Origin of the sequence: Halobacteriovorax sp. YZS-3-1 (genome assembly GCF_047084945.1) — a bacterium.
GTDB classification, from domain to species: domain Bacteria; phylum Bdellovibrionota; class Bacteriovoracia; order Bacteriovoracales; family Bacteriovoracaceae; genus Halobacteriovorax_A; species Halobacteriovorax_A vibrionivorans.
Map to the genome: position 1 here is coordinate 115344 of NZ_JBKIYI010000001.1, position 57671 is coordinate 173014.

Annotated in this window: 58 protein-coding genes, 1 tRNA gene, 1 other RNA gene and 1 pseudogene (2 of these 61 cut by a window edge); 19 read left to right on the plus strand and 42 right to left on the minus strand. The window is 34.6% G+C overall.

All coding sequences use genetic code 11. The features are described 5' to 3' along the window. The 4 genes from ACMAZI_RS00570 to ACMAZI_RS00585 form a co-directional block, all read right to left on the minus strand. A protein-coding gene (locus tag ACMAZI_RS00570) for a penicillin-binding transpeptidase domain-containing protein (RefSeq protein WP_114706116.1) crosses the window boundary here: on the minus strand, positions 1-946 show its 5' portion. The gene continues 287 nt to the left of window position 1, outside the view; the window shows 946 of its 1233 coding nt (coding positions 1-946); it begins with the start codon at positions 944-946; its stop codon lies beyond the left edge, outside the window. Further along, positions 930-1535 carry an SAM-dependent methyltransferase gene (locus ACMAZI_RS00575; protein ID WP_114706115.1) on the minus strand — a complete coding sequence of 202 codons (606 nt, stop codon included), beginning with the start codon at positions 1533-1535 and terminating at the stop codon, positions 930-932. Before ACMAZI_RS00575 ends, ACMAZI_RS00570 begins: the two co-directional genes overlap by 17 nt. A gap of 468 nt (positions 1536-2003) precedes the next feature. Further along, a complete protein-coding gene (locus ACMAZI_RS00580; RefSeq protein WP_158536798.1) occupies positions 2004-2168 on the minus strand; it encodes a hypothetical protein in 165 nt (54 codons plus the stop codon). Positions 2169-2306: 138 nt separating this feature from the next. Continuing rightward, positions 2307-3818: a hypothetical protein gene (locus tag ACMAZI_RS00585; RefSeq protein WP_133296889.1), complete on the minus strand. Its 1512-nt coding sequence runs from the start codon at positions 3816-3818 to the stop codon at positions 2307-2309. Positions 3819-4072: 254 nt separating this feature from the next. Here ACMAZI_RS00585 and fliD point away from each other — a divergent pair, with 254 nt between their 5' ends. The 11 genes from fliD to ACMAZI_RS00640 all read left to right on the plus strand — a co-directional run bounded on the left by fliD (position 4073) and on the right by ACMAZI_RS00640 (position 13808). Further along, complete coding sequence (fliD, locus tag ACMAZI_RS00590; RefSeq protein WP_158536797.1) at positions 4073-5440, plus strand: flagellar filament capping protein FliD; 1368 nt, start codon at positions 4073-4075, stop codon at positions 5438-5440. 13 nt (positions 5441-5453) lie between these two features. Continuing rightward, on the plus strand, positions 5454-5843 hold the full coding sequence (gene fliS / locus ACMAZI_RS00595) for a flagellar export chaperone FliS (RefSeq protein WP_114706112.1): 390 nt from the start codon (positions 5454-5456) through the stop codon (positions 5841-5843). Between the two features lie 50 nt (positions 5844-5893). Next, positions 5894-6256 carry a hypothetical protein gene (locus ACMAZI_RS00600; protein ID WP_412473983.1) on the plus strand — a complete coding sequence of 121 codons (363 nt, stop codon included), beginning with the start codon at positions 5894-5896 and terminating at the stop codon, positions 6254-6256. 106 nt (positions 6257-6362) lie between these two features. Next, the gene (locus ACMAZI_RS00605; RefSeq protein WP_114706110.1) at positions 6363-7061 is read left to right on the plus strand and encodes a hypothetical protein; all 699 of its coding nucleotides are present in this window, start codon (positions 6363-6365) and stop codon (positions 7059-7061) included. Between the two features lie 14 nt (positions 7062-7075). Next, the gene (locus ACMAZI_RS00610) at positions 7076-8722 is read left to right on the plus strand and encodes a glycosyltransferase family 9 protein (protein ID WP_412473982.1); all 1647 of its coding nucleotides are present in this window, start codon (positions 7076-7078) and stop codon (positions 8720-8722) included. Further along, positions 8703-8846 (plus strand): hypothetical protein, encoded by a 144-nt coding sequence (locus ACMAZI_RS00615; RefSeq protein ID WP_158536796.1) that lies wholly within the window; start codon positions 8703-8705, stop codon positions 8844-8846. The genes ACMAZI_RS00610 and ACMAZI_RS00615 overlap by 20 nt, the downstream gene beginning before the upstream one ends. Positions 8847-8854: 8 nt before the next feature. Next, positions 8855-10495: a glycosyltransferase family 9 protein gene (locus ACMAZI_RS00620; RefSeq protein ID WP_334677756.1), complete on the plus strand. Its 1641-nt coding sequence runs from the start codon at positions 8855-8857 to the stop codon at positions 10493-10495. Further along, a complete protein-coding gene (locus tag ACMAZI_RS00625; RefSeq protein WP_114706107.1) occupies positions 10492-11115 on the plus strand; it encodes a hypothetical protein in 624 nt (207 codons plus the stop codon). Before ACMAZI_RS00620 ends, ACMAZI_RS00625 begins: the two co-directional genes overlap by 4 nt. Continuing rightward, positions 11064-12551: a sensor histidine kinase gene (locus ACMAZI_RS00630; protein ID WP_412473981.1), complete on the plus strand. Its 1488-nt coding sequence runs from the start codon at positions 11064-11066 to the stop codon at positions 12549-12551. The genes ACMAZI_RS00625 and ACMAZI_RS00630 overlap by 52 nt, the downstream gene beginning before the upstream one ends. Beyond that, positions 12548-12904 (plus strand): response regulator, encoded by a 357-nt coding sequence (locus ACMAZI_RS00635; protein ID WP_162929473.1) that lies wholly within the window; start codon positions 12548-12550, stop codon positions 12902-12904. The genes ACMAZI_RS00630 and ACMAZI_RS00635 overlap by 4 nt, the downstream gene beginning before the upstream one ends. A gap of 7 nt (positions 12905-12911) precedes the next feature. Beyond that, complete coding sequence (locus ACMAZI_RS00640; RefSeq protein WP_120404013.1) at positions 12912-13808, plus strand: NAD(+)/NADH kinase; 897 nt, start codon at positions 12912-12914, stop codon at positions 13806-13808. A gap of 5 nt (positions 13809-13813) precedes the next feature. Here ACMAZI_RS00640 and ACMAZI_RS00645 read toward each other — a convergent pair whose 3' ends face one another. The 9 genes from ACMAZI_RS00645 to ACMAZI_RS00685 all read right to left on the minus strand — a co-directional run bounded on the left by ACMAZI_RS00645 (position 13814) and on the right by ACMAZI_RS00685 (position 22369). Continuing rightward, positions 13814-14533 carry a UDP-2,3-diacylglucosamine diphosphatase gene (locus ACMAZI_RS00645; protein ID WP_120404012.1) on the minus strand — a complete coding sequence of 240 codons (720 nt, stop codon included), beginning with the start codon at positions 14531-14533 and terminating at the stop codon, positions 13814-13816. Positions 14534-14565: 32 nt separating this feature from the next. Continuing rightward, positions 14566-15237: a PilZ domain-containing protein gene (locus ACMAZI_RS00650; protein ID WP_120404011.1), complete on the minus strand. Its 672-nt coding sequence runs from the start codon at positions 15235-15237 to the stop codon at positions 14566-14568. Positions 15238-15331: 94 nt separating this feature from the next. Continuing rightward, on the minus strand, positions 15332-16162 hold the full coding sequence (locus tag ACMAZI_RS00655; protein WP_114706101.1) for a flagellin: 831 nt from the start codon (positions 16160-16162) through the stop codon (positions 15332-15334). A 475-nt stretch (positions 16163-16637) separates the two neighbouring features. Continuing rightward, positions 16638-17471, minus strand: a complete 834-nt coding sequence (locus tag ACMAZI_RS00660; protein WP_120404010.1) for a flagellin — start codon at positions 17469-17471, stop codon at positions 16638-16640. A gap of 463 nt (positions 17472-17934) precedes the next feature. Beyond that, positions 17935-18393, minus strand: a complete 459-nt coding sequence (gene rfaE2 / locus ACMAZI_RS00665; RefSeq protein ID WP_114706098.1) for a D-glycero-beta-D-manno-heptose 1-phosphate adenylyltransferase — start codon at positions 18391-18393, stop codon at positions 17935-17937. A gap of 1 nt (position 18394) precedes the next feature. Then, positions 18395-19120: a hypothetical protein gene (locus ACMAZI_RS00670; protein WP_412473980.1), complete on the minus strand. Its 726-nt coding sequence runs from the start codon at positions 19118-19120 to the stop codon at positions 18395-18397. A 34-nt stretch (positions 19121-19154) separates the two neighbouring features. Further along, positions 19155-19874: an RsmE family RNA methyltransferase gene (locus ACMAZI_RS00675; RefSeq protein ID WP_114706096.1), complete on the minus strand. Its 720-nt coding sequence runs from the start codon at positions 19872-19874 to the stop codon at positions 19155-19157. Positions 19875-19896: 22 nt separating this feature from the next. Beyond that, complete coding sequence (locus ACMAZI_RS00680) at positions 19897-20865, minus strand: 50S ribosomal protein L11 methyltransferase (RefSeq protein WP_114706095.1); 969 nt, start codon at positions 20863-20865, stop codon at positions 19897-19899. Further along, positions 20849-22369, minus strand: a complete 1521-nt coding sequence (locus ACMAZI_RS00685; RefSeq protein ID WP_412473979.1) for an ABC transporter substrate-binding protein — start codon at positions 22367-22369, stop codon at positions 20849-20851. The genes ACMAZI_RS00680 and ACMAZI_RS00685 overlap by 17 nt, the downstream gene beginning before the upstream one ends. A 114-nt stretch (positions 22370-22483) precedes the next feature. Between ACMAZI_RS00685 and udk the strand changes: the two genes are divergently transcribed. The 4 genes from udk to ACMAZI_RS00705 are packed head-to-tail and all read left to right on the plus strand — an operon-like array spanning position 22484 to position 25668. Further along, the gene (udk, locus tag ACMAZI_RS00690; RefSeq protein ID WP_114706093.1) at positions 22484-23134 is read left to right on the plus strand and encodes a uridine kinase; all 651 of its coding nucleotides are present in this window, start codon (positions 22484-22486) and stop codon (positions 23132-23134) included. After that, positions 23134-24741: a ribonuclease J gene (locus tag ACMAZI_RS00695; protein WP_412473978.1), complete on the plus strand. Its 1608-nt coding sequence runs from the start codon at positions 23134-23136 to the stop codon at positions 24739-24741. Before udk ends, ACMAZI_RS00695 begins: the two co-directional genes overlap by 1 nt. 18 nt (positions 24742-24759) lie before the next feature. Further along, positions 24760-25275 (plus strand): hypothetical protein, encoded by a 516-nt coding sequence (locus tag ACMAZI_RS00700; RefSeq protein ID WP_412473977.1) that lies wholly within the window; start codon positions 24760-24762, stop codon positions 25273-25275. A gap of 9 nt (positions 25276-25284) precedes the next feature. Further along, positions 25285-25668 (plus strand): hypothetical protein, encoded by a 384-nt coding sequence (locus ACMAZI_RS00705; protein WP_114706090.1) that lies wholly within the window; start codon positions 25285-25287, stop codon positions 25666-25668. A 512-nt stretch (positions 25669-26180) separates the two neighbouring features. Here the strand turns inward: ACMAZI_RS00705 and ftsZ are convergent. The 14 genes and pseudogenes from ftsZ to rsmH all read right to left on the minus strand — a co-directional run. Then, a pseudogene (gene ftsZ, locus ACMAZI_RS00710) lies at positions 26181-27311 on the minus strand (cell division protein FtsZ); the annotation flags it as partial. A gap of 14 nt (positions 27312-27325) precedes the next feature. Further along, a complete protein-coding gene (gene ftsA, locus ACMAZI_RS00715; protein WP_114706088.1) occupies positions 27326-28588 on the minus strand; it encodes a cell division protein FtsA in 1263 nt (420 codons plus the stop codon). Between the two features lie 96 nt (positions 28589-28684). After that, positions 28685-29422: a hypothetical protein gene (locus ACMAZI_RS00720; RefSeq protein WP_114706087.1), complete on the minus strand. Its 738-nt coding sequence runs from the start codon at positions 29420-29422 to the stop codon at positions 28685-28687. After that, complete coding sequence (gene murB, locus ACMAZI_RS00725) at positions 29422-30339, minus strand: UDP-N-acetylmuramate dehydrogenase (RefSeq protein WP_412475102.1); 918 nt, start codon at positions 30337-30339, stop codon at positions 29422-29424. Before murB ends, ACMAZI_RS00720 begins: the two co-directional genes overlap by 1 nt. Next, positions 30323-31699, minus strand: coding sequence for a UDP-N-acetylmuramate--L-alanine ligase (murC, locus tag ACMAZI_RS00730; protein ID WP_412473975.1), 1377 nt, complete (start codon positions 31697-31699; stop codon positions 30323-30325). The genes murB and murC overlap by 17 nt, the downstream gene beginning before the upstream one ends. 49 nt (positions 31700-31748) lie before the next feature. Next, a complete protein-coding gene (ftsW, locus tag ACMAZI_RS00735; RefSeq protein WP_412473974.1) occupies positions 31749-32879 on the minus strand; it encodes a putative lipid II flippase FtsW in 1131 nt (376 codons plus the stop codon). Positions 32880-32944: 65 nt separating this feature from the next. Next, positions 32945-33409, minus strand: coding sequence for a hypothetical protein (locus ACMAZI_RS00740; protein WP_114706083.1), 465 nt, complete (start codon positions 33407-33409; stop codon positions 32945-32947). Positions 33410-33586: 177 nt separating this feature from the next. Next, complete coding sequence (gene murD / locus ACMAZI_RS00745; protein ID WP_114706082.1) at positions 33587-34969, minus strand: UDP-N-acetylmuramoyl-L-alanine--D-glutamate ligase; 1383 nt, start codon at positions 34967-34969, stop codon at positions 33587-33589. 3 nt (positions 34970-34972) lie between these two features. Next, complete coding sequence (mraY, locus tag ACMAZI_RS00750; RefSeq protein WP_114706081.1) at positions 34973-36049, minus strand: phospho-N-acetylmuramoyl-pentapeptide-transferase; 1077 nt, start codon at positions 36047-36049, stop codon at positions 34973-34975. Between the two features lie 25 nt (positions 36050-36074). Further along, on the minus strand, positions 36075-37385 hold the full coding sequence (locus ACMAZI_RS00755; protein WP_412473973.1) for a UDP-N-acetylmuramoyl-tripeptide--D-alanyl-D-alanine ligase: 1311 nt from the start codon (positions 37383-37385) through the stop codon (positions 36075-36077). Next, positions 37382-38695 carry a Mur ligase family protein gene (locus tag ACMAZI_RS00760; RefSeq protein ID WP_412473972.1) on the minus strand — a complete coding sequence of 438 codons (1314 nt, stop codon included), beginning with the start codon at positions 38693-38695 and terminating at the stop codon, positions 37382-37384. Before ACMAZI_RS00760 ends, ACMAZI_RS00755 begins: the two co-directional genes overlap by 4 nt. Continuing rightward, positions 38688-40610: a penicillin-binding protein gene (locus ACMAZI_RS00765; RefSeq protein ID WP_412473971.1), complete on the minus strand. Its 1923-nt coding sequence runs from the start codon at positions 40608-40610 to the stop codon at positions 38688-38690. The genes ACMAZI_RS00760 and ACMAZI_RS00765 overlap by 8 nt, the downstream gene beginning before the upstream one ends. Before the next feature lie 5 nt (positions 40611-40615). Then, the gene (locus ACMAZI_RS00770; RefSeq protein WP_114706077.1) at positions 40616-40948 is read right to left on the minus strand and encodes a hypothetical protein; all 333 of its coding nucleotides are present in this window, start codon (positions 40946-40948) and stop codon (positions 40616-40618) included. A 20-nt stretch (positions 40949-40968) separates the two neighbouring features. After that, on the minus strand, positions 40969-41970 hold the full coding sequence (gene rsmH, locus ACMAZI_RS00775; RefSeq protein WP_412473970.1) for a 16S rRNA (cytosine(1402)-N(4))-methyltransferase RsmH: 1002 nt from the start codon (positions 41968-41970) through the stop codon (positions 40969-40971). A gap of 148 nt (positions 41971-42118) precedes the next feature. On the opposite strand from rsmH, the gene ACMAZI_RS00780 reads away from it, so the two are divergent. Beyond that, a complete protein-coding gene (locus ACMAZI_RS00780; protein ID WP_412473969.1) occupies positions 42119-43345 on the plus strand; it encodes an esterase/lipase family protein in 1227 nt (408 codons plus the stop codon). Here ACMAZI_RS00780 and ACMAZI_RS00785 read toward each other — a convergent pair. From ACMAZI_RS00785 to ACMAZI_RS00855, 15 genes are all read right to left on the minus strand, one after another. After that, a complete protein-coding gene (locus ACMAZI_RS00785) occupies positions 43334-43927 on the minus strand; it encodes a GTP-binding protein (protein ID WP_114706074.1) in 594 nt (197 codons plus the stop codon). The two genes, ACMAZI_RS00780 and ACMAZI_RS00785, sit on opposite strands and share 12 nt — an antisense overlap. Before the next feature lie 10 nt (positions 43928-43937). Further along, positions 43938-44429 carry a hypothetical protein gene (locus ACMAZI_RS00790; protein WP_114706073.1) on the minus strand — a complete coding sequence of 164 codons (492 nt, stop codon included), beginning with the start codon at positions 44427-44429 and terminating at the stop codon, positions 43938-43940. An 8-nt stretch (positions 44430-44437) separates the two neighbouring features. Next, positions 44438-45031: a recombination mediator RecR gene (recR, locus tag ACMAZI_RS00795; RefSeq protein ID WP_114706072.1), complete on the minus strand. Its 594-nt coding sequence runs from the start codon at positions 45029-45031 to the stop codon at positions 44438-44440. A gap of 9 nt (positions 45032-45040) precedes the next feature. Beyond that, positions 45041-45355 carry a YbaB/EbfC family nucleoid-associated protein gene (locus ACMAZI_RS00800; RefSeq protein WP_114706071.1) on the minus strand — a complete coding sequence of 105 codons (315 nt, stop codon included), beginning with the start codon at positions 45353-45355 and terminating at the stop codon, positions 45041-45043. 12 nt (positions 45356-45367) lie between these two features. Next, a complete protein-coding gene (gene dnaX, locus ACMAZI_RS00805) occupies positions 45368-47164 on the minus strand; it encodes a DNA polymerase III subunit gamma/tau (protein ID WP_412473968.1) in 1797 nt (598 codons plus the stop codon). Between the two features lie 70 nt (positions 47165-47234). Further along, positions 47235-47331, minus strand: an RNA gene (ffs, locus tag ACMAZI_RS00810) — signal recognition particle sRNA small type. A 41-nt stretch (positions 47332-47372) separates the two neighbouring features. Continuing rightward, positions 47373-48641, minus strand: coding sequence for a hypothetical protein (locus ACMAZI_RS00815; protein ID WP_412473967.1), 1269 nt, complete (start codon positions 48639-48641; stop codon positions 47373-47375). 45 nt (positions 48642-48686) lie between these two features. Continuing rightward, the gene (locus tag ACMAZI_RS00820) at positions 48687-49169 is read right to left on the minus strand and encodes a nucleoside deaminase (protein WP_334677774.1); all 483 of its coding nucleotides are present in this window, start codon (positions 49167-49169) and stop codon (positions 48687-48689) included. Then, positions 49166-49894: a PilZ domain-containing protein gene (locus tag ACMAZI_RS00825; protein ID WP_120403993.1), complete on the minus strand. Its 729-nt coding sequence runs from the start codon at positions 49892-49894 to the stop codon at positions 49166-49168. The genes ACMAZI_RS00820 and ACMAZI_RS00825 overlap by 4 nt, the downstream gene beginning before the upstream one ends. Before the next feature lie 35 nt (positions 49895-49929). Then, complete coding sequence (locus ACMAZI_RS00830; protein WP_412473966.1) at positions 49930-51405, minus strand: hypothetical protein; 1476 nt, start codon at positions 51403-51405, stop codon at positions 49930-49932. Between the two features lies 1 nt (position 51406). Next, the gene (locus ACMAZI_RS00835; RefSeq protein WP_114706066.1) at positions 51407-52012 is read right to left on the minus strand and encodes a hypothetical protein; all 606 of its coding nucleotides are present in this window, start codon (positions 52010-52012) and stop codon (positions 51407-51409) included. Positions 52013-52025: 13 nt separating this feature from the next. After that, the gene (locus tag ACMAZI_RS00840) at positions 52026-52874 is read right to left on the minus strand and encodes an LPP20 family lipoprotein (RefSeq protein ID WP_120403991.1); all 849 of its coding nucleotides are present in this window, start codon (positions 52872-52874) and stop codon (positions 52026-52028) included. After that, positions 52864-53442 (minus strand): hypothetical protein, encoded by a 579-nt coding sequence (locus tag ACMAZI_RS00845; protein WP_120403990.1) that lies wholly within the window; start codon positions 53440-53442, stop codon positions 52864-52866. The genes ACMAZI_RS00840 and ACMAZI_RS00845 overlap by 11 nt, the downstream gene beginning before the upstream one ends. A gap of 71 nt (positions 53443-53513) precedes the next feature. Beyond that, the gene (locus ACMAZI_RS00850) at positions 53514-54269 is read right to left on the minus strand and encodes a ThiF family adenylyltransferase (RefSeq protein WP_114706063.1); all 756 of its coding nucleotides are present in this window, start codon (positions 54267-54269) and stop codon (positions 53514-53516) included. Positions 54270-54297: 28 nt separating this feature from the next. Then, positions 54298-54374 (minus strand) — tRNA-Arg (locus ACMAZI_RS00855). Between the two features lie 135 nt (positions 54375-54509). Here ACMAZI_RS00855 and ACMAZI_RS00860 point away from each other — a divergent pair. The 3 genes from ACMAZI_RS00860 to ACMAZI_RS00870 all read left to right on the plus strand — a co-directional run. Next, entirely contained in the window at positions 54510-55391 is an 882-nt protein-coding gene (locus ACMAZI_RS00860) for a phospholipase A (protein ID WP_412473965.1), read from the plus strand. 55 nt (positions 55392-55446) lie between these two features. Next, on the plus strand, positions 55447-56691 hold the full coding sequence (locus tag ACMAZI_RS00865) for a MipA/OmpV family protein (RefSeq protein ID WP_412473964.1): 1245 nt from the start codon (positions 55447-55449) through the stop codon (positions 56689-56691). A gap of 127 nt (positions 56692-56818) precedes the next feature. Beyond that, positions 56819-57671, plus strand: the 5' portion of a protein-coding gene (locus tag ACMAZI_RS00870) for a bacteriohemerythrin (protein ID WP_412473963.1). It continues 641 nt past the right edge of the window; only the first 853 of its 1494 coding nucleotides appear in the window; it begins with the start codon at positions 56819-56821; its stop codon lies beyond the right edge, outside the window.

Below are 57671 nucleotides of genomic sequence, written 5' to 3' on the forward strand. Positions count from 1 at the left end.
GTTCAGATAACTCATCAGCAACTTTCTTATTTATAACTCGTTCTTTTCTTATTTCGTTTGTCCAGACATCCTCGCTCTTATTATCACTTAAATGCAGTGCCAAGCGTGGATAAGTAAGCTCTCCCTCATTTGCCACAATACTTGAAATCACAGCACAATGAACAGGTGACATCTGTGTGCGTTTATTAAAACCTGAGGCTATCTCGGCCAAGGCGTAATCAGTTTTTGGAACTTCAAATGTTGAGCGAGCTAAATCGATTTCACTCATAAGGTCTTCATTAAAACCTAGCTTTTGCGCCATTTGCTCTAGCTCCTGTGGAGTTGTGTTGTTAATGGCGGCCTTACCAAAGATTACATTATTTGAATATGCAAAGGCACGATCAAAAGAAGTCGACCTCTGCCAACGTGTCTTCTTATTTTTTAGCTGGTACTTATAAAGAGTTGTCCCTCTTCCTCGGTACTTAAATTTATCATGAATATCGAAGTCAGCATTATTTACAAGATCCGCACTAGTTACAATCTTAAAGACACTGGCGGCGGGATGGGTCCCAGTAAATGGTAGTAAATAATCAAAGACTTTCCCTTTTCTAGTAAAACCGAGGGAAACTAAAAGATTTCCATTATTATTATCCATTACAACAACAGCTGCTTTATCAGGACGATAGTAGCGCAACCTCCAGCGAACAAACTTTTCAAGCTTCTTATCTGTTGCGTACTCAATATTATACAATTTGCCATTGTGTTGAATTGATTGTTGAAATGGTTCAACCGGGTCCAATAATTGACTGGAGAGATAGTGCTTTAGTTGCTGATCACTAATAACACTTGGTTTACTTTCAACTTTTGCTTTTTTATTCTCTTCTTTTCCTAAAAAGAAAAAACCAATCAAGGCAAGTGGGGCCAAGATTAGTAAATACTTATAGATAAATTTATACTTTTTGATCACCTTTATAGCCTTTACCAATCACAAAGAATTCCTTACTTACCGATCGTGTCGATTTTGGCTTTAAAAAATGGAATTCTTTAAAAATGTTTTTTTGTGATTTTAAAAAGACTTGCGCCTCATGGCCATCAAATACTTTAATAACAAAGTTTCCACCAGGCTTTAAAAAGACAGGTAAGTGATGAAAAACCTGCTCAATAAGGTTTAAACTCCTTAACTGGTCAACTGATCGAACACCCGTTGTATTAGGGGCCATATCAGAAATAACAACATCAAAGCGATCATCAAAATCAAGCTCTTCTACTGTCGTTACATCAAAAATACTCTTTTCAAAGAGTTTAATATTCTTAACTCCTAAAAGTTTCTTATTGACTGGTTTGATATCGATACCGACAGCAAAGCCATCTGGCCCAATCTTCTTACTCGTGTACTGCATCCACGAGCCTGGGAAATAACCTAAATCAAGAACATTATTACCCTTCTTAATAACTTTATACTTATTATCAATCTCTTCTAATTTATAAATTGAGCGAGCAAGAAAGTTCTCTTTCTTGGCCTTTTTATAATAGTAATCCTTAACTTTAAACGTCATGACCTCAACCTTATACCTACTATTAGCTAAACATTATTTGCAGAACTGAATTCATGCTAATTTGTAAGCGCATCTATATTTTCTTACATCTGAGAGCAAAATATTTTTTTATTTTGTGAAAAAACTTATTGACTCAGGTTTTTTACTAACATTATTAACAGAGTTATCCACACTTGACTATAATCGTTGGTTATTTTTCACTGTCTTTACTTTTACTAATGAAATCCCTTATTTTCAATACTTTACCATCTATGTTGCGTAGTGATGTCATACTTTGACAGGTTGCGAACCAACTTACCAACAAAAAACACCAAGTTATCAACATATACACATTTCAAAGTGCTTTCAAAGCTTGTCAACAATATTTTTAGAATTTTATTGTAAGAAATTTGGGGATAAACTCCCCTTGTACGAAATGTACAATAATACTTATTTTAAAGGTCTTAGGGCCATTTCTGGCCCATAAGATTATTCTGACGTTACCATATATTCCAACTCATCAGTACTTGCTAAAATAGCACCGTACTCTTCACCATCATCATATGTGAATGAACTAGCAATCAGCTTGATGCTACCATCAAGTGGATCAACTAAAACAAATGGCTCGTTGGAATTAGATGCTTCTCTTCGCATCTTGTAGGACTCAGAAAACTCTTCAAATAACTGTCTTGTTATATGAGATTTAAACAGATGAAACTCCCTTTCATCGTTAACGTTATCTTAATTATAAATTAAATCTCAAATAAAGATAGCGATTTAAGAGTGAGCAATTTAGTCAATTGCTCCTATTGTACGCAATAAGATCTTCACACGTCCCTCAAAGTGAGAATCCAATAAGCAAATGATGATATAGACAGCATAGATCATATTGCGACGACTTCTAAGATGGCGAATTTTTTGAAAAATAACTTCGATTAAGAGTACGCTGAAGAAGGCCAGAGGCCATAAAATAGAAAAGTCCTGAAATGTTCGTGAACTAAATAGAATATCGATCAAGATAAGGCATAGAATTGATATAGCAACCTTCATCGATAAATCATGCGAGATATTTAAAACTTGGTTTTTTTCACTTCTAGTTTGCCCAATTAACTTATAAATAAATACACCTAGGCCAAAGATAGAAAGTATGAAAAATGACTTTCTAAAAAAGAGCCTCGTAAGCTCCGCATAGATAATGTTTATACTCTCAATCATCTGTACAGAAACATTACTTGTTGAGAAGAAGAATAATGAAATTGAAAGAAAAACTCCTAATAGAGTATATTTGAAAAATTGTCTGCGATACCAGTATGTCTCTTCTTTTAAGAATACAAAGTGAATTAGTAAAAGTTGTACAACTAATAAGATGATATTGGATTTATCAATAACTGTACCCCAGGCACCGAGAAGACCAATAAAGAGGCCAGAGCGATAAGTTGAACTCTTAGTCGACCATAGAGTTGACCATACCCACACAACAGAGAAAGTTGTTAGAAGCGTAAATCCAAAATTATTGGCCAAGATTTTAGAAAATGACCACGAAGATACTAAGGCAAAAACCCCAAGTAACGAAAGCCTACGAGAGACAAAGTTTCTCAGCAGAGCATAGAAGGTCATCAAAAATAAAGACATTGTCACAAAGTAAAAATGAACAGACCAAGATAAATTTAGAAGTTGTGGATACTTACTAAAAGGAATGTAATTGATAGAAATAAAGTTCCAAAAGGCACCCGATACTTTTTCACCTGGATCAAAGAATAAACGAAGTGAGCCAGTTGAAAAAAGGTTTGGTAGTTCAGGAAGTGATGTAAAGAACATCACAACAGTTAAAAATAGAACTGTCTTTTCGAATTTATCTAAATAGCGATACTCATGAAAGTTAGTCGAAACAGACTCTTTAATAATTTTTCCACGAGTGGGCCATGAATAAAATAGGCCCATAACAACCCACGTAACCCAAAATATATTATAGCTCCATTTATGAGGGAGGAGACTTAGTAGGTTAAAATAGATGGCCATAAAGAACATCCCCATAAAGAGACGATAAACCACCCTATCGATTGAGGAGTTCACTTTAAAATAAATTTTTAAACGATGATCAATTTCCTTACCTAGAAGAAACCATTGAGAAACAATGAACATAGAAAAGAAGATCATGGCTATAATTTGCCAAATTGGTGCTAAGTTCACTTCTTTTTGTAAATAAATTGGAAGTAGCAGAAACGTAAAGTATGTAACTAGCCGAAATGACAAGAATTTAGTTTTTTCAACGAAAATATCCGACTTTTTTTCTAAAGTTTTCACCATAATACCCGATAAATTTAGTACAAAATCCCAATCCCAAAATTACTTTCTCGAAAAGTACCCGTCTTAACAGGCGGGTTTTTTATTTTCAGGGATTTACCTATTATAACCTCCAAGATGCCAATTGACGAAGATCTCAGACAAAGAAAATTCTTCCACTAATGATGCAGCGGAAAAAAAACCTCAAGTATGATAAAATCAGTGTTGGAGACTTGCGTGAAAAGGAATTTCACGTAGAAAATCAGGAGGATTTTTTGTCTATAGCAATGGGCTCCATTAACACCGGCCTTCCAAAGGATATTGTTCAGCAAATCATGAAAGCTGAGCGTATACCTATTAATAATATGGAAGCACGCAAGGGAAAGATTCAGGACAAGAAAGCTCTTGTTCAGCAACTCTCATCTCTTGTTGAGGCCATGCGTGGTACACTCCTCCAAAACGGTAGTGCGAGATCCCTAAGAGAGCTGGAAGTTGTTGGTAACGATGATATCGTAGAAATCAGTGCTGACAAGAACATCGCAGAGCCTGCGACCTATCAATTTGAAGTTAAACAGCTTGCACAAAAGTCATCGGCAATGACCTCTGGATTTGCTGATCCAGACGAGAGCTATATCGGTGTAGGATTTATCCAATACACATTACCAAACGGCGAAAATAAAGAGATTTATATTGATGCAGATAATGCTTCACTTAAGTCTGTTGCAAAGCTAATCAATAAAAATGACGACGCAGGCCTTAGAGCAAGTGTTGTTAATGATGGCTCCGGCTCAGATACGCCGTGGAGACTAATTCTCTCCCTTAAAGACACTGGAGATATCAATAAGGCTGACTTTCCATACTTCTACTTTGTCGATGGAGAGCAAGACTTTTATATTGAGTTTGAAAGAGAGGCCCAAGATGCAATTGTTGCCCTTGATGGTTTTGAAATTGAACTCCCTGAAAATAAAGCAGCTGAACTTATTCCGGGTGTAACAATTGATCTAAAAAAAGCGAAGCCAGGTGAAGAGTTTACAATAAATATCAGTGAGGATGCTGGGAAAGTTGGTGAAAAGATCAACTCACTAATTGAACAAATCAATGGTGTTCTTTCTTTTATTAAACAACAAAATACCATGGATGAGAATACGGATACATCTAGAACACTAGGTGGGGATATCCTACTACAGTCTATTGAATCAAGAATTCGAAATACAATCTTTAAAGATATTAAAGTTGATGGAAGAACATCCCGTATAGGAAATATCGGTATTCAATTTACAAGAGAAGGTCTTTTAGAATTTGATCAAGAAAAATTTAAAAGTGAGATGGAAAAGGATTATGATCACGTAGCGGAGGTTTTAACTGGACGCTATGAAGATGGAACTAAAACGAATGGTTTCATTGATAATCTTAAAGAAACTGTTGGTCAGCTTCTACAATTTCCAAATGGTCTATTATCATCAAGAAAACGTTCATTAGATAATAATATTGAAACAATCGACCGAAGAATTGCTCAGCGAGAAAATATGCTACAGCAGAAAGAAAAAAACTTAAAAGATAAGTTCGCTCGATTAGAAGGAACAATGTCAAGAATTAAGGCACAAGGTGCTGGCCTAGGTGGCGCACCTTCGCCAATGGGATAGTAAGGAGAATTAAATGAGTTACGGTTTAGGTGCTTACAAACAAACATCTGTAAAAACAGCAAGTAAGGAACAAATCCTACTAATGCTTTATCAAGCTGCAATTAAGAATTGTAAGAAGGCCATTGAAGCAATTGAAAAAAAGGATATTGCAGAAAAGGGCCAATACATTGGAAAGTTGCAGGACATTATTATTGAACTTAACAGTAGTCTAGACTTTGAAGTTGGTGGAGATGTTGCCAATGAATTGTCGTCACTATATGACTATATGTTACATTCAAGTACACAAGCTAATATCAAGATCGATAAAGAACCATTAAAAGGTGTACTCGATGTATTAACGACTCTATATGAAGGTTGGCAACAGGCCATCAAGCAATTAAGAGCAGAACAGAAGGCAAAATAATGGCCAATTTTGATAGCCTCGCTGGTAAAATCATGCGTCATCTTGACCTGATGAATGTACTCGTGGATGCAACACAATCCATGCTAAAGAATAGTCAATCAGGCAATTTTGAAAGCGTGGAGCAGATCGCTGATAACCGAGAGCGTTTAATCAATATCGTTAGGCTACTTCAAGATGAAATCGAAAGTAAATTACAGAGCGCTACGACTCATTATACTAGTTCTGAAATCGATGTATTCAAGTCCTGGATTAGTGATGTAACAGAAATAGTTAAAAAAAATGATGAACTTGATCGTCAATGTCTCGAAGAACTATCCCAAGCAAAAGAGTCAACTACAAGAGAAATCTCTAACGTCTACAAAACACGTAAACAGTTTCAGGGTTATAACCTAAATAATACAAAGACTAGGTAATACTCGACCTGTTTGCCCGCTTAATCAAAAGTATAGTATAATCTGGTGGAGCTCTAGGAAAGAGCTTCACCTATATTTACCCATTATCCCTTAGGAAGAGGAAATTATGGAATTGGCAAAAAATTCAAGTCAGGAAATTAATCCAAAGTCTTTATCATTTTTAAATATTGAAAGTTACGAGATAAAACAATCTCGAAGTAATTTAAAGGTTCCAGTAATTAATGGTGTTCACCTACACTCTAATTATCATCCAGCTAAAGAAGCTAAAAAGATAATCGCCAACATCGAACATCAACTTAAAGAAAATAATCATCTTCTAATATTAGGGCTAGGTTTTGCCTATCATGTGTATGAAGCGTGTAAGCTACTTGAGAGCTATCATGGTCAAAACTATAAGGTCATCGTTATAGAGCCTAATGAGCAAACATATTCTGAATGCATTAAAAATAATCTATTTCCAAATAAGAATATCGAAGTCTATGCAACTGACTCAGTTGCAAATATTTATAAAGAAAAAAGCGTCGTTACATTCCTTTCGTCAAAACCAACGATTCTTACACATGCTCCTTCATTTTCTTTATACACAGATTTCTACAAAGCATTTCTAGACTTTGAAGCAGATAAGAGAATCTCTGAATGTGTTGAACATATAAAGTCAGCAGAGCTTAAGACCCTACTTTATAATGGCAATCAAAACTTGAGCGTCGACGAATATATTGAAGAAAATATTTATCAAACAAGTGAATTTAAAAATAAGAACGACTTTTTGCTACTTGCTTTTGATGCAATTATTAAGCAAGGATAAGGCACGAGGATAAGATGAAAGATATACTAATAATAAATTTCAAGCGACATGGTGACATTTTTCAGATGGGAAGACTCATCTCTTCTTTAAAATACAAACACCCAGATTCAAATATTTCTATTCTAATAAATAAAGAATTTGAAACTTCTGCTCAAACACTAGGTGGCATAAAGCAAATCTTCACTCTCGATCGCAAAAGAATTGTTAGTTATAAAAAGAATAAAATATATTCTGATGGCTTTGCTCTTGATGAATTTGGTAAAACGATTAAGGAAATCAACAAGGGTTGGAATTTAGTTATCAATTATTCTAATGATCGAATTTCAACAAGCCTTACATCTTACCTAGCAAAGGAATACAAAGGCATAAAATTTGATACACATTGTAATGTAAATTATTCAAATGAATGGTCTATTGTTTTTAATGATATTTTAACTCAACAAAAATATACACCTATAAACTTTAACGATACTTACCACAAGATGTGCTGTTTAAAAGAAAACAACTCATTTAACTCGTTAAATGTTTCAAATGAATACAATAAGGTTTGCCATCAAAACTTCCTAAAGATGCGCAAATCAGAGAGTAAAAATAATCCTAAAATAATTGGTTTACAGCTTACGGCATCTAACCTCAGCAAAATGATCGAAAGAAGTGAGCTTATCAAACTTATTAATGAATTAAATAATCGAGTTGATACTATTCCACTTCTATTAATTGCTCCAACGTCGGAAGAAAGAAATTTTGCGAACAAAATTAATTCAGAACTTGATAAGAAAGCAGTAACGATAGAGGCTCCCTTCACGGCGCTTCCTTCTGTATTAATTAATTGCGATATTTTAGTAACTCCAGATACAGCTATTAAGCATGTCGCTGATATACTCGATGTTCCTTTAATAGAATTATCAATGGGTCCTTCACCATTTTTAAAACAAGGAACAGTAAACCCAGAGAGCATTATTATGACTCCAAGGTTAAAAGATCGTGATTTCACATATACAGCAAGTGTTCACACTGAAAAACAAGTAAGAAGTAACGAAGTTATAAAAGCTAATGATATCATTTATGGCCTCGAAAAATATTATCTAGGTTTCACAGATGCAAAGTTAGAAAACAAAGAAATCTCAGTCTATCGACCTGAAAATGACGAGGTTGGTACTTTCTATAAAAATATTGAAGGACGCTTTGATGCAGAGATTGAAATCTCTCGTTATCTTTTAAGAGACTTTATTTTAAGAAAAGTTGAAAGAAAAAGCCTTTCTAGCCATGGGATAATCGAATCTAACTTGAACTTCACTTCAAGCTGGCTAGAGCAAACACAAGGTGAATTAATCAAATCATCTCGTCATGTATTAGCAGCAATAAAAACGGCCCTAGCTAAAGACAGTCAAAAGCTAAATGAGAAGTTATTAGAGATGAATCGTTATATAGCTAGTGCGTCTGACTACTGTTCACTACCTTTCTTATTTTATAAAGCAAAAATAAGTAATATAGACAATCCGACTATAGAAGAAATTGAAAATACACTAATTGGACTTAAAAACGACTTACAAATTCAATTTGAACAAGTCAAAGAAGTTTCAAATCTCATAAGAGAAAATCGCAGCAAGATTCGTACAGAATCGGCAAAGGACTTTATACATGAATCAAGATCAGAATAACTTTAAAAAAGACTTCTTTTCTGAATTAGAAAGAATAAAAGAGCTGCAAATAAAGCGTGAGACGCTAAAAGAGGACGACATGGCCTTTTTATACCTATGTTCAATCCTAGAAGAAGAGCAATAGAGGTATTTATGAACGCAATCAAAACACAAAATGATCATTCTGATGAAGTAAAAAAGACAATTGCGATTATCCAAACGACAAGAATTGGAGATCTTCTACAAACAACACATGCAATAAGACTCATGAAAGAAAATCATCCTGAATTTCGAGTCATCTTAATTGCAAGAAAGAAGTTTAGTGAACCAATTAAATTCATCCTTAATAAGTATTTTGATAAGATCATTCAAATTGATCACAAATCTGCCATGGTTGGAGCTGATAGTACGAAAGATGCTCTATCTAATCTTAAAAAACAAATGGCCGAAATAAACGATGAAAGAATTGATGTATCTATCAATCTTGCTTTTTCTAAATCATCAACATATCTTCACACTCTTATTAAATCTGAAAACAAAGTTGGACCATACTTTAACCTAATGCATGAAAGAGTACTTCAGGATAAGTGGTCACAATACCTATACTCAACAGTTATGAGAGGAGATCTCAACCCTTTTAACCTTGTTGACTTATTTGCAAATATCATTGGTGTTAATAAGAAAATGACTCACTTGAGCAATAAAGAATACTCAAATGAAGAAAAAAGTCATGTTCTTATTCACCCATTCACTTCACAAGAGTCTAAACAATGGACTTCGAATAGATGGGTGGAAGTAATCTATCAAACTTTAAAAAGAAACAAAGACACTAAAGTGATTATCTGCGGAAGTTCTCTAGATAAGACAAAAACAGAAGAGATCGTAAACTCAGAACTTCTATCCTCATTTAAAGATAGAATCGATCAATGGTTAGGTTTAGAGCTACAAGAGCTTTATGAAAAAGTTGATCAAAACTACCTATTCGTTGGACACGATTCAATGATTGGTAACTTATTAAGCTATAAGAATGTAAAGTCTCTTACAATCTCACTAGGACCTGTTAGACCTCATGAAACCACTCCATATGCACTTGATAACTACAACCTGGCACCAAGACAAAAAAGTGATGAATTACCATATAACGTAACTTATCAATGCATTGAGCAACTACTTAAAAAGAACTTAATTAATATAGAAGAGCTACACAATAGCTGCTCTACACTTTCTATAAACAAGTTAAATCTCTATAAAACAGATATGCTTGCAAATGGTGATGTAACAATTAACGAACTTTTACATAAGGAACAAAATGCAAAAGAGATTATGCGAAATTTCTATCACATTGCGTGGTCTAGCATTATTACTGAAGCTAACATTAGCATGGATATCCCTGTTATTAATAGTGAAGCTAAAGCACAGTTAATGTCTCATACGAAAGGTATTGAGGCACTATTTGAGCTTTCAGAGTTTGGTAAAAAGTATTCAAGATACATTATTGAAGAAATCAGTAAAAACACACCAAGCCTCGAAGAAATTAAGAAGTTTTCTGCAAAGCTTGATGAAGTCGACACTCTTAGTGATATGATACTAAGCTCATATCCTCTACTTGCACCAGTTGTCGATTACGCCAAAGTAGCGAAAAACAATCTACAAGGACATAATTTAGTAAAATTATCAGAGTCAGCATTCTTTACTTACAACGAAGTCTCACTACTTTGTAGTGTGCTCTATGAGTTTTTTGAAAAGTGCTCTCTTATTAAAAAGCAGCCGGAAGCTGCAAGGGATAACGTATGATTACTTTAGAACTAGGAAATGATAGCTTTTCTCTCGATGGGGATATTATCACGCTACGCCAAGCGATTAGCGCAGTTGAAAGTGACGGAGGACTGTCTAATAATGAATCAATTACAGCAGTTGTAATTGATGGAGAAACTTATGCGTTAAATCACGTTGAAGAGGTTCTCGATAATACTCTTGCAGAATTAAACTACCCAAGCCTTAGAATTCAAAACTCTTATGAGATTGCATTTGAAGCACTTGATGACTGTCTTGGATATATTGATCAATTATTAGATAAGATAATCATTACAACTGCAGAATTCAACAAGGGCAATATAGATGAAGCAAATTTATACTTTGCTGATCTAATTGAAGTTTTAGAGCTATATATCCATTTAATCACAAGAATTCATGCTACTGCCAGAAAAGGTAATCCAGAATTCTTCGCAGACAATGAAATGGTTAAAAACCTTGAAATCCACCTGTTTTCAGTTATTAAGGCCCTAGTTCCAGCTAGAGAGAAGAACGATATCGTTATGCTTTCTGACTTGCTAGAGTACGAACTAATGGATAATCTAAAACAGTGGAAAGAAAAAGCAATACCTCTAATTCAACAATCGAAAATCAACATCTAAATATTTATTTAGAAAAGTCCATCTTGGAGTATTTAAATCAAGATGGACTTTCTAATTTACTTGCGAAAAAGAACTCTCAACTTCTCTTATCTGCTAAGAACAATAAAGTTGTAGCAAAGATAAATGATCAAAAATTCACCTTACAAAACGTACATGATTTATTCATAAGAATTATTAATACAAGCTCTATTCTTGAAAATGACTTTTCAAAAGAGTACGAATTTAAGAAGAAAGACAATCTTCGCACCCTAGTTAAATCATTTACAAATACACCAGAGCTTCCAGGCTTTTCTTCTTCACAGGTACTAATTCACGAAAAGGGAACTACAAATATCTACTCTCTTTCATATAAAAATAGCGAGTATTATGAAAGCTTTGAAGACCCAGCATTTTTCAACACTCTTTTTACCAAGGTTAGAAAAAGTAAAAATAAGTCTTTTGATCAAAAAGAGCTGCTTAATAAACATATAAAGCTTGATGGACACTTTCTTGCTAAAGAGCTCTCATTTAGAGACTTTAATACAATATTTTTACTCTCAAGAGATGACCTCTTTCCTTTATCAGACGATGACCGCCTTAAGTTTAACAATTACATAATTAAGCAAATACCGAAAATCTTTAAAATCATAACGAGTGTAAGCAAGAAGAAAGTAGAACTTGAAAAAGCAAATGTAATAAATAACTTCCCCATAAAAACAGTGATCTTTAACGATGAAGGTAATTCAATCACAGAAGAGGACTTGGAAGCTGCACAACACGATACGAGCTCTCTTCACCATGAAAGAATTCTTCTCATGGGTGAATTATTAAATACTCTCAGACACGAATTGAGTAATCCTCTGTTTGGAATTGATCTTTCACACACTCTCTTAATGGATCAAACTAATGACTTTGATGTTAAAGATACGCTGTCTCACATATCTAATAGTGTGAAAAGATCACAAGCAATTATACAAGAATTTTCAAATCTCTATAAAGACGATGAGAAACTAGCTCTGATTTCTTTAAAAAGTTTAATTAACGAAACTATAACATTAACGAAATCTGAATCTAGAGCACATCGAGTTGTCTTTGAGATGGAAAATGACATTGAAATAAAGAGCAATGGTACTCTATTAAGTCAGGTTATATTTAATCTACTTATTAACAGTTCTCAAGCACTCACAAATGAAAATGTTGATAATGGTAAAATCGAAATTAAAGTCATTGAAAATAGTAATGATATACATATCGACATTATGGATAATGGTAACGGAATTCCTGAGAATATAAAAAATAAGATTTTCACCCCTTTCTTTACAACTAAAGAAACAGGTACAGGCTTAGGTCTGGCCATATGTAAAACTCTTTTAAAGAAGATTAATGGAGATATTAATCTAATGGATGTAGACTTTGGTGCGAAATTTAGATTAACACTTCCAAAGGTATCGTTTTGAAAATATTAGTCATTGAAGACGAACTACTAATACAAAAAACCATCTCAACTTTATTAAAGCGTAAAGGTGCAGAGGTTGAATCGACCGCTAGCGGCAAAGAAGCAATTGAATTAATTAAAAATAATTCATACGACAAAATCATTTGTGATTTAATGCTTCAAGATATCACTGGATTTGATATAATAGAAGAATCGAAAACAAAGTATAACGAAGATGAGATTGCCAATTTATTTTATATTATTACGGCATATAGTTCTGATCAGATTGTACAAAAAGCTTCATTATATGGTTGTAAGGTCATACAAAAACCTTTTAACGATATCAATCAATTTATAAATGAAGTTCTAAGCTGAGGTAAGCATGGCCACAATAAATAAAGTAGCTATCATTCTAAAACCAAAAGTAATTACTGAGTTTAATACAGTACTACCTAACCTTACCAATTGGCTTAAGAGAAGAAAGGTTGATATTTTCTTTGAAGACTCCCAAAAAAACAGGATAGAGAAGATATTCAAAGGCTCAACAACTAAGAATTTTAATTATATTCATCGAGATGAAATATCTAAAAAATGTAAACTAATTATAACAATGGGTGGCGATGGCACACTCATTGGAATAGCCAGAGGTAAAAACATTAAGAAAGTTAATATCTTTGGAATCAATATGGGCAACCTTGGTTTTATTGCAGAGTTTTCCAAACAAGATTTTTACGATGGACTAGAGCTTGCTCTAAAGGGCAAACTTAAGACAAGAAAAGTTCAAATGTATCAAGCTCAGATACAACGAAAGGGTAAGAAACCGTTTACGTTCAACTTTCTTAACGATGCCGTTATAACTAAATCGGGTATTTCTAGAATGTTTAATTTAGAACTAGAGTCCAATGGTCAAAGTATATACAATCTTGCAGGTGACGGACTAATCGTGAGCACACCAATTGGATCAACGGCCTATTCACTAGCGGCCAACGGGCCAATTCTTCACCCTAGTGTAAAAGGAGTTGTCCTTACCCCTATTTGTCCACACGCCTTAACACATAGGCCAATGGTCTTACCTGACAGTGAAGTAATCAGTATCATAATTCCAAGAGGACATGACGATATCTACTTAACAATTGATGGGCAGGAAGAATTTCGCTTAGAGGCCAAAGATGAAGTTGTCATTAAAAAATCAAGAACACATTATGTAAACTTCTATGCTAATGAAGAAAGAAATTATTTTAGGACATTAAAAGAAAAGTTTAAGTATGGACATCGCTAGAAAGCTTAGAGCGGTAATAATTCATACCTTTCTGTAATTTTTAAGTATTTCATTGTAGCAGGTACAAAACCACAATTATAATATTCAAAACTATCACCTTGGTAACTATCCATATAGTGGCTATGGCCACATATTATAATGTCGACATTATAACTTTTACTGGCAATCAAAGCAGATTGACGAAACTTATCACGTATATGATCGTTTTTTTGAGTTTCTCCGTAGCGTTTCTCATTTCTATTTCTACTTTTTTGAGATAAATAATCCCCAATTTTTTTCACAATTTTATAATTGAAAATATATTTTGAGATTAAGGCCAATGGATAACTTCTAATAAATGCACGCCATATTTTGTAATTGAAATTTTCAATTTCAATTTCGTCACCATGACAAAAGAGAACCTTCTGGCCGTTGATAATTTCAACAAAAGGTTTAGATTTTACTATTATCCCACTCTTGGCCAAGAGCTCTTCAATATGGAAGTCGTGATTACCTTGGATATAGAATATTTTAAGACCGGCCTTTGCTAATTCTTTTATACGAGTAAAGAACCAATCATAGTGTCCCTCATACTCATCATAGCTTCCCACCATTAAATCAAATATATCTCCTAGAAAATAAATACGATCTTCTGGTTTAAAGTCAATTTCTAAGAATTTTTTAAGTGGTTCAGAATTGGTCATATCCCATTTGACATGAATATCTGAAATTACATAATCGGCCATATTAATTAATCATAGAAGATTTCATCCAATAATCAAAGAAGATCTTTTAAAAGCTTATCACAGCCATCTTGAAGCTTTTTCACTTCCTTTTTGTATCCTGGATTATCCTCAACTTGAACAGCTAAACGATATGCACCATATGGAAATCTTGAAATTTGATAGGGCTTAATCTTCTTCGTATCAACAACCTTCCCTTTTACATGAACTGATTCTTTTGCGAATTCGATTGTAAAATTCAAAGTATCATTCTTTAATTGAAATAATTGTTCATATTGCGAAGAGCCTAAAACAATAGAAAGTCCGCCTTTACTTATGTCGTATATTTCATATTTAAGGTTTTGAAATTTTGCATAATGTGGAGTTAAGGGCTCAAACCTCTTATGCTCCCTTCTTTCGAGTCGTTTTTCTTTTACTGGATATGAAACTTCTAAGGATGTCCCATGGACAGCATTTAATTCACTCACAAATGCTAACTGAAGCTCAGGTATGTAAAACTTAAGTAGTCCCGGACCTCTTAAAAAATGCGCCAAGCTATCTTTAAGTCCATCCTCTATTGTAAGAAATAATTTAGATGCAAAGGAGTTGAGACTTTTAAACTTAACGGGAAGTCTAAGAATATTATTTTCAATTACATCCCAGATAATAACTTCATTATCCTCGTTAATTGACTCAATAATATCTTGTTCAAACTTCTTTTTATCCATATCAAACCGTCTATTAAAATAGGCCCAAGAACTTTTCCTGAGCCTATTTAAGAAAGGAGGGGGGATCTTCCCCCACGCTACTCCAAAATTATTATTAACCTACTAATCTAAGCGCTTGCGAATTTAGGTTATTCGCTTGTACTAATGAAGAAACACCAGCTTGCTTAGAAATATTAGCCGACGCTAATTGTGATGACTCATATGCCACGTCAGCATCTTCAATAACAGACCTAGAAGCATCTAGATTCGTTGATTGAATCTCTAAATTATTAACTGACGACTGTAGTCTCGACTGAATCGCACCTAAATTTGCACGTTGCTCAGAAAGACTTGTAATCGCCTCATCGACATTTTCCATCGATGATCTAGCATCATCCTTAGATGAAACACTTAGCCCTGAGATATTAAGAGCTGAAGCTGTTGCATTCGTTTGAGAAGGGTCGTATTGAATCTGACCACTTTCTCCAGCAAATGTACCAACCTGAATATCCATTTCTGAACCAGATCCATTTAAGAGGCTAATAGAACCAAACTTTGTTGACTCTGCAATACGATCAACCTCTTCTACTAATTGCTGATATTCTTTATCCAAGAAACCACGTTCAGTATCACCGATAGTATCCGATGCTGCCTGCACTGAAAGCTCTCTTAGACGAACTAGAATATTACTTGTTTCGTTCATGGCACCCTCAGCAGTTTGCACCATTGAGATACCATCATTTGCGTTTCGAGAGGCCTGTCTTAAACCCTTTACCTGTGCTTCCATATTCTTAGCAATTGCTAAACCGGCAGCATCATCGGCGGACTTATTAATCCTCTTACCACTTGATAATTTTTCCAAGGCTTCTGTTGAGGCCTTACCTGTTTGTTTAATGTTTTTCTGCACCGTTTGAGCTGCAGTGTTAGTAGCAATACGTAAACCCATGTTATTCTCCTTTCCTACGTCCTACTGAAATACCATTCAGGGAAACTCGTGTTCACAGATACCTGTTCGGAACACTCGGGTAAATACTTTAGTAAATCCCTCGAATATTTGGAGAAAAGTATGGCCACTACTATAAATTCAGGTACTTAAAAACCACAACCTCAATAAATATAACTGCATATAATCGCGAAAAGTGACTCATAAATTTGTCATTATTCTATGACTTATCTCATATTTATGAACAGGTTTGTTAGTTATACTTTTTATGAGCTTAACCTCTCTCCTGAGATTCAGCTCTTTCAAGATTCTAGTGGGCCATGCGAAAGCATGGCTTTGCTGTTTTTAAGATAGATTTTTAGACTGCATTGAGGTCGGCTCCGGCTCCTGCCTCCCGCCGACATACCGTTCATCCTGAACCTAAAAGGGCCCTCGTTAGAGGGCCCTTGAAGTGTTGCATTCGATTTTGGTTTTTTTCTTAACCGATTAGTCTAAGTGCAGACTGGCTCGAAGTATTAGCTTGAGCTAGAACTGAAGTTGCAGAACTAGTAAGTACATTTGACTTCGCTAGGTTTGCTGATTCAGCTGCTACATCAGTATCTCTGATTCGTGAATTTGCGGCACTCATGTTCTCGTTAGAGATCTCTAGGTTATTAATTGTAGACTGTAGTCTATTTTGTAAAGCCCCTAGCTCCGCTCGTCCACCTGATACAGATGTCATGGCCTTATCGATAGCCTCAAGGTTAGATTGAGCATCACCTTTAGTAGCAACAGAAAGTCCTCCAATTCCAAGGTCTTCTGTTTTTACTGATACTGCTGATGGATCATACTTAATTCTGTCATTCGTCTCATCATTATTAAGACCAATTTGGAATTCTTTTTCTGAACCTTCACCATTGATTAGTGATGTACCGTTAAATTGTACTGACTCTGCAATTCTATCAACTTCTTTAGTTAGTTGTTGGAATTCTTTATCAGTAAATTCACGTTCAGTATCACCAATTGTATCCGATGCAGATTGTACTGAAAGCTCTCTTAGACGAACTAAAATATTAGATACTTCGTTCATCCCACCTTCAGCGATCTGAATCATTGAGATACCATCACCAGCATTTCGAGCTGCTTGTTGAGTACCTCTGATGTTTGCTCTTAACTTTTCAGATATCGCAAGTCCTGCAGCATCGTCTGAGGCTTTATTAATTCTAGAACCAGATGCTAACTTATTTAAAGATTCACCTTGTGCTCTCTTAACTTGACCTAAACTTCTTTGTGCTGCAATTGACTGTGTGTTCGTGTTAATTCTTAATCCCATTACTATTCTCCTCGAATAAGCAACCTCCTTGTGTAATTTGCGTTGAAACTCCTTGTCTCAACAATTAAATCCCAAACAACCAGTCCCAACTGGTTGTAATACCCATAACGGTTACTCGGAAATATTCTTGAGATAAAAGTGGAAAAAAAGTTAAGTTTTTTTAAGATAGCCGAGTGTTCAACTCAAGCATATACTGGAGCATTTCACTAAGGTTACTGATTTTACAATGTGTCTCAAATCGATTTTTTAGAGAAGTATTAATAAATGAAAGTTTATCATTGTGAATAAAATGTTTACTCTTAAGTTTTGCTAAATCATATTCATGATCATGATAAAGGATAATTACAGGTAAGCCTGTTTTTAACGAAGCTTTTATTGAGACTAATAAATGTTCAAAGGGAATCAATATTTGTGAAACTTCGTTTGATATCAGATAGTGGTCTGTAAACTTGTGTAGATACACCTATGAGCGGCCTTGAATTCTTGAAATTAGATTAGTCGTTGAGTAACCATCTTCAAAGTTTAAGCTTAGAACCTTACCACCATTGCCAGTCACAATATCGTGTCCAACAATTTGATCAACGGCCCAATCGCCACCTTTAACTAAAATATTTGGTTCTACTGCTTTTATGAGATCATAAGGAGTATCTTCTTCAAAAATAAAAACCTTACTTACGGCCTTTAGATTTTCAAGCATATAAAGACGGTCATCTTCATTATTAACAGGACGATCATCACCTTTAAGACGTTTTACACTAGCATCTGAATTTAATCCAATAATAAGCTCATCACCTAGTGCTCGAGCTTCATTTAAATACATTAAATGACCTCGATGAAGAATATCGAAACATCCATTAGTAAAAACAACCTTCTTGTCTTTAAAATGTTTATTTACATAATCTTTAGCGTCTTCGTAACTCATCTTACTTATTCTTCTTTAGGTTGTTACCAAAGAACTTCTTATCCAGTCCAAAGATATATGGAATCCCAAGAAGAGGTATTGATAAAAACTCAAATAGCGTTCTTTCAATTATCGTATTAAAAGCTGCTTCATTTGATTGCTTTGGCTTAACACCACAAATATATTGACCAAGAGTCGGTCGATAAACAGAAGTGATTCTATAAATTAAGTGAATTAAAACAAATAGAGCGATCAAATAACGGTAGCTAGAGTTTTTAAGTGTTAATGAAACAAAAGATTCTAATGGAATTGATGTCATGAAGAACATTGAAGAAATAATAACAGTAAAGATCACTGTCGATACACTCATGTCAATTACATAAGAGAAGAACCTTCTAACGATAGAAACTTCTTTCGATTTACTTTTAATTTCAATTTCACGATTAACTTGAGGGATATCAGACTCTTGTCCTTTACGGTAAAAAGCTTCCAATTCAGATGGAACACTCATTTCCTTTTCTCGACCTAAGACCTTATTAAAATTGTTTACATGAGCTTGCGTAGGTGTAACTTCAACACGCGTTTGCTTAAGAGTTCTCTTCTCTTTTTGCCCATGATGAAAACCGAGGCCTTCATTTATTGGTTTAAATGGAATGTCTTCTATATCGAAGTTATCGATATCATCTAAATTATTTATATTCATTGAGTTGTACTTATTTTTATTTAGTTGTTCAGTATCAATATTCATCCCAAATCCCTCTTATAATAGGATGACACATTTTTTATTTAACATCAAATTTTCCGAGTATGTATCCAACGATTGTTGGTACCGCAGTCTCTGTTTTTAAAATTGGTGTCGACAACTTTAAACCAAAAACATTACTTTGTTTTAATACAAGTTCTTCTTCTTTGGGTGAAAGTCCACCTTCTGGACCAATAATAATTAATATTTTTTTATTCCTTAAATTAGTTGCTTCTTTAGTTGTATTTGCAGCATCAGAAAGTGTGGTCAGAAAGATATAGTCATAACTGCTAAAAATCTCAAATAGCGCATCTAAACTATTAACTTCTTCATTTATCTTTGGAAAGTAACAGTTATTTGATTGTATAAGAGCACTTTCTATGACTGTTTCAACTCTAGAAAAGTTTTTAATTGACCACTGAGAATACTCTGCACGAAATGGGTAGATTGCACTAATACCAACTTGTGTAGCATTCTTGATTGCACTTTCAAAAGCTTCTCTTTTGGGTAGGCCAAGGGCCAAATCAATATTTGAATATCTCTCTTCCTTATCAAAAGACTTCACCTTAAGTGAAACCTCTCTCTTAGTACAATTAATAACTTCACTAAGATAACGGCCACCTTGACCATCAAGGATTAGTACTTCATCCCCATTTTTTACACGCGCAACTTTAATTAAATGATGGCTTCGATCATCATTTATTCTCAATATTCCATCAATAGATGGTGATAAATCGTCTCTTGTGTAAATCGCACGCATAAGGACTCCTTTATATTTGAGATTAATCTTTTTTCATTAAGATGGCAGACCAATCCCCTTTAGAAAGTACATCAATTTTTTTCAAGCTCTTGTACTCTTCAAGAATATCATCAACTTGTTCGTTTAAAATTCCAGATAAGATTAGATAAGCACCATCATCGAGAGACTCCAGAAGGAGATCTTTCTCAGACAACAAGACATGTTTTAAAATATTAGCAAAAACTAGCTTATATTTATCATCTACACTAAAACGTTTTCTTGCAATAAGGCGATGTCCATTTAACCGATCTTCAACGAGATTTAATTTTAAATTTTCATGACAATTATCGAGAGCCGCTGGATCAATATCGACAAAGTCCACCAACATATTATTCTTTTTAACTGCACCTATACCCAAGATCCCTGAACCACAACCAAAATCAAGGCAAAGATCCTTATCTTTGAAATCATCTTTCACGGCCATATAGTGCTTTAAGCATAAATATGTTGTCTCATGCTCACCAGTACCAAATCCCATCCCAGGGATTATATAAATATTGTTATCATTTGTTTTATAATCATCTTCCTTAAACCACTCTGGAATGACACTCAACTCATCTGTAACTTCGATCGGTGCATAGTGCTTTTTCCAAACTTCATTCCAATCTGAATATTCTTCTTCTTTTATTTCATAAGAAAGGTCCATTTGATCTAGAGCTTTTGCAAACTCCTCTGCTCTAGAGATGTCACCTTGGAAAAAGAAGTAATTAAACTTTTTCACATCTTCATTTGCAGAAATATCTACGACTTCATCAATTACAGATTCAGGTACATCACCACCAGAGTATGCTCTTTCCCCTAGAATCTCATCTACTCTCTCTTCTTCCATTGAGAATTCTTCAATCCCATCAACTTCGAAATCATTTAGAGCGATTTTGTTGACTTCCTCACATTGAGAACTTGTTTTAAACTCAATTGTCACAATTTTAAAAACTTCAGTTTTTACAGACATTTTTAATTTCCTTTAGAACTAGAAAGTTTCCGTTTGGATATACCTGATCAAGATGAATACACTTATTCATGACCCAAATAACGTCTGGATGCCATAAACTTATATAAGGGTATTCTCTATTAACGACAGAATTTGCTTTCTTATAAATTTCAATTTCTTTGCTTTTATTAATAGTATCTTCCGCTTGAGCAATTAAACTATCGAACTCTTTATTATCAAAGAAAACACGATTTGCCCCTTTCGGTGCCATATTTTCAGAGTGAAAAGCAAATTTAAGCATATCTTGACCAGTAAATCCGACCCAACGTCCAAGGTAGAGATCGTATTCACCACGTTTTATTCCTCTAAGAAATGTCCCCCATTCCTGAGGAACAATTTGGATATCAATTCCAAAGTCGACGAATTCATTTCTAATGATTGTAACTAACTCTTGTTGAAACTTATTACTACTCGTTTTAAAAGTAATCTTAAACTTCTTACCATCACCATTATACCAGAAACCATTGTTATGCTTATAATTTGCTTCAATAAACAAAGACTTAGCTTTGGCCGGGTCATAATTATCAACAGGAGAATCTAAATAGAACTTCTCAAAAGACTTAGCAAATAAACCATTTGAAGCGACTGCGTAGTTTTTAAACTTATACTTAATAATCTTTTCACGAGGTATTAAATGGCTTAATGCCTTTCTAACCTTAAGATTTTGTAATTGTTCCTTGCGCTGATTTAGACCAATATAATTATAATCTGTACCTAGAACCTTTTTAACCTTCACACTACCTTTATTGATTAAATAATTTACCTTACGTGGTGAAATATTTGATACAGATAAGTCAATTTCACCCTTTACTAATTTAAGCGCAAGTGTCGTTTCGTCTTTAACAACCACAAAGCTTAAGTCTTGGCGTCCTTCTATATTCGATTTTAAGTCTATTTGAAGTGGTTTAATATCGGTAATTCGATAATCACCTGCACCTACGATATCGTTTAATTCAACCTGGTCTAAGGTTTTATAATTAGGTATCTGTATTATCTTAAAAAGCACAAGATTTGGTAAATGATCAAGGCCATATGATTTGTATATTAATTCAAATGTATATTTATCTAAAATCTTAACTTCTGTAATATTTGAAAAAGCAAATCGAAATATCGATTTAATTTTTTCAGTCTCAGTGAAGTAGTAATGAGATTGCTTAACACTTCTTGCCGTTATTTTCTCACCATTTGAGAAATAAATATTTTCCTTGAGCTTAAAACGGATCTTATAACTATCGATTGTTCTAAATTCTTCGTAACTTTCACAAAGCTGGCAAATTGGCTTCATATTAATATCAAAATCTATCAATGAACCATTAACCAGGCGATTAATGTTTTGCGAATTTGCATCAGTAGAAAAAAATGGGCTTAAACTATTTGGAGAAGAGGAAATAGCGATCTTCAATGGGTCTGCGTAAACTATTGAAGTTACGATAAAAAATAGGGATATTAGCAGATATCTTGTCATTAATTATTCCTCAAACTAGCATGAAATGTAATTATTATAAGATTATCACCTCTTTTATTTGATGTGAAATAAATCCGTGTTAAGTTACTGAAAACATTATTCAAAAGGTAATCTATGAAGCTAATTGGGATCACAGGCGGATCAGGCTCGGGTAAAACAACGTTTGCCTCTAAAGTTATTTCAAAACTTCCTCAAGAAAAAGTGTCCATGTTATCTATGGACTCATATTACTTACCAGAACAACCAAAAGAGTATTATACAAAATCAGGGCGTCCAAATTACGACCATCCCAAAGCTTTTGATTGGGATCTTTTACAAGAACACATTGTCCAACTAAAAGAAGGACAATCAATTGAAGTTCCAAACTATGATTTTAAAACAAGTCGAAGACTTGATAAAACAACTACATTAACACCTACTCCCGTTATTTTATTTGAGGGTATCTTCACACTTTTCAATCAAATCATTCGCGATCAATTAGATATAAAGTGCTTTCTACATGTTGAAGCAGATATAAGATTCACACGTCGTCTTAACCGAGATGTAGCGGAACGTGGCCGAAGCCTTGAAAGTGTTATTAATCAATACTACGATAGTGTTAGGCCAATGTATGAAAAGTTTCTGGCACCTCAACGACAACACGCTGACTTTATAGTCGGTGAAGAAACTGATGTTGCATCAGAGATCTTATCTGCACGCCTCTTACAATTTATTGATCAAAATAAAGAGTTTGAACTTTTACTAAATTCGACAAAAGGCAATTAATGTCAAAATTAACAATCTCTCCACTTGGTGGTGTTGGACAAATTGGATCAAATGCAACTCTGATATCTTATGAAGAAACAAATATCATCATTGATGCAGGAATCCTCTTTCCTTCAGAAGATTGCTTTGACATTAATTATTTAATCCCTGATCTCTCTGACGTAAAATTAAAAATTTCAAATATTATTATTTCACATGGACACGAGGATCACATTGGTGCGATTTCTCACTATATAGAAAAATTTCCTGAGGCCCAAATACACGCACCAAAATTTGCCAAAGAATTGATTGAAGATAAGTTAAATTATCTCGATCTCTCAAAAAAAATCCATCGTTTAGATGACACATTAATTATTGATAAAATAGAAATAAATGCAGTCCACGTAAATCACTCTATTCCAAATACAAAAGGACTACATCTTGGAATTAAAGAGATCGATACTGGCATTCTTTTTATTTCTGATTTCAAAAGTGACTTCAACTGCCCATACGAAGGTCCTATTGATCTGGAACATATGAAATCACTAGCAAGAAAGTATACCAATAGAATTTCAATGCTTGATTCTACAAATATAACGAGCTCTGCCTTAAGAACGACTTCAGAATCTGAGTTAAAAAGCGATCTTTCTAAGTTTATAAAAGATGCACCAGGAAGAGTCTTTATCACCTGCTTTGCTTCAAATATTCATCGTATTCAAACAATATTTGATATCGCCAAAGAACAGAACCTTAAAGTTATCACTTATGGCCGATCATTATTAAAATACACTCGAATTGCTAGTGAATGTGAAATCTTTGATGATCATGGGCTTATTAGAGAAGTTGAAAGCGTACAAGACCTCTCAAAGAAACAGATTATAATCTGCTCAGGTAGCCAAGGTGAGTTTAGAGGTACTGTTAAACGAATCTCAAGTGGTAACGATAAGTTTTTTAAAGTGAATGAAAAAGATACATTCATTTTCAGTTCAAAAGCAATTCCTGGAAATGAAAAGAAACTTGCCTTTCTTTATAACGAACTAACAAGTTCTGGTGCAGAAGTTATAACTAATGCCAATGGTTTAATTCACGCCTCTGGTCACCCTGGAAAAGAAGACTTAAAAGACGTTTACGAAGCATATCTGCCAACGATCGCAATCCCCATTCACGGTGAAACTTATTTTATAAGAAAGCATATTGAATTTTTAAATACGATTCTTCCAAAATCTAAAGCTCTTGAGATTGCTAATCGTGATGTTGTAACGATATTTGCAAATGGAGAAGTTAAACTTAATAAAACTGAAGAAGTACCACCAATATTAATTCATGGTAATCGAATTGAAATCGAGCGCGAAAAAATCTCAGAAAGAAGAAAGATGGCAACCCTAGGCTCTGTCTTTATTTCAATTGCTAATAATAGTATAAAGAAAGCAAGCGGAAGAGTTCATATCACGGCACTTGGAATACCATACGAAGAAGATCAACTTAACCAACTTAAAGAATTATGCTTTAACCTCTATCAAGAAAAAGGCACTCTCGATCAACGATCAGAGAAAATCAGGATTGCGACACGTCGGTATTTTCAAAATATTCTAGGATATAGGCCTCTGGCCATTGTTCATATTTGTTAAGTCATCTAGAATATTATTATGGATAATTCAATCATCATTATAGCGTTGTTAACAATCATCGTATTGGCCTTACTTGCCTTTATTGGCTTCTTTGCATATTTAGTATTTAAAAGAGACATTCAAAATGAAGAAGAAAAAGATGGTGATATTACAAATAAGATAAGTCAGATGCTTGAAAAAAACAAAACCAAAGAAAGGATCTTGGGACTATGTAGTATTTGTGAAAAAGAACTTGTTGAAAACGATTACTTTAATGTTGAGTCTCTACACCTTTGCCGTGAGCACTTCGACACATATTCTGCAAGCGACTGGATCCCCATAACAAATGAAAGAACGACAAGCGAGACCCCGGAAAAAGGTGTCTACATTTATAACTTTAAGAAAAAAGTTTGGAAGGATGATAAAATTCCTACATTCATACTATGTGAATATAAGATTGATGTCACAAATGATCTTATTGAAACATACGTACAGTTATATGTTCAAAAAGAAAGAGAGCTGGATTTAAGAGAAAGGCTACAGCTCGAAAAGTAAGAGGTAATTATGACAGACATGGAGATTCTTAGAGGTCAAATTAATCAAATCATTGAAGAAAATAAACCTGAGGTTATTTTCGATGCCAAGTACGATAGAGTTATTCGTGAATGCGAGAAAGAACTCACAGCATCTGGACTTAAACAAAAAGTATCTTACACAATTGACTCTCTTGATCCTCAAAAGCGTGAGCAAAAGTTTGGTTCTGGACAATTTGCTCGTTGGCAATATGAACTTAGCTGGCAAGACTGGGAAGGAAGCTTTCGACTAGTCCTTAGAAATATTCCTCACGATAACTCAAAATTACTAATAAAACTTCCAGAAGACTTTAAAATAGATACGGCCGAGCTAATCGATGCCTTTAAATCAAATATCGCAAAACTAGTATCTTAAAGAAATATAATATATAGAAAAAAAGAAAGGGCCCTTTTCAGGGCCCTTTTTTTGATGTTGCCATCAATATACTCGGGGGAATCCTATCGCTCTAATTGGCGAAAAGTTTCATTTGATGTATTTTGACCTTCATCTTTTCTTAAATAAGATGGAGTATCTAGTTCTTCTTCATCAAAGTTAATAAATCCCAATTTCTCAGCAATTGACTTAGGACGCTCTGATTTTTCAACATTTGAGTTATTACCAGTTAATGCTTTTTCATTTGCCCAAGGATCAACTTCTGATTTTGAAGCTTCATATTGAGAAGCTGCCTCACGAATTGAATCTGTTAAGCTTGGACGACTTGAAGTATCAGTTGTATCTCCATCAAACCCATTCGATCTCAATTGTTGTTTTTCTTCAACTTGTTGAGTTTCGTAGTTAACTGATTCACGTTGTGCTTCCATTTGAATCTCTCTCATTGCATCAAGATTTTCATCTTGTTGTGGAGTTGATTCATAGTAAGCTGGACGAGAAATTGTTTCAGTTCTGTGCTCAATAGGTTGCTCGATTTTCTGCTCTTGCTTTACTTCAACAGTTCTCTCTTCAACAATTGGCTTAGCAAATGTTTGTGGAGCTTCTGTTTGAACAGGTCTTCTCATTTCTTGTTGAGGAGCAACTCTAGTTGATGAGTCTTCACCACCAAGACCTGTAGCAATTACAGTAACCTTGATATCGTCTTCTAATTCTTCATCTACAACTGATCCAAAGATAACTTCAGCATCTTCATCAGCTGCTTCCATAATTAAAGTAGCTGCTTCATTTACTTCATGCATAGTCATTCCAGAACCACCAGTAATATTGATGATAATTCCAGTTGCACCATCGATTGAAATATCTTCAAGAAGTGGTGAAGAAATTGCTTCATTAGCAGCTTTAATAGCTCTATCTGGTCCAGAACATAGTCCTGTTCCCATTAGTGCTAAACCTTTATTAGACATAACAGTCGATACGTCTGCAAAGTCAGCATTAATATGTCCTGTTGTATTGATTAAGTCAGAGATACCTCTAACCGCATTAAGTAGTACTTCATCTGCTTTCATGAAAGTCTCAACAAGAGATAAACTCTCACCTGCTAATTGAAGAAGTCTTTGATTTGGAATTGTGATTAGTGAATCAACATTTTCCTCAAGAGTTTGAATACCAGTTTTGGCATGTCTCATTCTCTTTCTACCTTCAAAGATAAATGGCTTAGTTACAACACCAACAGTTAAAGCTCCAAGCTCTCTTGCTAGTTTTGCAATAACAGGTGCTGCACCAGTACCAGTTCCACCACCCATACCAGCAGTAATGAAAACCATATCTGAACCTTCTAGTACTTGGCTTAACATTTCATACTCATCAAGAGCAGCTTTGCGACCAACTTCTGGATTTGCACCAGCACCTAGACCTTTTGTTAATTCAACTCCAAGTTGAACTTTTGTTGGTGCAAGGTTTACAGATAAAGCCTGCGAATCAGTGTTGGCAACAATATACTCAACACCAGTAAGTCCAGCCTTGATCATAGTGTTTACGGCATTACATCCACCGCCACCGACACCAACTACGCGAATCTTCGCGCCTTCAGTTAATTTTAATTCATTGTTATCAGAAATTTCGAACATAAGTTCCCCCTTATTTAAAAAATTTCTCTAAATACTGATTTAATCGATCCGGATAACTTTCCGACAATATCGATTTGATTAATATCTTCTTCAACTTCCGCATCCACTTCTTTACCTTTCGTAGCTTCAAGAAGAAGTCCAAGTACTGTTGAAAACTTTGGATTTTGCATTATGTTTGTCATCCCGCCAAATGCGATTGGATAACCAATTTTTAATGGACGATCAAGAAGGTACTCACCAATCTCAGGCATACCCTTAATCATTGCACCACCACCTGTAAGAACAACACCACCACTGATGTCTTCGCCCAGGTTCTTTTCTTTAATAATATTTTTAATTAGATCAAATAATTCTTCAGCTCTAGCTCCAAGAACATTGGCCACAGTATTTAATTGAACTTCACGTGGCTTAGTTCCAGAGATACCTTGAACTGTAATATGCGCTGACTGATTTACTTGCTCTGGTAAAACAGATCCATGATTAATTTTAATTCTTTCTGCTTCTGCGTGAGGAACTTTCAAAGCTACCGCTAAGTCATTAGTAAAATGATTACCGCCTACTGGAATAACCTGAGTGTGAACAAGAGCACCATCTTTCCAAAGTGCAAGATCTGTTGTCCCACCACCAATATCAACTAGAAGAGTTCCCATTTCTCTTTCTTCAGGAGAAAGAACTGACTCCGATGAAGCAATTGGTTGAAGTGTTACGTTTTCAACTTTAACACCTGTATGCTCAACACATTTAACAAGGTTTTGAATTAATGAAATTGATCCCGTAACAATATGTACATGTGCCTCTAGGCGAGTACCACACATTCCAATAGGGTTTTTAATTCCTGTTGTATTATCTACTTTATATTCTTGAGCGATAACGTGAATAATCTCACGATCACTTGGCATTACGACTGCCTTTGCAGCTTCTAATACTCTTTCAACGTCATCTTCCGAGATTTCATTACCCTTAACAGCAACGACCCCTGAACTATTGAAGCTATAAATATGGCTTCCAGCAATACCAATAGTAGCACTATGGATATCAACTCCGGCCATAAGTCTCGCTTCTTCTAATGAGTTTTGAATTGAGCGAACTGTTTTATCGATATTAACAACACTACCTTTTTTAAGGCCATGGCTTGGATGTGTACCAATACCAATGATTTCTAATTCACAAGGATTAGAAATAGTTGTTTGTGTATTTGAGCTATTTTGAATTCCGACAATTGTACAAACTTTAGTTGTACCTACGTCTAGACCGACTACGATGTTTTTTTCTTTCATTGAGAATCCTTTCTCTAGTTTTTTCTTACAGAATCATTCTGCTTTTTTTCAAGAAATAATACGGCAATTTTTACCGTGTATAATGAAATTTTAGGATTAGTCGTTGAACTTGACAACAACTTTTTTGGAATTTGTAATATTAATTACAGATGGAACTTTCTTTTTCTTATTCATGTAACTAATAATCTGAGTAAGTTTATCAACCTTTAGTGGCCATTCATCTTTACCCATAAAGACACTTGATGGCTTGCCTTTAATCGATAAAATCATTGTTAATTCTTTATTATCACTAACAATAACTTCTGAAATTAGTTTTCTAAATACTAGATCAAGTCCTGAGACAATCTTCGTTATTTTTCTTTGAACGTCCTTATCCATCTCTCCTACTGGAATAGCGAGATAAGGTAGTGAGTAACTCAACTTCTTTTCTGTTCTAAGAAGTATTTCATAAGTTGGATCAAATAGTTGACCATTTTCAACAAGAATCGCCTCGTAAGATTCCATTCCATTCTCTTTATAAATTTGTACTTTCATAAGAGGAGAGGGACATTCGTATATAAAATTTAGCATTCCTTGAAGTGGATCGTACTTGATAGTGTAATCAGATAAGAAATGTTTTTCTTTTAACTTATCATGATCAATTAAGTTCTTCATACTTCGTAATGAACTATTTTTTTCGAAATCTTTTACGAGTTTAAGAGTTAGGGTTCCCGCTGCGCGAGAAGGACATTTACCAAAAGCCGTTTTGTATTTGATTTTCTCCATTGGACGTGATGTCGCAAGTATCGACGTGCTCATCATTAAGAAAGTTATAATACCAAATACTTTTTTCATTAGTTGTCTATCCTGACTTCTGGTTCGAATCTTAATCCATACTGGAGTAGTAATTCATCTTGGACTAGCTTTATCAGCTCTTTAACATCAGAAGCGCTTGCCTCATTAAAATTTTCCATAAAATTTCCATGAAGATTGCTAACTCTAACACCACCAACTTGTAGTCCCTTTAAATTTAGTATATCAACAAATCGTCCCGCAGTGCAAGTTCGCTCTTTACTTGTGATGTTTTTAAAGACACTACCACAGGTTTTTTCTCGTAAAGGTTGAGTTTTATTTCTAACCAATAAATAATCTCTAATTTTTTTCCCAAGTTCCGGATCTTGTCCATGACTAACTAATTCAACCTGGTAAACAACATCACCTGGCCTTAAAAAATTATTCTGCCTGTATGAGAAACTACTTTCATCTACTTCATAGATATGTTCAGTGCCTTCTTTATCAATATACCAAACGCGCTTTACGATCTCATTTATCCAGCCCAGACCTGTTCCAGCATTCATAAAAACAGCGCCCCCTAAAGTGGCCGGGATTCCCGTAATGACTTCCCAACGTTTGTTTCCAAATTTTGAAGCATGAGAAGTTAGTGTTGAAAGCTTTATAGATGCGGGTAAAATATAAGAGTCATGATATGAATCAAATATAGTCTTATCATATGAAAAATCTAAATGAATTATTGGCCTCTTTATTTCTTCATTTAATAGTTGATTCGCACCCAAACCAAGCAAATGATAAGTCATACCATTATCACTTAGTTTTTTAACAACAGACTTTAAGGCGTTAACACTTTTTATAGTAATTAAATTACCAAAGGACTTTACTTTCATCGTTGAATAGCGAGAAAGATCCTTTCTGATTTCAACTTCAATATCTGAAATGTCTTTAAGTAATAACTTAAGATTATTCATTTCTGTCATTATCAAGAACCCACTCTCTGATAACACGACCAATTGAACCAGCACCAAGAGTCATAATAGTTGCTTTTTCATTCGACTTAATAATTGAATCTAAATCTTTTAATTCTATATTCTTAGCAAGACCTGGATGTAGACGATTGATATCTTCTACTAATCTTTCTGAAGTAATACCTGCTATTGGTTCTTCACTTGCTGGATATATTGGACACATGTAAAGCTCGTCAACATCGTTAAAGCAGTGTAGAAATTCATTCCAACAATCTTTTGTTCTCGAAAAACGGTGTGGTTCAAAAATTGCAATTTTTTTATGATCTCGAATCTCTTTTAAAGTACCAAGTGTGGAAGAAATCTCTGTTGGGTGATGTCCGTAATCATCCAAGATCTCAATTTTGTCATTTTTATAAAGAAGCTGAAAACGACGCCCAACATTCTCAAAGCTTCTAATCGAGCTTTGAATCATTTCAACTGGTACACCCATTTTATGAGCAATAGAAATTGCACCTAGAGCATTCAAAATATTATGCTTTCCAGGTAGATTAATTTTAATACGTCCTAAGTTCTCAGGACCTACGATTAAATCAAACTCTGAACTTAGACCATCCATTGTTATATTAGTTGCTTGATAATCAGCTTCATTTTTAATACCAAAAGTAACAATTGGTTTCTTAATAAATGGAACAAGACTCATTAAGCGATCATCATCTGCATTTAAAGATGACAGTCCATAAAAAGGAACTTTGTTAATGAATTCTTCAAAGCTTGCCATAAGAATGTCTTCACTTCCATAATGATCCATGTGATCCAGATCAATATTCGTAACTACTGACATAATAGGATTAAGCATTAGAAAAGATCCGTCAGACTCATCTGCTTCTGCTACAAGATATTCCCCTGTACCAACTTTTGCATGACCAGCAAGATTCGATACAATTCCACCGATAATATATGTAGGTTCATAGTTACTTGCTTGAAGAATCGTCGCAAGAAAACTTGTTGTCGTTGTCTTCCCGTGAGTTCCACCAATTGCAATTCCACGCTTAAGTCTCATAAGCTCAGCCAGCATTTCTGCCCTTCTCATAATTGGAACCTGATTTTCACGGGCCTGTTGCATCTCTGGATTAGTATCATTTACCGCTGAAGAATAAACAACAACTGTCGTTTCATCTGTTATGTTCTCTCTATTATGACCAATATAAACATGTGCTCCCAACTCTCTTAGACGAACAACATTGGCCAAGTCACTAATATCAGAGCCTGTTACTTTGTAGCCAAGTGAAAGTAAAATCTCAGCGATACCACTCATACCGATACCACCAATCCCAATAAAATGAACTGAGATATCTTGAATATTAATATTCATTTCTAATCCTTTAAAATAATTTCTCTCATAAATTTAGCCTATCTATGAGCTATTGTTGAGAAAAAAACGGCTTTTGAGCATTATCAGTGTGTTGACGTGACACACAAGAGAAAATAACACCTATGGCAATTAAGTTTGATAGAAGTGATGATCCACCATAACTTACAAACGGAAGGTTAAGACCTTTTGTTGGAAGTAGTCCAAGAACAACTCCCATATTTAGACATGCTTGAACACAGATAATGAAAACAATTGAAGTTACCATCTTTCTTGCAATGACATCTTTTAATGAAAGAGCAAGTCTAAAACCGAAATGAGTAAAGGCCATAAAAAGGCCAACAAATGCGATAACACCTAGAAAACCAAATTCTTCTCCAATGACAGAAAAGATAAAATCGTTATGCGCCTCTGGTAGGAAGAATAATTTTTCTAAACTATTTCCAATCCCTTTACCGAAAAAGCCACCATTGGCAAAACCAATCCATGACTGAATAACCTGAAATCCACTTCCCCTAGGGTTTGCCCAAGGATCAAGAAAGGCCATTAACCTTTTTACTCGATAAGGTTGCGCAATAAGAATAAGACCAGAAAGAACTGTTCCGACTGAGGTTAAGATATAAAAGTATTTACGATTAAAATTTGAAATGAAACATGTAAAACCGATTCCTAAAGCACAGATAAAGAATGTTCCAAAGTCTGGTTGTAAAATAAGAAGCAATAAAACGAAGAAAATATTGGCAGCGAATTTTAAACGGTTTTTAAGATCTAGCTTTTCATAACTTTCAAAGAAAAAGAGAGAAAGCATAAGAGTTGAGTATTTAGCAAATTCTCCGGGCTGAAGTGATCCCACTCCAATATTGATCCAGCGATTTGCACCTTTAGCGATAACACCAAGTCCAGGGATAAAAGTTAATATAAGTAGAAAACCGATTACAATATTGAGATGAAATGAAAATTTATACCAAAATTGATATTTAGTCTTAGAGACGATAAAAGCCAATCCTATTCCAAAAAGAGCGAAGAAAATTTGCCTTGAGAAAAAGTGTAAACTTGTTCCATACACTTCTTTTGAAAACATATACGATGACGAATAAACCATTACCACGCCAAATGCGACAATAATTGAAGTAATGATTAAGAAGAATTTGCCAAAACGATCCGTGTTTTCCAATGAGTTCATATATTTATCATATATGAATTTGCTATTCGATGCATTAGAAAATAAAGAAGCTGTGCAGCGTTACCCTACTTTATATACATTTGAGCAAAAGTACGAAGAGAGTCGATTTTTCTATTTTCAAAACAATTATATACATTAAGTGGCGTAATCCCTTCATGATGTACGATATGTGAAAGACATGCTTTCTCTCCTCTATTCTTAACGAGCGCAGCAAGAGTCACATGTAAGCTATTTACCTGTGAATTATAATAACTTGTAATCTCTCGTACGGCCTCAAGTCCCACAGAGGATTTCACATAAGTGCACGCATTAAATTCAACAAGACTGATGGCCCTTCTCGTATTTAAGACATCGGTAATACAATTTAGCTGATAGGAAGAGGTAATCTGTTCACACTGCTTTCTAAAGCGGTATTGATTCATTTTAGATAAACGTTTCTCAACGACTTCACGACAATCATGCGTGAACTCATTGGCCTTAATGTGAGAGGTAATAATACTGACGAAGATAAAGAATAAGACAACTTTCATGCAGTCATCATATGCCTGTGTACTTGTTCTGTATTAGTGCTAAAAAAAATGCCTTGCGCGCGTTCATAATGCGAGAGCATTATGACGACGTAGCTTTACCGTTGTGCAACCGCGACGTCACAACGTCAGCGGTGCATGGGCGGAGACCAGCTCCGCCTGAAATGAATTTAATTGATTTTAAAGTTGGTAGACTAACTTCTTAAAGTAATTCCCACGCTCCTCATAATCTCTAAAGAAGTCTGTTGCAGGATTCCCCGGTGAAAGAATAATCGTATCACCAGTTCTCGATTTTTGATAAGCAAAGAGAACTGACTCTTCAAATGAACCAACAATGAAAGTTTGTGGATGCTCGCCAAGAGCACGATTCATACGCTCTTTTGCTTCACCGACTAGAACGATAATACGAGTAGTTGAACATAACTCATCACTGAATTGCTCGTACTCAAGTTCTTCCATGTCTTTACCACCTGCAATTAGAATAACAGGAGTTTTGAAAGACTTTGTTGTTTCACAAAGAGTCTTCATATCAGTTGCTTTTGAATCGTTATAGAAGTTAACGCCATTCTTTTCCATTAAGAATTCAATTCGATGTGGAATTCCTGGGAACTTTGTTACACATGTTTGAATTGCTTCATCTGAAAGATCAAGGGCCTTACATGCCGTAATTGCTGCAAGTAAGTTTTCACGATTGTTTTGACCAATGATTCTCATCTTCTTCACTGTAAATTCTGAATGGTATGAAATATTTGAGTGGATTCGACGATCGTGGAAATGCGTTCCTTGAATCTCTTCCATTACACCAAGCTTAACGAATGATCTTCTTGAGTACCAATAAGTTTGGCAATTAGCATTTCTAAAGAAGCTATTATTTGCAAGCTTATCAAAGTTAACAATAAGAGTATCATCTGGAGAAAGAGTCTTAATAATACTAAGCTTAGTCTCCATATACTCACCCATAGAAGTGAAATGATTCTGTGGATAAGTGTCAGCAATATCAGTAAAGACAACCATCTTAGGGTGGAAGTCATCAAGTTTTCTCATTTGAACGGCAGAAACCTCAACAACAACGTAATCGATTTCATCTTTATTAGGTAGCATTGAGTATTCAATAAATGGACTATCACTTGTACCACCTACGAATACATTTTTACCATCTTGTCTCAGTGTGAAACCAATCATATGTGCTACAGTTGTACGACCATGTGATCCACAAACAGCAATAATAGGCTTGCGACAAAGAGTATTACCAAGTGCAAATTCAGAATAAACCTGCTTACCTTCTCTTCTTGCTAATTCAAGCTGAGGTAGGTTTGGATCTACTGCACTCGAATAAACAACAACGTCAGCATTTAAAAAGTCATCATCTAAATGTTCACCAAAAGTCATTTCAACTGCTGGCTTAATTTTACGTAGCTTTTTTACGGCCTTATTTAAATCAAAAATCGGCTTGATATCAGTAACTCTAATATTACACTCAAGACGATTAAAGAAATTGATGAGCTTGAAACCAGTTTTTCCAATACCAACGATTAGGATATTCTTGTTTCTAAATCTCTCCATTTATTACCTCATTTTTAAAGTAGCGATAGCAAGAATCGCTAAAAATATACTTATAATCCAAAATCTAACAATAACTTTCGGTTCGGCCCATCCCATCAACTCAAAATGATGATGGATCGGTGCCATCTTAAAAATTCTCTTTTTACGAGTTTTATACGAACCAACTTGTAATATTACTGAAACAGCTTCAGCAACAAAAACACCACCAATAATGACAAAAAGTAATTCACTTCTCGTTAAAACGGCCATCGTCCCTAGTGTACCACCTAAGGCAAGGGACCCCACGTCACCCATAAATATCTGAGCTGGATATGTGTTATACCATAAAAAACCAACGCCTGCACCGACGATTGCAGCACCAATTACGGCCAATTCACCAACATTTTCAACATATGGCACAAAAAGATATGATGCGATTTCACTGTGCCCCGTGGCATAACCAATAAATCCTAGAGTTGCTGCAGAAGTAATAATTGGACCAATTGCCAATCCATCTAGTCCATCTGTTAAATTAACAGCATTACTAGATCCAACGATAACAATTGCACCAAATAAGACAAATAACATGCCTAAGTTAAATACTGGCCCTTTTACAAATGGTACAAAAAGTTGAGTATCAATCACACCGAAGTGAACCATGGCATAGACAGCAATTAAGCCTGTCACAAATTGCCAAAGTAATTTCCCTTTAGCGGACACACCCTTTGTATTTCCTTTAGAAATCTTTGCGTAATCATCGATGAAGCCTAAAACAAAATATGATGCTGTAACTCCGCAAGTGATTAGAACAGGAATGGAATTGAAATTCCCTGTTATAAGTAGGGTTAGAAGAATTGTTCCTAAAATAAATACTCCACCCATTGTTGGAGTACCGGCCTTTTTTAAATGAGATTCTGGCCCATCATCACGAATAACTTGTCCAAATTGTTTTCGCTGCATGAAGCCGATGAAATACTTCCCCCAAATAATTGAGATCACCGTCGCCAACAAAAACGCCACAACTGTTCTAAATGTGATGTATTTAAAAATATTAAATGCAAAGAATTCATCCCTTAAGGGATATAGGAAATGATACAACATGTAATTATCCGTGTTTTAAATTATATTACATAGTTATATCTATTAGCCTCTCTAGTTGTAAAGAACGAGAAGCTTTTAAAAAGATATAATCGTACGAATTTAATACCGATAACCACTTTGTGCAAAGATCATCAAGATTTTTATATATTTCAGCCTCACCTTTAAAGGTATTCTTATAATATTGAGAGTATTGACCAATAAAGAAAGCGTGCTTTGCGTTAACAGAATTTAATACATTTGAAATATCTTCGTGATGCTTTTGTGTTTCACTACCTAATTCATTCATATCACCCAGAACAAAAAGAACCTTCTTATCGCTAGGTACATTTTTTGCAAATTCTCTTATCGCAAGATTCATTGAGGTAGGATTCGCATTGTAGGCATCTAAATATATCTTTGTCTTATCAACATCAATCCACTGTGCTCTTTTATTCTTAGGTAGACGTACCGATTTCAATTCATGGGCCAAAGACACTGAAAAGATATTTTCTAGGATGAAAGCTGAAGCCTGAATATTCCATTGATTATATGACTCTTTAATAATATCACTTTCAAAAGGATGTACGACTTCTTTATTTACGAGCACAACTTTATCATCTTGCGCAAGAGTTGCTAATTTAACATCTTCACAATTCAGATAAAATTTAACACCATTTTTTAAGACCCAACGATATAAAGCAGACTTCTCTTTTAAAACGCCATCAAGGTTCTCTAAAAATTCGGTATGGGCATGACCGATATTAGTTATATAACCAAAGTCAGGCTGTGCAATTTCACAAAGCGTTTCAATTTCACCAAAGTGATTTGTCCCCATCTCAATAATGGCAAACTTATGTTCATCTTTTAGCGAGAATATTGTAAGTGGTACTCCAATATGATTATTTAAATTACCTTGAGTACAAACAACAGCATCGTTTAAGAAACTCTTGGCCAAAGAAAAAAGGATCTCTTTTGTTGTAGTCTTACCATTAGAACCAGTAAGACCAAAGACAATACCATCCTTATTTTTCCATTCTTGAATACGAAACTTTGCGGCTTCTTGTAGAAATTTAAGGCTATCATTTACAAGAAAGAAGATAAGCTCATTATCTCTTTCATATAAAGACTTAAGCTTTTCCTCTCGCCCTTCTTCATTGGTAACGACAAAAGCCTTTGCCTTATTGGAGATAGCATCCTCAATAAAGTTATAAGCATCAAATCTGTCGCCCTTTAGCGCGACAAATAAGTTTTCACCATTTGGCATCTTAGAATTTGTCGATAAAGAAATTTCATCTTCACTTACTGTACCGATTATTTTTATTAAACCATTAATGTTTTTTAAATCTGTTATCTTCATAATACTTCAATTGCCTTTTTCACTATTTCAATATCACTAAAGAAAGACTTCACTCCATTTACATCTTGGTATTCTTCATGACCTTTACCTGCAATAATAACGGCAGTAGGATCTTTATATCTTTTTACATAATTTTTAATTGCATCTTCTCGACTGACAATAACATCAACATCATTACTATTATCTTTAAGAATATCTTCAATAATTCTTTCAGGGTCTTCAAATCTAGGATTATCACTAGTGACCACGACACTGTCACTATACTCGAGAGCCGCTTGTAACATCAGAGGCCTTTTGGTTCTATCACGATCACCACCACATCCAAAAATTGTGATTAAATGATGGTTCTTAAATAATGACTTAGTCTCACGACAAATATTTATTAATGCATCAGGGGTATGAGCGTAATCGATAATATAAATATTTTCCTGGTCTCTTATTAAATTAAATCGACCTTTAGGTAGCTCTAGTTTTATTTCTCGGTTTAATTCTTCACCAGCAGCTTCATCACAAAGGGCAAAAGCTAAATCAAGATTATCTTTATTATAACTGAGGTTAAATTCTTCACCGTATTTATTATCTACATCACGAGCAACTTTATATTTGATTTTATCTTTAAAATATTCCGCCTGTGAACTTGGAATGATTACTTCACTTTCACAATAATTAAGGAGCTTCGCCTTAGCATTGAAATAAGCTTCCATTGTCCCATGATAGTCTAGATGATCTTGTGTCAGGTTAGTCCAACCTATTGAGCTAAAGTCCATTCCTTTAACTCGTCCTTGCTCTAGAGCGTGAGAACTAACTTCAATACAAAAATAATCAATATCGTTTAATCGATATATTACTCGTCTCAAATCAAGATATGATGGTGTTGTCGCTGATAATGAAGGCATAATCTCTTTATCTTCACGAATGATACCAACAGTGCCAATACAACATGCTTTAAAATTATTTCGATTTAAGATTAATTGACATAAGTGAGTTACAGAAGACTTCCCATTTGTTCCAGTGACACCAATTAATGAGACTTCTCGGTCTAAAGGGTATAAAACTTCTACCAGCTCTTCTTGTAATTGATAAAAGTCTTCTAGTTCAACAACAAGACAATCAAGGCCTTCAACTTCTAAATTTGTTATTACTAAACCCGCATTTCCCTTTTCGTATCTTTGCTTGAAGAGAGAAATTGATTTTTCGTTTTCATAAAGACGATAAAATGCAATATCACCTTTTTTGGCTTGATCTAGATTGACTGTTAAATCAATAAATTGATCTGTGACAATGTTGTATTTTGAAATTAGGCTATTCATATGTTGGTGGGGCATATCTTAATTTAATGATAGTGTTTTTTGTATATGCACTTCCAGGTTCCGGTAATTGCTCATCAACAACCCCGACACCACTATGAGTAAGATCAATATCTAATTTACGAGCAAGCTTCATAGCAGATTTCTTATCAAGGCCTACGAAATTAGGAACTAGTCCACGACCAGTATATCTTTTAGCAGAATGAACTCTTTTAACAGAATCAAAGGCCATGTCATTTTCAAATAGATCGTTCTCTGCAAGACCTTCAAACTCTTTATTCTTATACAATAAATACTCTGTGACTTTCTTGAACACTGGTCCAGCGACAGAGTTTCCATAATATGATTTTCCCTTTGCTGGCTTATCCACATAGGCATAAACGACAAACTTCTTCTTAACGCCAACTGGAAAGCCTAAGAAACCTGGAATGTAGCCAGTATATCGTCCCATATTATCAGCTCTTTGTGCCGTGGATGTTTTGGCCGCAATTTTAAAATATGGAATTCTTCCATTACGAGCAGTTCCGTCTTCAACCGTTTTAATCATCATATCAGTAAGTGATTTTGCAACTTTTTCTGGGATAATCTGTTCAGCTTCAGTTTTATTAGATTCATCAACTTTTAAAATTGTAGGCTTAACATATTTCCCACCATTTGAGATGGCCGCAAATGCCGCAAGCATTTGTATTCCTGTCGTTGCAACTCCCTGACCAAAACTAATATTACTTAAGGATAGAGGAGAAACATTCTTATCGTCGGTAAAAATACCACGGGACTCAGCAGGCAATTCAATTCCAGTTTTCTCACCAATTCTAAACTTGGTTAGAGTTGACTTTAGTTTTGGAAAAGTTAGGTCAAATGCAATTTTTGTCGTTCCAATATTTGAAGAGTGCATTAGTATTTCTTCAACAGATAACCATTCAAATTTCTTTCTCGACTCTGCTTCTTTAATTATATGATCTTCAACTTTCAGGCGCCCTTGTTCACAGTAGTAATTTGTATCTGGACGTACAACATTATTCTCAAGGGCCGAGGCCACTGTAATAACTTTCATTGTTGAACCTGGCTCAAATGGATCTGAAATAAAAGAGAGCTTACGGTCAATACTTCTAGATCCATCTAAATCGTTTGGATCAAAAGTAGGATAATTTGCAACAGCAATGATTTCTCCAGTTTCTGCGTCCATAACCCCAACGCCACCACGTTTCGCTTCGACTTTTTCGACGGCCTCTTTTATGGCCTTCTCAGCAACGGCCTGAACTTCTTTATCAATAGAAAGGTAGATATCTTTTGATCTTTCCGTCGGAATATTTTGACTCACATAGCGAACAGGTCTTCCTTTATTGTCTTTGAAGTATTTTATAATTTGTGGCTCACCTCTAAGCTCATCATCAAAGCGGTGTTCTATTCCTGCAAGGCCATTATTATCAAGGCCAACAAAGCCAAGTGTTTGCGCTGCTAATTCATGATTTGGATAAATACGCTTTGGGATTTCTTCAATATAGACACCCTTTAGCTTTTTAATTGCATGAACTTGTTCTTCTGTTAAGTTGATCTTTCTTGCAATCCAAGTAAAGCGGTTTCGCTTCATTGCCTTAGAGCCAATATTTTCAATCTCGGCCTCTGGCATGATTTGCGTTAACTTCTTAAAGACATTCTTATCTCTAATATTTTTTGGAATGGTAAAAAGAGAGTATGTTCTTATGTTAATTGCGAGTGGATTTCCATTGCGATCATAGATATGACCACGTCTTGGGAAAACCTTGCGTTCACGGAAGAATTGTTTTTTTGATTGTGACAATAAATGACCGCGATCAACAACTTGAATGCGGAATGCCTTCACAAGAATTGCTACAAAAGCAAATGCAAAGACGACATAAACTATTTTTAATCTATTCTTTAAGTTACTCTCATTCACTTTATTTACTTCTTAGCTGGAACAACAATAATTTGATGTTGTTTTGGCTGTGCTAAATTATAACGACGGGCCATTTTCCTTAAATTTGAAACTGAAAGAAGGCGTGCCTTTTTGGCCTTTAATTCCTTTCCTTCAATTTTTACTCTCTCAACTTCTTTTTTTACAGTTGCAATCTCATAGTTTAACTCAATACCTTTCATTCTAAAAAGTACAAATAAAACTGTAATCACAACTAAGCTAAGAACAATTGGTAAACCTTGTGAGCTTAATAGAGCCCCTTTAATTTTATTCCCAATACTTTCCTTCTTAGACTTTGATCGACTCATCCTAGAGGCCATAAAACAATCTCCTATTGTTTTTAATTCTGTATTTTCGAAAACTTTTCGTATTTATTCTTTGATTTCTTCTCACTCACTCGTTTTAAAATTCGAAGCTTAGCACTTCTTGAACGTGGGTTTTCTGAAATCTCTTCTTCACTTGGTATAATTGGCTTTTTAACTTCATTTTCAAAAAGCATTTCACCAAGCCCATTTTTTTCAAACTCTTTAAACAATCTCTTAACAATTCTATCTTCAAGAGAATGAAAACTTATAATTAATATTCTACCATTAATCTTTAATAATGGTAGCACCTGAGCAATTACATCTGATACTACATCAAGCTCTTTATTCACTTGTATACGCAGTGCTTGGAAGCATTTTGTTGCAGGATGAATTCGACCAAATTGTAGTTTTTTTGGATAGCAATCTTTGATGAGCTCAGCTAATTGAAAAGTTGTTTCAATCGAGCCTTCTTTTTCTCTTTTGGCCTCAATCTTCTCCGCAATGCGCCATGCAAATTTCTCTTCACCATATTCTCTAAATAGATCAGCTAATTCTTGCTTAGAATACTTATTGATAATATCTTTTGCCGTTTCTATCTCATCGTTATCATAGTCCATTCGCATATCAAGCGGTGCATCAACACGAAATGAAAACCCGCGAGAACCTTCATCAAAATGATGGGAAGAAACACCCAAATCTAAAAGTACTCCGTCAAGGCCTTCGTTCTCATCAAGTAGCTCTTGATGGTTTCCAGTAACGACATCATGAAAGTGAACAAAGTTTGAGTCATGTAGAAAAAGTCGATCTTGAACACCATTTTTTTCGATAAGCTTTCGGCCATTTGCAAGAGCATCTGGATCTTGATCAAAAGAGATCAATTTTGCATTCGGATTCCTCTCTACGATGGCCATAGAGTGACCACCCGCACCAAAAGTACAGTCAGCAAATACTAAACTTTCTTTATCTTCATTATTTAAATAAAGATAATCGAGGCATTCATTCTTTAATACTGAATAGTGTTCTTTATAATCTTCCAATCTATATCCAATTTATGCATTAATCAGTTGTTTACTTAAAAGATGTTAATTTATTTATGAACGATCTTTTATTGTCTTTCATTTATTTGACTTGGACATGCACCTAATGACAAAATTTTACATCTAGCACAAGGAATTTGAAAGAACTATGAGAGATACTGATTTATTTTTAAACAAATATATAGAAGCAAAAGTATTAAACTTAAAAAGTCGCTTTAATGCTTATAATGCACGTAAAAATTATTCTAAAACTTTTCTTGATTCAGCTAAAGAACTTACGAAGTCGGATATAAGACAACGTTTTTTACAGGCAAAAGAAAATCTCTCACCAAATGACACTCTTAAGTTAATGAGAAATCTTTTAAATTCTTCAGCGTGGATCAGTTTTTCAACGGCACGCTACCTACACTCTCTAACTAATTTTAAAAGCTTTGATAACAAATTTGATTACAACTTTATCAACTACCGCTTTTTTAATGATCTAAAAAATAAAAAAGAAATTGATTTAGAAGATGATGAAATTTTCAAAATCATTTACAACGAAGTTGAATATGCAAAATATCATCCAAATTATATTTCAAATTTAGAAGCTCCAACAACAAATGCAACGATCATATTAATTCCAGGAGTATTTAATGAACTATTTTCTACCCCTTCTTTTGAAAGGGCATGCCTTCATTTAAAAAAGAATTATGGTATTAAATACTTCACTCCAAGCATTAATGGTTTTGACAATTGTAATAAGAATGCAGAGTCTTTAAAAATTCAAATCAACGACTACATGAAAGAGCATCCTAATGAAAAATTATGGCTCGTAGCATTTTCAAAAGGTGGTCTTGATACTCTTCACTACTTAAGTGAGTATAGCGAAGAACAAGATTCAATATTAGGTCTCTCAACAATTGCTAGTCCAATTCTTGGTTCAGATTCTTTTAATAAGAAATTAATTAAAACTCTTAATCTCATTCATAACTTCTCTGATTCAAAACTATATAAACTAATTGATAGTAGAAGAGATATACTTGCTAAAGAAATGCAAAAATCACTCTCATCTACTTATCGTAGGCCATGGCTTAGAAATAATCATGAGAAACTAAACCCAAATCTTTTTTATACATCGATTGGGTTTTCATCAAAATGGTATGACAGCCACTTATGGATGATGCTTATGAAGCTCATCATCAGAAGTAAAAATGAAAATGATGGCGTCGTTGATACTGAAAGCACCCTTTTTCCATATTACTTTCAAAAAGGAATTAGTTTAGGAATTCTAGAAGGACATCATCTTGTTGGAAGAAGATCATCCTTCTATTGCCAGGAAGCACTAATTGAAGCTCATATACATTTCTTAAAATACAAAGGACTACTCTTTTAGTCCCCCCTTAAGATTCATAAGAACTAATTTAGACATCGCCTTTAGTGTTTCAAAAACACCAACACCTTTTACAGCAACAGAGTCGAAAGCTGGTCGCTCATCTGCATTTAATGTCTGCTGTAAGTCTTCGACTGGTGTAACATTTGGTAAATCTCTTTTATTCCATTGAAACACTATTGGAATTTGATCAATATCATATCCCTGCTCCTTAAGGTTTTCCTCAAGACTTTTTAAAGATTCAATATTTGCTTCCATTCTCTCAAGTTGAGAATCTGCAACAAAAATAACACCATCAACACCACGAAGAATTAGCTTACGTGAAGATTCATAGAAGACCTGACCTGGCACGGTATATAAGTGAAAACGTGTACGGTAGCCACGTATTTCTCCAAGATCAAGCGGAAGAAAATCAAAGAAAATTGTTCTCTCATTCTCAGAGTCGAGACTTACCATCTCTCCTTTATTCCCACCGGCAGTTTTTTGATAAATATATTGAATGTTAGTCGTCTTTCCACCAAGGCCCGGCCCATAGTAGACGATCTTACAGTTAATTTCCTTCGTATTATAATTTACAAAAGACATAAGTCCCCCACTATCCCATTACACCTGAAAATAGATCATCTACTTCATTGTCACTAATATCATCAAAGAGGAAAACATCATTTGGGTTTAAGTCATCACTTAAATGTGCCTCTATGAACTCAGCTAGCTTTGTTTCTATAAGCCTAACACGAGATTTAAGCTTAGCAGGGTTATCTACATCAAAATAAATCAGACTGAGATAAATATCTTCAAACGGCCCCGATAATTTTGTTATATAAATTCCCTTAGAAGAAGTCGCATAATTGAATCGGAAATCATCCTCTGTTTCATCAGGAATGAACTGAGATAGAACAGAGCTAGCTTGCCATACACCAGCGATTAAGGCTCCTGCAGTATCACTATCAAATTCAGTTTGAGTACTTTTAAAAGAATATAAAGGTATACCATCTTGTCTACAAACAACAAGGCCACTATTCACAAGAGAATCGAGACCGCTATACTCTTTAAAAAATTCTTGAATAACGTATTCGATGTTATCCATATGCTTCCTTACATTTTTGTTTTATTCTCTAAAGCTTTAGAGATTGTCATTGTGTCTAAATAATCAAGATTCCCACCCATAGGAATCCCAAATCCGATTCTATCAACCATTACATTTTCAGGAAGTGTCGATTTGATATAACTACAAGTTGCATCACCTTCAACTGATGGCCCTATCGCTAAAATTATCGAAGTAACTCCAAGTTCAGTAACTCTCTTCTTTAACTTGTCGATATTCAGTTCTGCTGGCCCAACTCCTAATAAAGGATTTAGGACACCACCCAAAACATGATAAAGACCTCGATACTGGCCACTTCTTTCAATTGCCATGTAATCTGTTATTGATTCCACAACACAGATTTCAGTAGATTCTTTACGATGAATGTCACTACAAACATCACATATGTCCTCATCCGCAAAAACGCCACACTGCTTACATTTTTTAAGTTCTGCCAAATCATTTAGAGCATTTGAAAAATCACCTAATTCTTCAGCTGTCCATTTCGTAAGACTTAAGACATGTCTTAATGCACTCTTTTCTCCAATTCCTGGAACTTTTGAAAACGAGTCCATTAAATTTGTGATTCTTTCAGGTAGTTTCATTCATCTTTCCTAGAAAAGGCCTGGTATATTTAATCCACCAGTTACTTTCCCCATAGCATTTGAAACCATATCTTGTGATTCTTTAACTGCTTGATTAACGGCCGTTAATACAAGGTCCTCTAATGTTTCAACATCAGATGGATCGACAGCTTCAGGATCAATTTTAATTGATTGTATTTCTTGCTTTCCAGTGATTGTAATTTTAATGGCACCACCACCTGAAGAAACTTCTAGTTCTCTTTTTTCTAATTCTTTTTGAAGAGTGCTAATTTTCTGCTGCATTTGTTGAGCTTGCTTCATTAGCCCTTGCATACCTTTTGCCATATATACTCCGTTTTATTCGTCGTTATTTAAAACGATCTTATCTATTTTTGTATTAAAAAGAGATCCTGCAACTTTGAGCATCTCATCTTCTTCAATTTGTTTTCTCATATTTGCTTTTTCAATATTTTCATTCTCAATATTGATGTCAAATTTTGATTTAAATTGAGTCTCTTGCGCTTTTTCTCTTTCAACTAACTCAAGTTTTAAATCAATTTCTTCAACAGAAAAGTAATTTCTAAGTTCTGCTTTAACCTTTTCAATTGTTTCTTGATTATTCATATGATCAAAGAAAACTTTTGCACTAACTGGATAACCAATCGCTATGGTAGCCTTATTCCCTACCACAACGAGTTCCCCTAGGAGATTACCCTGCTCCATATTCGCACTCATAACAGGAGATGAGCTCGATAAGAACTCTAAGAAACCATCCCACGTCTTATTCCCTTCAGGAATAATTGTTGGTGTGACTTCTTGTGAAACTACTTCTTCAGGCTCTGAAGCTGGCTCAATAGCAACTTCTTCAGGTGTATTTTCACTAGCAGAGAAATTTGCATCCTGCTCAACCTCTTGTTCATCAAAGATAATCTTAGTTGGAGCTGGTTTTTCCTCTGGTATGATTTCTTCTTTGGCCACTTCTTCAACTTCAGCGGCCCTTGGGGCCTCAGGCTTTCCCGCAGCATCCTCCACAGTAGAGGTATTTGTAGCTACTTCAGCAGTATCAGCTATTAACTGATGTCTTAAGCTTACCTTTCTCATGGCAAGTAGAGTAGCATCTGCTGGTATAATCGATTCCATTGTCCAAGCAAAGTCTTTAGCAAGAGTTTCATAAATCCAATAAAGCTCTGCTCTAGTTATCTTATCAAAAAGATCGCCATCTACTTTAGATTGAATACGATTTTTATCGTTGAAGTCTTTTGCGATAATAATAGAAAAAAGATTTTCTAACATCGATTTAACAATATTATTTAAACCGATGTTTTGTGAAATAAGCATATTAAAAGTATTAGTTAACTCTTGAGTTTGACCTGCAATGATATTATCAATTAAAGATTTAATCGAACTCAACTTTGCAATACCTAACGCTCTTGCAAAAATATCCTCTGTTATATCTTGGCCATAAGAGAAACTTAAAACCTGATCAAAAAGAGAAAGAGTATCTCTAAACGATCCATTACCAAGTTTTGCAAGTGTTTCAATAAGCTCATCTTGACTGAAGGTAATATTCTCTAATTGAGCGATATTAATAATATGTGACTTCAACTCTTCAACTGTTGCGTTGATGAAATCAAATCGCTGACATCGCGAAAGAACAGTTCCCAATAATTTTTCAGGCTCAGTCGTGGCCATTAAAAAGATTGCATGCTCAGGCGGCTCTTCTAGTGTTTTCAAAAGAGCATTGAAAGCGCTGTTAGAAAGCATATGTACTTCATCAATTATATAGACCTTATATTTTCCATTTGATGGAAGATAAGAAATATTACTAATTAATTCTCTAATATCATCAACACTATTATTAGATGCCCCGTCAATTTCAACGACATTCATTGAAGCAGCTGAATCAAAGTCATGACAAGCACCACATTCACCACATGGATTCTGTTGTTCATCACGGTTTTCGCAACGTAGTGCCTTTGCAAAAATTCTTGCAATAGTTGTTTTTCCAATTCCACGTGTACCAGAAAAAATATAAGCATGACCAAAACGGTCTTCTCTTAAAGAATTAACTATTGTTTTTACAATATGTTCTTGCCCAACAAAGTCTTGAAACTTTGTAGGACGATACTTTCTGGCCAGAACCTGATATGACATTGAGCACCATCACTTTATATGATTTTAAATTTTTACTTATTAACTATAGGCAAAATAATAGGCATTGGAAAGGGGCAGCCGACACAAACACAACGCAGCAAAAGCTACCGTTGCTTCGTTCCCGACCTGGCGGAGTTCACCTCGTTACGCTTGTCTGGCCGGCCACCGAAATGAATATATTTTTTTCAAAGCATGATGTCAATTAAAGCTAGTATTTTATGATAATTGTATCATTTTCCAGACTCACCGAGTCAGAATTTATGAACTTCATCACAAATTTAAGAACCATTTTTGTAGCAGTCATACCCGCAACCTTTGCCTTGGCCACTTGTACCCTAACTTCTCTTTGAGTCTCATTGATATTTAACGTACCACTAGCTCTGAAATGCAGTGTAAATAGCGCACGAAGCTTTGCATTCAACTTAAATTCACCATCAGTAACGTGAATATTTAAGTCACTAATACGATTGCTATCTTTTTCAATTTGATCTTCATTAATTTTATTTATTTTAAAGTAAGAGCTTTTTAAACAGCCAAGATAGAAAGCATCTGCTGAAATCATTCGCTTATTATTAATTGTCTTTAAACACTTTGCTTCTATATCAAAAAATGTAAAAAGACCTTTTTGCGTTTCTGCTATTAATTTATTCGCTTCAACCCCAACATGGTTTTCGTTAAAATAAACAACACCATCATAGATTTCAAAAGGGCGACCTTCACGTAACAACCTTATCTCGCTTCCTGCAATCAAAGACTCTTCTAAACAACCAGCAAAAATAAGATCTAGATTAAAACTTTTAAGTTCACTATCTTTAAAACAATCAACATTTATGGCCTTAAGACCAATTTCACTATTAAGAATATTTCCACTTATACTTTGAGCATCAATATTAATTCGATCATCCGTGAATAAAACTTTCTTACCAAGTATATTTATAAAAGAAGTATCTTGGCTTTCTTGCTTTATTTCAACTTTAGCAAACTCACTTCCTTTACTAGGATTAATGAGCATATTCTTTAAACAAATTTGATCAAGCCTAAATGTAAAGCCATTGCTAGCACAATTAATTTGGACATTTCTTATATCAAACAAGAAGCTTGCAGCACCGATACTTAATTGAGGTCCATTCGCATTGAATCCTGTTTCTGTAAACTCAATTAAAGCTTGATTTGCATAAATAAAGTCGAGAAAGTCGATCTCATCTATTTGCGGGATATACGTTGTTAAATTTAGATTATCTTTTCTGAAGTTGAATTTATTATTATATAAAGCTGCATCAACTAAAAATAGCTCACCGTCTTGTGCTAAATCAAACTCGACAGCATCATACTTTATATAAATATCGCGAGCGTATGCACTTCCCGCTAAAAACTCTTGCCCCACCTCTCTTTTCAAATCGAAAGAGTCTACTTCAAATAGCATAGAATTAGCGGCACATATCGTTGAGATAAGTGATAGTATTAGTAATTTGATCATATATTAATGATCTAGAATATTTTAAACAATGTAAATATAGGATAGTTAGGATTTAACTTTTCGATAGGTTTTTCGACGTAATTTAAAGAAATCTGATAATACTTTCGAACACTTAAAATGTTCAATTCCACCAATGACAGAAAATTTATGATTGAAGCGCTTATCCTTTTGAAATGAATACCCTAGAGAGATACTTCCTGCTTTATGATCGTAAGCACCAAAAACAACATTTTTAAAACGAGCTTGTAAAATTGCATATAAACACATTGGACAAGGCTCAAGCGTAATATAAATAGTACAATTAATAAGTCGCCAATCACCTAACTTCTCACTTGCTTCTTTAATAGCAAGGATTTCAGCATGAGCTGTCGTATCTTTATTTTGTTCTTTTAAATTATGTGCCTTAGCAATAACATTATCATTTTCATCGACAACAATTGCTCCAACGGGAACCTCTCCGGCCTTAAATGCCAGTTCTGCTTCATCTAAAGCTAGTTTCATATTCCATATATGTGACTTCATTTTCATGATTTAAACTTTTTATTCTTCTTGGCCTTGCGCTCAAAGTTCCAATATTTTTCTAAGTCGTTATACTTTCTTTTTACAACATCATCTGTAATGACGAATCGTACTCCATAAGTATAAGGGCGACCAATTGAGTATTGTCTTTTTGATAGCACCTCAACCTGTAAACGTCCATCAAGTCCTGAAGATTCTATTTCAATATCAATACGCTGACCGATTTCAACTTCTTCAAACATACTTAATCCACCAGCGCGTCTTCTAAGATCAACAATCCTTGCGTCTGCTTTCTTGTCGTCATCAAGATACACGCTTGCTTTTAAGTCATTGCGATAACGGAAGTCATATTCCCACCAATTAATAATCGGGAAAAAAACAGGTGAGTATAGAGAAAAACAAAGGACCCCTAAGATAAAAAAGGACATTGTATATAAAAAGAAAATTGAGAAATCATTATAATGATAAAGAGATCTTAAAATATGAAAAATGATAATAAAAAAAGATAAGGCCGTTAGCGACCAAAATGAATACTTAAGATTTTTCTGTGTACGATAATATAAGCGATAGAAAAAGATAAAGAAGATAATTCCAAATAACGCTATGAAATTAAACTGATATTTAAAGAATTCATATCCTTTCGCTAAAAAGAATAAAAAGAAATGAAGAGTAAATAAAGCCTGGGCCTTATTAAAATCTGTTTTAATTGATAATTTGTTAATTCCTATAAGCATATATTTATTTTAAGCAAATTCGGAATAAAGAACAATTAATTGAGTACAAGTGGCAGTATTTGCTTAGGCGAGTCTGATCGAGTTAACTTATATTTTTTTCCTTTATAAGTTATTTCATATTCACCTGGCTTAAGATCAACTGGAAGCATATACACATGATCATAAATACCATACCAAGAACGTAGGTCAGCTAACTCAGACTCAGCAATTGCCTTATTGCCGGCAGCGTAGGCGGCACTGGCCGACAGGTAGGCGATAAATGCACCATTATTATAAAGAGATCGATAAGTTTGGTATGCAGAGGTTAATAAAGCAATATGCTTGGCTGCCAGACGAGCACCTACTTTTGCTTCTAAAGTTTTAACATCTGTTTTTAATGATTCACTTAATACTTCTGATGTATTTGCCATAAGAATTAGATTATCCGATAGAACTTCATTTCCATCTGCATTTGTGAGAGTAACTTTTTCAGTATTCGTAATTGGTACAGAATCTATTTTTGGTAATTCAAAACTAATCTTTGGCTCTGTTCCTTTTGTGATTGAAAGCATTTTAAGAGAGAAGGTCACAAAGTCGTCCATACCCTCATCATTATATATATAAACACCGACAGGAAGACCTAAAGGAAACTCGTATACATTGGCCGTCTTTTTTATAACATGGCCATCTAAAATTATGATGTAGGTATTATAGCGCTTTTTGTTTTGAAAGAACTTTTTAATATTATTTGAGGTTTGTGTTTCACGGATATAGTTTGCTAACTTCTTTTGAGAAAGAAGATGAAGCTCGTTGTAATCATCTTTATATTTCTCATGTAATTCATTATAACTTGGATAAATCCCCATCTGCTCCACTAAGTTTTTTTGTCCTAATTTTTTAAAACTTTTAATTACAGATCGGTCCTTAGAACGATCATAAACATCATGAACAATAACTCCCATTAAATCGATAAATGTCGATCCTTTATATATTGCCCTTCCGCGATTTTGCTCCTTGAAATTATCAATATATGAGCTCCAATCTCTAAGAGTCGAGACCATTGCCTGCTGATGAAATCTTTTATCTTTTGAAGACTCTGAGGATTGAATTAACATGTAGTGAGATAAGATTTCATAAAAGCGTATATTGATTTGTTCAAATTGATTTGGATAATAAATATCGGTAGCCTCTCCAATAAATAAGGACTCAACCTTATTTGAAATGCTCACCTTATATAAACTATTAGCTATTTCTTTTGCCTTATTAAGATGAAAGAGGGCCTTCTTATAATCTTTAAGATTAAAATACGCTATTCCAAGTTCGGCCTGCCTTAAAAAGCGATCCTCTTCTCTTTCGTAAACTTCTTTTTTAGTGATTCGATCAATTACAGTCTGATACTTTTTTTCTTTATATAAAGAAGCAATGATATCACCTTCATCTCGAACTCTTCTTGCAGCACAACTTAAGATACTAACAAGACAAATTAAGATGAAGGTGTAACTTAGGAATTTATTTTTTGATATTTTATGCAATCTACCAACCTACTTTAGATTGCTCCGAATATTTATTTACACGAGTCCTTGTTCTCATAACCTCAACCCCTCTTGAGATATCTGTCATGCGAAGGTTCACGGTATATTCCTTTAATGTTTTCCCATTTCTCTTACGTGGGTTCATTCTTACATTTCCAAAGATCATGATATCCGCTCCAGCAGCATTACCAATCTTCTTAGCTTCTGCAGGACTTACCATTCCGTCATTTTGATACTGAATTTCTTTTAAAAGAGACTCTCTAGCAGCAGCATCAATCAGAATGAACTCACCTGTTTCACTGATCTGAGTTAGGAACTCGTCTGAAATATCATCAACTGGAAAATATGGCTCAGCCGTTTGGTTACCAAAATCTGCAATAAAAACTTTTGGTCTTCGACCTAGTTTAAGTCGATAATTCTTAAATCCACGGTGATCATTCATTTTCTTTAAGATATCTTCAACAGCATTTTCTGTATCACGAGTTACCCATGCATCTGTAATCTCAAGAGACTTCTCATCAGACTCATCTCCAGATACTCTCTGTGCCTGAAACCCTCCACATGAAAACAGTGAAAGCATAAGCGTTATTAGAAGTAAGTTCTTCATATATCCTCCATTATTAAATTTTAAGTTCTAAAAATACATCTGGTAAATCGTCAGATAACTCTTTTTGTAAATCAAGTATTATATCCTGCTCTGTACGACCCGTTTGTGTATATCTCTTAGTTATATTTGTCTTTCCGTAAATGAAGTTAACTTCCAGAGTTCTTTTTACGAAGCCTTCAACATTTAGATATTCGTTCTTTAGCGCAATTGCGATATTTAGTTTCTTCTCAATGTCATTATTATCGTAAACATTTGCCTTATTAAGTTCACTTATCAACATTTTATCAATTGATTCAAACTTAGGCTGTGAATAAATAGCGATATTAATTTCTTTTTTCGCTCTCTTCTTATATTGAACAACATTAGACTTATACTTGTCTGATAATACCGCTAAGTAAACATCAAGCTTTTTAATAATATTATTATTCGCATTGATTTTTAATATCGATAGATTATGACCTTGTTTATAGATACTTTCGTTCTCGGCCCTAAGATTAGTGATGTCACTCTTAAGCTTTTGACGAAAACGACTTTTATTCAATCCAAGTAGAACACAATGATAATCTTCTTCATCAACAAAACTTTCAATTGTTTCTACACCGAAGAGAGTTTCACTTACTTCTTCACTGACATAATCAGAATACTGAGATTCATCCAACTTTCCATCAGAAGACTCAATTGAAAGAAACTTTGCCTTAACCTTTACTTGAAAGTTTTTTGCAATTTCAACTCGAGCATCTTCCACAGCCTCCGCCTCACTTAAACTGCAAGCTTTTGCACACAAAAAGTCAGCTGGACATGATTTCACTTGAGCGAAACCAGAAAAGGCAAAGAATAAGAGAATGAATACTTTAGTCTTCAAACTTCTCTCTCAACTCTTCTTTCTTATCTGATGGTGCTAAGTTTATTGCACTTTCTTGTGCTGCTTTCTTAGCGCGGTCTAAAGTCTCTTCTTTTATTCCAACAACTGAGAAACAAGCATAGTATGGTGAACCCGTTAATTCCTCACCTGATTTTTTCTGACGCTTTTCCCAATATTGCTCTTTTACACGTACTCCAGAAACTTTGGTGCGAACAGTTTGTGTAAGCTTTTCATAAAAAGTTTTAACTTCTTCTGAATCATTATCTAAACTTGTTACTTCAGTATAGTCATTTGATATTTCTTGAGAGACTTCAGCTGCGATAACTGCTGTAGACCTTGCGGTAGCTGATTTAATACAAAGTCTTCTATTTCTATTTTCAGATTGAGATAAGAAATAATGATAACCACTATCTCCTTCATATTTTTTAATATCTTCTAACCATACTGGTTCAACTTTTTGTGAAGCATTTATGACTTTATAATCTAATTCAAATTCACGCTCTTTAGGGCCAGATGAACACGAAGTAATTGTTAGTAATAATGCCAAAAGACAAGCGAGCCTGATCATAGATATCTCCATTTTTTGATTGTTTAAAGTCAACTAATTTTACTTTACGACGAGATTAAATCAATGAAAAATTACTTTAAAAGCTCTTTGATAGCTAAATGAGAAAGCAAGAAACCTACTGTTCCTGTCATATAAGTGGCCGTTCCTAGTCCACCATTACAATCTAACTTTAAAGCCTTAGATGTTTGCTCAAGATCGCACTTTTTAATCTTCTTTGATGGCTCAGGCGAGTAAACACACTGAACTTTTGCTTTTGATCTCCCTAGTGGATAGAGATGTTTTTTCTTTAGCTCCTGCCTTACTTTTCGATACAGCATATCTTGCTTAGTTTTTGAGAGCTCAGCAACAGTGATCATTGTAGGATCAACTTTCCCACCGATCGCCCCAGAGCTTACTACTTTGACTTCTCGCTTATAGCATTCATTAATAAGAATCGCTTTTTCACGAGGGGCATCAATCGTATCAATTATAATCGAAGGCTTCTCTGCAAAAATCTTTTCCATATTCTTTTCATTAAAGAAGCAATAATGACATGTAACCTTACAGTCTGGATTAATCTTTGCAATTCGTTCGGCCAAAGCGTCGGCCTTCATTTTGCCGTAATTTCCTTCAAGGGCATGAAGTTGTCGGTTTGTATTTGAAACACAGATATCATCAAGATCAACGAGAGTGATCTTATTCACACCTAATCGAGCAATGGACTCGACACACCACGTACCAACTCCACCTAGTCCAATGACCATAATGTGAGAGTCTTTAACAATAGAGAATTCTCGCTCCCCTAATAAAGCAGCAATTCCATTAAATCTTTGTTCGTGATTTGACATAGGCTTGTGATTACAAATACTTAAGACATGGCGCACTCGGCAGGAGTCGAACCTGCGACCTTCTGATCCGTAGTCAGACACTCTATCCAGCTGAGCTACGAGTGCGCATGTAGGGGTATTTATAGCCCCTAACGTCGTATATTGTCAATCTAGTATTTCGTTAATGGAAATTATTTGTCAGAGAGGCCCTATTTATTAGACAATACGTTCAACTAAAAAACCCTTTAATATACGACGACTATGACTTTTCAAAGAAGCATTTATTGCGCCTTGTTGCTCAATTTCACGATCTCAATCTTTGCCCAGGATTCACTTGAGAAAACGATACAAAAGAGACAAAAAGAAGATGAGGCCTCTAATAGTACCATTTCACTTGTAACGGCCCATCGACCAAATTATGTCCTGCCTGTGACTTATATGCATGATCCTAATGAGTCTCCGATAAATGATGACGACGAATTAAAGAACGAGGAAACAAAGTTTCAATTAAGCTTTAAATTTACTGTATTTTCAAAATTATTTAATTCAAATACAGACTTAAACTTTGCCTATACCCAAAAGTCCGTATGGCAACTATTTAACAAGAAAAACTCAGCAGCATTTAGGGATACGAATTACGAACCAGAGATATTTTTATCCATGATGCCATTTGAAGATAATTGGACGATCTTTAGAAATTATTATCACCTTGGTTTTGCTCATCAATCTAATGGGAAAGATATCCCACAATCTAGAAGTTGGAATCGAATCTTCTTCACAACATTCTTTGACTACCGTGAAACACTTTTCATGTTGAAAGTGTGGTATCGAATTCCAGAGGAAAAAAAGACAAGTCCTACAGACTACACTGGTGATGATAATCCAGATATTAATGAATATATGGGTAATTTTGAATTAACGACTATTCATAAAGTTAATGGTCACACACTTTCTCTAATGTTAAGAAATAATCTTAGAAGCGATAATAAAGGTGCTGTTGAGTTATCTTGGTCATTTCCTCTACCTGAAACCAGACTTAAAGGATATGTTCAATATTTTTATGGATATGGTGAATCGTTAATTGATTATAATTATAAGATGACACGTATTGGATTAGGTGTCGCATTTACAGATTGGTTATAGGCTTTTTTAGATGAAAAATATTCTTATTATATTTATATGTATACTTTCTTCCCAAGTGCTTTCAAAAAGTAAAGAGCCTTATTACTGGGGAATTGGATTTGGCTATAGAAACGCTAGAATTCCATACACTTCAGATGACAAATATGTTTCAGATATCATTCCTCTATTTTACTATAAAAGAGGAGACTTCGAACTAGATGGATTAAGTGCTAGAGGCAAGCTAATAAAACATGAAAAATGGCGCGCCAACCTTTATACAACCTATCGTTTCTTTGATATTCCTAAAGAGTTTCAAAATGAAGTTCGTGGCTCAGCTTTTGATTACGGCCTTGAATTTCAATTTATTCACAACACATTTTGGCAATCAAATGCTCAGATCCTAGTTGATAGCTCTACTAGGCCCTATATAAATTTCGAAACAAAAGCGGGCTTCAGTTGGAAGAGTCTTTTCTTTGAACCATTTGCCTATGCGCAAATTAGAAGTACGGAATTTAATAACCGTTACTATGGTTATAACGGAACTGCTAAGCCTGGTTCAGGTTATGAAGTCGGAGCAGGTGTTGAAACGACAATTCACATCCATAGAGACTTTAACCTTCTGGCCCACGCAAAAGTAAGTACTCTTGATAATCACACTGCTAGTACCGATGCTATAAACAGCCAAGTCAACACAGAAACATTTCTTGGAATCGCTTTTCTTTCAGATAGACTACATAAGAGTAATGCAATTGAATTTCCAAAAAGAAAAAAGCTTAAAAGCAAAGAGTTCATTAGGGCCGCATACACTAAAGCAACACCTTCAAACTTAAGCGACATATTATCATTTCATACTGCCACGGATGAATACAACAATGACATGGTATCACTAGCTTACGGGATCCCTCTTTCAGACACATTTATGGGTGGGGATATTCCAGTATACTTACTCCCAAATTATGTAAGACATCTAAAGAGTGAAGTACAAGGCTATAGTAATGAATACGTGATCGCTGTGAAAATATTCATTCCATTTGATTGGCCAACAAAATGGCGACTTGGATTAGCAGAAGGTATTTCGTACGTTGATGAAATTACCTATATTGAAGAAATTGATATAGCTGGAAAAGGGTACCGTGATAGCAAGTTTATGAACTACCTCGACTTCTCTATCGACTTCAATCTTGAAAAGTTTGGCCTCAAGCATTCTTGGGCCGGGTTATTGATTCACCATCGCTCTTCAATCTTCGAATCTTCATCTGTATTTGGAAGAATTAAAGGCGGAAGCAATTATCTTGGGCTGTATATTCAACAAGAACTATAGAACAGTCGAAAATTTTCAATATTTTTCATCGAAGTTATTGAAATTAAACAATAATTCTTAGCGAAAAGTGACGAAGGTCATTAAAATTTTTCTAACGAAAAACTGATTCTTGCCCGATATTGTTAATATGAAAACTAACAATATTATCGCCACTACATTTACCTTATCACTAACTATTACTTGTTTAATTGGTTACTTAACTAATTCTGGTATCATTGCATCACTACCATTTGTGCTCGCAACAATACCAACATTGGTCATGTTCTATATTATGCAAAAAAAGCATCGGGATTCACTTACCGAATTAATGGGGAAACTTGATTATCTTCAAAGAAACATCATTGGGACAAACTCTCAGTTCTTTGATTCATGTGAGCAGCTTGAAGATAGTACTAATGAACAAGCAAGTGCTGTCGTAGAAACGAGTGCTACCAGTGATGAGATTAGTGCAATGATCACAAGAACAACTGAATCAATTTCATCATTTGAAAGCAATATTAAAGAAATTAATCAACTTATTGGAAATAGTGATAAGTCCCTTGAAAGGCTTGAAGAAAATATTGAAGCCAGCTTAGACACAAGTCGTGATATTAATGCGTCACTAAGTGATATAGCCACAAATCTAAATGGCTTTCTACATACTTTTAGCGAAGTCGAAAGCAAGGCACAACTTATCAACGACATCGTTTTCCAGACAAAGCTCTTATCATTTAACGCTTCAGTAGAGGCGGCCAGAGCTGGAGAGCACGGAAAAGGATTCTCTGTTGTAGCCGAGGAGATTGGAAAGCTTGCAACAACAAGTGGTGATAGTGCGGATGCGATTAACTACACTCTTTCTGAAGCACAAACAAAACTAAATACACTTATTGAAAAGATCGAAGAAAGCAGTAAATCACTTGGAACAAGATTAGATGAAACGGCCAATTCTTGCGATCACACTCTTTTAGAGTTTAAAAATAGCTTCAATCAAACAAATGAAG

Coding starts and splice junctions, on each gene's coding strand:
- ACMAZI_RS00625 (WP_114706107.1), top strand. CDS start 10,492: ATGATTACTTTAGAACTAGGAAATGATAGCTTTTCTCTCGATGGGGAT.
- ftsA (WP_114706088.1), bottom strand. CDS start 28,588: ATGAAAGAAAAAAACATCGTAGTCGGTCTAGACGTAGGTACAACTAAA.
- dnaX (WP_412473968.1), bottom strand. CDS start 47,164: ATGTCATATCAGGTTCTGGCCAGAAAGTATCGTCCTACAAAGTTTCAA.
- udk (WP_114706093.1), top strand. CDS start 22,484: ATGAAGCTAATTGGGATCACAGGCGGATCAGGCTCGGGTAAAACAACG.
- ACMAZI_RS00755 (WP_412473973.1), bottom strand. CDS start 37,385: ATGAAGATAACAGATTTAAAAAACATTAATGGTTTAATAAAAATAATC.
- ACMAZI_RS00790 (WP_114706073.1), bottom strand. CDS start 44,429: ATGGATAACATCGAATACGTTATTCAAGAATTTTTTAAAGAGTATAGC.
- ACMAZI_RS00580 (WP_158536798.1), bottom strand. CDS start 2,168: ATGCGAAGAGAAGCATCTAATTCCAACGAGCCATTTGTTTTAGTTGAT.
- ftsW (WP_412473974.1), bottom strand. CDS start 32,879: ATGAACTCATTGGAAAACACGGATCGTTTTGGCAAATTCTTCTTAATC.
- ACMAZI_RS00650 (WP_120404011.1), bottom strand. CDS start 15,237: ATGGATAAAAAGAAGTTTGAACAAGATATTATTGAGTCAATTAACGAG.
- ACMAZI_RS00860 (WP_412473965.1), top strand. CDS start 54,510: ATGACTTTTCAAAGAAGCATTTATTGCGCCTTGTTGCTCAATTTCACG.
- ACMAZI_RS00785 (WP_114706074.1), bottom strand. CDS start 43,927: ATGTCTTTTGTAAATTATAATACGAAGGAAATTAACTGTAAGATCGTC.
- ACMAZI_RS00695 (WP_412473978.1), top strand. CDS start 23,134: ATGTCAAAATTAACAATCTCTCCACTTGGTGGTGTTGGACAAATTGGA.
- ACMAZI_RS00820 (WP_334677774.1), bottom strand. CDS start 49,169: ATGAAAATGAAGTCACATATATGGAATATGAAACTAGCTTTAGATGAA.
- ACMAZI_RS00675 (WP_114706096.1), bottom strand. CDS start 19,874: ATGCGTGCGATTTACACAAGAGACGATTTATCACCATCTATTGATGGA.
- ACMAZI_RS00605 (WP_114706110.1), top strand. CDS start 6,363: ATGGAATTGGCAAAAAATTCAAGTCAGGAAATTAATCCAAAGTCTTTA.
- ACMAZI_RS00770 (WP_114706077.1), bottom strand. CDS start 40,948: ATGGCCTCTAGGATGAGTCGATCAAAGTCTAAGAAGGAAAGTATTGGG.
- ACMAZI_RS00620 (WP_334677756.1), top strand. CDS start 8,855: ATGAACGCAATCAAAACACAAAATGATCATTCTGATGAAGTAAAAAAG.
- murD (WP_114706082.1), bottom strand. CDS start 34,969: ATGGAGAGATTTAGAAACAAGAATATCCTAATCGTTGGTATTGGAAAA.
- ACMAZI_RS00575 (WP_114706115.1), bottom strand. CDS start 1,535: ATGACGTTTAAAGTTAAGGATTACTATTATAAAAAGGCCAAGAAAGAG.
- ACMAZI_RS00850 (WP_114706063.1), bottom strand. CDS start 54,269: ATGTCAAATCACGAACAAAGATTTAATGGAATTGCTGCTTTATTAGGG.
- fliS (WP_114706112.1), top strand. CDS start 5,454: ATGAGTTACGGTTTAGGTGCTTACAAACAAACATCTGTAAAAACAGCA.
- ACMAZI_RS00740 (WP_114706083.1), bottom strand. CDS start 33,409: ATGAAAGTTGTCTTATTCTTTATCTTCGTCAGTATTATTACCTCTCAC.
- ACMAZI_RS00815 (WP_412473967.1), bottom strand. CDS start 48,641: ATGATCAAATTACTAATACTATCACTTATCTCAACGATATGTGCCGCT.
- ACMAZI_RS00845 (WP_120403990.1), bottom strand. CDS start 53,442: ATGATCAGGCTCGCTTGTCTTTTGGCATTATTACTAACAATTACTTCG.
- ACMAZI_RS00645 (WP_120404012.1), bottom strand. CDS start 14,533: ATGGCCGATTATGTAATTTCAGATATTCATGTCAAATGGGATATGACC.
- ACMAZI_RS00640 (WP_120404013.1), top strand. CDS start 12,912: ATGGCCACAATAAATAAAGTAGCTATCATTCTAAAACCAAAAGTAATT.
- ACMAZI_RS00660 (WP_120404010.1), bottom strand. CDS start 17,471: ATGGGATTAAGAATTAACACGAACACACAGTCAATTGCAGCACAAAGA.
- ACMAZI_RS00685 (WP_412473979.1), bottom strand. CDS start 22,369: ATGACAAGATATCTGCTAATATCCCTATTTTTTATCGTAACTTCAATA.
- ACMAZI_RS00655 (WP_114706101.1), bottom strand. CDS start 16,162: ATGGGTTTACGTATTGCTACTAACACTGCAGCTCAAACGGTGCAGAAA.
- murB (WP_412475102.1), bottom strand. CDS start 30,339: ATGACAGAAATGAATAATCTTAAGTTATTACTTAAAGACATTTCAGAT.
- ACMAZI_RS00760 (WP_412473972.1), bottom strand. CDS start 38,695: ATGAATAGCCTAATTTCAAAATACAACATTGTCACAGATCAATTTATT.
- murC (WP_412473975.1), bottom strand. CDS start 31,699: ATGAATATTAATATTCAAGATATCTCAGTTCATTTTATTGGGATTGGT.
- ACMAZI_RS00825 (WP_120403993.1), bottom strand. CDS start 49,894: ATGCTTATAGGAATTAACAAATTATCAATTAAAACAGATTTTAATAAG.
- ACMAZI_RS00700 (WP_412473977.1), top strand. CDS start 24,760: ATGGATAATTCAATCATCATTATAGCGTTGTTAACAATCATCGTATTG.
- recR (WP_114706072.1), bottom strand. CDS start 45,031: ATGAAACTACCTGAAAGAATCACAAATTTAATGGACTCGTTTTCAAAA.
- ACMAZI_RS00680 (WP_114706095.1), bottom strand. CDS start 20,865: ATGTCTGTAAAAACTGAAGTTTTTAAAATTGTGACAATTGAGTTTAAA.
- ACMAZI_RS00670 (WP_412473980.1), bottom strand. CDS start 19,120: ATGAATATTGATACTGAACAACTAAATAAAAATAAGTACAACTCAATG.
- ACMAZI_RS00835 (WP_114706066.1), bottom strand. CDS start 52,012: ATGAAGAACTTACTTCTAATAACGCTTATGCTTTCACTGTTTTCATGT.
- ACMAZI_RS00780 (WP_412473969.1), top strand. CDS start 42,119: ATGAGAGATACTGATTTATTTTTAAACAAATATATAGAAGCAAAAGTA.
- ACMAZI_RS00610 (WP_412473982.1), top strand. CDS start 7,076: ATGAAAGATATACTAATAATAAATTTCAAGCGACATGGTGACATTTTT.
- ACMAZI_RS00800 (WP_114706071.1), bottom strand. CDS start 45,355: ATGGCAAAAGGTATGCAAGGGCTAATGAAGCAAGCTCAACAAATGCAG.
- mraY (WP_114706081.1), bottom strand. CDS start 36,049: ATGTTGTATCATTTCCTATATCCCTTAAGGGATGAATTCTTTGCATTT.
- ACMAZI_RS00600 (WP_412473983.1), top strand. CDS start 5,894: ATGAATGTACTCGTGGATGCAACACAATCCATGCTAAAGAATAGTCAA.
- ACMAZI_RS00615 (WP_158536796.1), top strand. CDS start 8,703: ATGAATCAAGATCAGAATAACTTTAAAAAAGACTTCTTTTCTGAATTA.
- ACMAZI_RS00705 (WP_114706090.1), top strand. CDS start 25,285: ATGACAGACATGGAGATTCTTAGAGGTCAAATTAATCAAATCATTGAA.
- rfaE2 (WP_114706098.1), bottom strand. CDS start 18,393: ATGAGTTACGAAGACGCTAAAGATTATGTAAATAAACATTTTAAAGAC.
- ACMAZI_RS00720 (WP_114706087.1), bottom strand. CDS start 29,422: ATGAAAAAAGTATTTGGTATTATAACTTTCTTAATGATGAGCACGTCG.